The sequence below is a fragment of the Nocardioides immobilis genome (genome assembly GCF_003515065.1).
Lineage (GTDB): Bacteria > Actinomycetota > Actinomycetes > Propionibacteriales > Nocardioidaceae > Nocardioides > Nocardioides immobilis.
This window is the reverse complement of record NZ_QXGH01000046.1, coordinates 1-50830: the sequence shown is the minus strand read 5'-3', so window position 1 is coordinate 50830 and position 50830 is coordinate 1. Positions and strand designations below refer to the sequence as shown.

At 71.6% G+C, this 50830-nt stretch carries 49 protein-coding genes; 29 read left to right on the top strand and 20 right to left on the bottom strand.

Going from position 1 to position 50830, the window contains the following annotated elements:
- A partial coding sequence (locus D0Z08_RS29690) for a tyrosine-protein phosphatase (protein ID WP_147381580.1) occupies positions 1–885 on the top strand: 885 nt, incomplete at its 5' end.
- 7 nt (positions 886–892) lie between these two features.
- Here D0Z08_RS29690 and D0Z08_RS29685 read toward each other — a convergent pair.
- Complete coding sequence (locus D0Z08_RS29685; RefSeq protein ID WP_118928896.1) at positions 893–1930, bottom strand: acyl-CoA dehydrogenase family protein; 1038 nt, start codon at positions 1928–1930, stop codon at positions 893–895.
- A 38-nt stretch (positions 1931–1968) separates the two neighbouring features.
- Between D0Z08_RS29685 and D0Z08_RS29680 the strand changes: the two genes are divergently transcribed.
- The gene (locus tag D0Z08_RS29680; protein WP_118928895.1) at positions 1969–3141 is read left to right on the top strand and encodes an acyl-CoA dehydrogenase family protein; all 1173 of its coding nucleotides are present in this window, start codon (positions 1969–1971) and stop codon (positions 3139–3141) included.
- A gap of 86 nt (positions 3142–3227) precedes the next feature.
- Here D0Z08_RS29680 and D0Z08_RS29675 read toward each other — a convergent pair whose 3' ends face one another.
- Entirely contained in the window at positions 3228–4121 is an 894-nt protein-coding gene (locus tag D0Z08_RS29675) for an EamA family transporter (protein WP_118928902.1), read from the bottom strand.
- Positions 4122–4204: 83 nt separating this feature from the next.
- On the opposite strand from D0Z08_RS29675, the gene D0Z08_RS29670 reads away from it, so the two are divergent.
- The 3 genes from D0Z08_RS29670 (at position 4205) to D0Z08_RS29660 (ending at position 7174) form a co-directional block, all read left to right on the top strand.
- On the top strand, positions 4205–5068 hold the full coding sequence (locus tag D0Z08_RS29670) for a LysR family transcriptional regulator (RefSeq protein ID WP_118928894.1): 864 nt from the start codon (positions 4205–4207) through the stop codon (positions 5066–5068).
- A gap of 160 nt (positions 5069–5228) precedes the next feature.
- Positions 5229–6512: an ice-binding family protein gene (locus D0Z08_RS29665; protein WP_220454445.1), complete on the top strand. Its 1284-nt coding sequence runs from the start codon at positions 5229–5231 to the stop codon at positions 6510–6512.
- Between the two features lie 32 nt (positions 6513–6544).
- Positions 6545–7174, top strand: a complete 630-nt coding sequence (locus tag D0Z08_RS29660; RefSeq protein ID WP_118928892.1) for a class F sortase — start codon at positions 6545–6547, stop codon at positions 7172–7174.
- Between the two features lie 50 nt (positions 7175–7224).
- Here the strand turns inward: D0Z08_RS29660 and D0Z08_RS29655 are convergent, their stop codons facing one another.
- The gene (locus tag D0Z08_RS29655) at positions 7225–7641 is read right to left on the bottom strand and encodes a GNAT family N-acetyltransferase (RefSeq protein ID WP_118928891.1); all 417 of its coding nucleotides are present in this window, start codon (positions 7639–7641) and stop codon (positions 7225–7227) included.
- A gap of 192 nt (positions 7642–7833) precedes the next feature.
- Here D0Z08_RS29655 and sppA point away from each other — a divergent pair, with 192 nt between their 5' ends.
- The 4 genes from sppA to D0Z08_RS29630 all read left to right on the top strand — a co-directional run bounded on the left by sppA (position 7834) and on the right by D0Z08_RS29630 (position 14280).
- Entirely contained in the window at positions 7834–9657 is a 1824-nt protein-coding gene (gene sppA / locus D0Z08_RS29650) for a signal peptide peptidase SppA (protein WP_245994644.1), read from the top strand.
- Positions 9658–9913: 256 nt separating this feature from the next.
- Entirely contained in the window at positions 9914–10462 is a 549-nt protein-coding gene (locus D0Z08_RS29640; RefSeq protein WP_118928888.1) for a CGNR zinc finger domain-containing protein, read from the top strand.
- A gap of 105 nt (positions 10463–10567) precedes the next feature.
- Positions 10568–12802: an ATP-binding protein gene (locus tag D0Z08_RS33255; protein ID WP_118928887.1), complete on the top strand. Its 2235-nt coding sequence runs from the start codon at positions 10568–10570 to the stop codon at positions 12800–12802.
- Between the two features lie 44 nt (positions 12803–12846).
- Complete coding sequence (locus D0Z08_RS29630; protein ID WP_118928886.1) at positions 12847–14280, top strand: FAD-dependent monooxygenase; 1434 nt, start codon at positions 12847–12849, stop codon at positions 14278–14280.
- A 57-nt stretch (positions 14281–14337) separates the two neighbouring features.
- Here D0Z08_RS29630 and D0Z08_RS29625 read toward each other — a convergent pair whose 3' ends face one another.
- Together D0Z08_RS29625 and D0Z08_RS29620 are read right to left on the bottom strand one after the other, a co-directional pair.
- On the bottom strand, positions 14338–15204 hold the full coding sequence (locus D0Z08_RS29625) for an IclR family transcriptional regulator (protein WP_220454444.1): 867 nt from the start codon (positions 15202–15204) through the stop codon (positions 14338–14340).
- A 67-nt stretch (positions 15205–15271) separates the two neighbouring features.
- Positions 15272–15847, bottom strand: a complete 576-nt coding sequence (locus D0Z08_RS29620; protein WP_220454443.1) for a flavin reductase family protein — start codon at positions 15845–15847, stop codon at positions 15272–15274.
- 131 nt (positions 15848–15978) lie between these two features.
- On the opposite strand from D0Z08_RS29620, the gene D0Z08_RS29615 reads away from it, so the two are divergent.
- From D0Z08_RS29615 to hsaA, 9 genes are all read left to right on the top strand, one after another.
- A complete protein-coding gene (locus D0Z08_RS29615) occupies positions 15979–16923 on the top strand; it encodes an alpha/beta hydrolase (protein WP_245994642.1) in 945 nt (314 codons plus the stop codon).
- The gene (locus tag D0Z08_RS29610; protein ID WP_118928885.1) at positions 16920–17642 is read left to right on the top strand and encodes an SDR family NAD(P)-dependent oxidoreductase; all 723 of its coding nucleotides are present in this window, start codon (positions 16920–16922) and stop codon (positions 17640–17642) included. The genes D0Z08_RS29615 and D0Z08_RS29610 overlap by 4 nt, the downstream gene beginning before the upstream one ends.
- A gap of 25 nt (positions 17643–17667) precedes the next feature.
- Positions 17668–19272, top strand: coding sequence for a flavin-containing monooxygenase (locus D0Z08_RS29605; protein ID WP_118928884.1), 1605 nt, complete (start codon positions 17668–17670; stop codon positions 19270–19272).
- The gene (locus D0Z08_RS29600) at positions 19269–20144 is read left to right on the top strand and encodes an alpha/beta fold hydrolase (protein ID WP_118928883.1); all 876 of its coding nucleotides are present in this window, start codon (positions 19269–19271) and stop codon (positions 20142–20144) included. Before D0Z08_RS29605 ends, D0Z08_RS29600 begins: the two co-directional genes overlap by 4 nt.
- Complete coding sequence (locus D0Z08_RS29595; protein ID WP_245994639.1) at positions 20141–20347, top strand: hypothetical protein; 207 nt, start codon at positions 20141–20143, stop codon at positions 20345–20347. The genes D0Z08_RS29600 and D0Z08_RS29595 overlap by 4 nt, the downstream gene beginning before the upstream one ends.
- Positions 20344–21543 (top strand): acyl-CoA dehydrogenase family protein, encoded by a 1200-nt coding sequence (locus D0Z08_RS29590; protein ID WP_118928882.1) that lies wholly within the window; start codon positions 20344–20346, stop codon positions 21541–21543. Before D0Z08_RS29595 ends, D0Z08_RS29590 begins: the two co-directional genes overlap by 4 nt.
- A gap of 25 nt (positions 21544–21568) precedes the next feature.
- A complete protein-coding gene (locus tag D0Z08_RS29585) occupies positions 21569–22480 on the top strand; it encodes a VOC family protein (protein WP_118928881.1) in 912 nt (303 codons plus the stop codon).
- The gene (locus tag D0Z08_RS29580) at positions 22477–23937 is read left to right on the top strand and encodes an FAD-dependent oxidoreductase (RefSeq protein WP_118928880.1); all 1461 of its coding nucleotides are present in this window, start codon (positions 22477–22479) and stop codon (positions 23935–23937) included. Before D0Z08_RS29585 ends, D0Z08_RS29580 begins: the two co-directional genes overlap by 4 nt.
- A 76-nt stretch (positions 23938–24013) precedes the next feature.
- Positions 24014–25174, top strand: coding sequence for a 3-hydroxy-9,10-secoandrosta-1,3,5(10)-triene-9,17-dione monooxygenase oxygenase subunit (gene hsaA, locus D0Z08_RS29575; protein WP_118928879.1), 1161 nt, complete (start codon positions 24014–24016; stop codon positions 25172–25174).
- Here the strand turns inward: hsaA and D0Z08_RS29570 are convergent.
- Complete coding sequence (locus D0Z08_RS29570) at positions 25126–25758, bottom strand: Dabb family protein (protein ID WP_118928878.1); 633 nt, start codon at positions 25756–25758, stop codon at positions 25126–25128. The two genes, hsaA and D0Z08_RS29570, sit on opposite strands and share 49 nt — an antisense overlap.
- On the bottom strand, positions 25755–26087 hold the full coding sequence (locus D0Z08_RS29565; protein WP_118928877.1) for a hypothetical protein: 333 nt from the start codon (positions 26085–26087) through the stop codon (positions 25755–25757). Before D0Z08_RS29565 ends, D0Z08_RS29570 begins: the two co-directional genes overlap by 4 nt.
- A 151-nt stretch (positions 26088–26238) precedes the next feature.
- On the opposite strand from D0Z08_RS29565, the gene D0Z08_RS29560 reads away from it, so the two are divergent.
- From D0Z08_RS29560 to D0Z08_RS29530, 7 genes are all read left to right on the top strand, one after another.
- A complete protein-coding gene (locus D0Z08_RS29560) occupies positions 26239–27222 on the top strand; it encodes an NADP-dependent oxidoreductase (RefSeq protein ID WP_118928876.1) in 984 nt (327 codons plus the stop codon).
- A 99-nt stretch (positions 27223–27321) separates the two neighbouring features.
- On the top strand, positions 27322–28017 hold the full coding sequence (locus D0Z08_RS29555; RefSeq protein ID WP_118928875.1) for a TetR/AcrR family transcriptional regulator: 696 nt from the start codon (positions 27322–27324) through the stop codon (positions 28015–28017).
- Positions 28014–28820, top strand: a complete 807-nt coding sequence (locus D0Z08_RS29550; RefSeq protein WP_118928874.1) for an alpha/beta fold hydrolase — start codon at positions 28014–28016, stop codon at positions 28818–28820. Before D0Z08_RS29555 ends, D0Z08_RS29550 begins: the two co-directional genes overlap by 4 nt.
- Positions 28817–30265, top strand: coding sequence for a flavin-containing monooxygenase (locus D0Z08_RS29545; RefSeq protein WP_118928873.1), 1449 nt, complete (start codon positions 28817–28819; stop codon positions 30263–30265). Before D0Z08_RS29550 ends, D0Z08_RS29545 begins: the two co-directional genes overlap by 4 nt.
- Positions 30262–31929: a GMC oxidoreductase gene (locus D0Z08_RS29540; RefSeq protein WP_118928872.1), complete on the top strand. Its 1668-nt coding sequence runs from the start codon at positions 30262–30264 to the stop codon at positions 31927–31929. Before D0Z08_RS29545 ends, D0Z08_RS29540 begins: the two co-directional genes overlap by 4 nt.
- A gap of 14 nt (positions 31930–31943) precedes the next feature.
- Positions 31944–32480, top strand: coding sequence for a DUF4334 domain-containing protein (locus D0Z08_RS29535; protein ID WP_118928871.1), 537 nt, complete (start codon positions 31944–31946; stop codon positions 32478–32480).
- A 3-nt stretch (positions 32481–32483) separates the two neighbouring features.
- Positions 32484–33263 (top strand): enoyl-CoA hydratase/isomerase family protein, encoded by a 780-nt coding sequence (locus D0Z08_RS29530; protein WP_118928870.1) that lies wholly within the window; start codon positions 32484–32486, stop codon positions 33261–33263.
- A gap of 81 nt (positions 33264–33344) precedes the next feature.
- On the opposite strand, the gene D0Z08_RS33540 is transcribed toward D0Z08_RS29530, so the two are convergent.
- From D0Z08_RS33540 to D0Z08_RS29515, 4 genes are read right to left on the bottom strand one after another with little or no spacing between them, the layout of a single operon-like run.
- Entirely contained in the window at positions 33345–33809 is a 465-nt protein-coding gene (locus D0Z08_RS33540) for a lipase family protein (protein ID WP_281271795.1), read from the bottom strand.
- The gene (locus tag D0Z08_RS33535) at positions 33712–34572 is read right to left on the bottom strand and encodes a lipase family protein (protein ID WP_182481575.1); all 861 of its coding nucleotides are present in this window, start codon (positions 34570–34572) and stop codon (positions 33712–33714) included. The genes D0Z08_RS33540 and D0Z08_RS33535 overlap by 98 nt, the downstream gene beginning before the upstream one ends.
- A complete protein-coding gene (locus D0Z08_RS29520; protein ID WP_118928869.1) occupies positions 34569–34772 on the bottom strand; it encodes a hypothetical protein in 204 nt (67 codons plus the stop codon). Before D0Z08_RS29520 ends, D0Z08_RS33535 begins: the two co-directional genes overlap by 4 nt.
- 11 nt (positions 34773–34783) lie before the next feature.
- Complete coding sequence (locus tag D0Z08_RS29515; protein WP_118928868.1) at positions 34784–35923, bottom strand: FG-GAP repeat domain-containing protein; 1140 nt, start codon at positions 35921–35923, stop codon at positions 34784–34786.
- Between the two features lie 178 nt (positions 35924–36101).
- On the opposite strand from D0Z08_RS29515, the gene D0Z08_RS32460 reads away from it, so the two are divergent.
- Positions 36102–37595, top strand: coding sequence for an RNA polymerase sigma factor (locus D0Z08_RS32460; RefSeq protein ID WP_245994638.1), 1494 nt, complete (start codon positions 36102–36104; stop codon positions 37593–37595).
- A 2-nt stretch (positions 37596–37597) separates the two neighbouring features.
- On the opposite strand, the gene D0Z08_RS29505 is transcribed toward D0Z08_RS32460, so the two are convergent.
- The 3 genes from D0Z08_RS29505 to D0Z08_RS29495 all read right to left on the bottom strand — a co-directional run bounded on the left by D0Z08_RS29505 (position 37598) and on the right by D0Z08_RS29495 (position 39420).
- Positions 37598–38170, bottom strand: a complete 573-nt coding sequence (locus D0Z08_RS29505; protein ID WP_118928866.1) for a hypothetical protein — start codon at positions 38168–38170, stop codon at positions 37598–37600.
- Between the two features lie 104 nt (positions 38171–38274).
- Positions 38275–39105 (bottom strand): EamA family transporter, encoded by an 831-nt coding sequence (locus tag D0Z08_RS29500; RefSeq protein ID WP_118928865.1) that lies wholly within the window; start codon positions 39103–39105, stop codon positions 38275–38277.
- Positions 39106–39189: 84 nt separating this feature from the next.
- Positions 39190–39420 carry a DUF7455 domain-containing protein gene (locus tag D0Z08_RS29495; RefSeq protein WP_118928864.1) on the bottom strand — a complete coding sequence of 77 codons (231 nt, stop codon included), beginning with the start codon at positions 39418–39420 and terminating at the stop codon, positions 39190–39192.
- 264 nt (positions 39421–39684) lie between these two features.
- On the opposite strand from D0Z08_RS29495, the gene D0Z08_RS29490 reads away from it, so the two are divergent.
- Positions 39685–41748: a DNA gyrase/topoisomerase IV subunit B gene (locus D0Z08_RS29490; RefSeq protein WP_118928898.1), complete on the top strand. Its 2064-nt coding sequence runs from the start codon at positions 39685–39687 to the stop codon at positions 41746–41748.
- 43 nt (positions 41749–41791) lie between these two features.
- Here the strand turns inward: D0Z08_RS29490 and D0Z08_RS29485 are convergent, their stop codons facing one another.
- The 6 genes from D0Z08_RS29485 to D0Z08_RS29460 all read right to left on the bottom strand — a co-directional run bounded on the left by D0Z08_RS29485 (position 41792) and on the right by D0Z08_RS29460 (position 49327).
- Entirely contained in the window at positions 41792–42718 is a 927-nt protein-coding gene (locus D0Z08_RS29485; protein WP_118928863.1) for an aldose 1-epimerase family protein, read from the bottom strand.
- A gap of 44 nt (positions 42719–42762) precedes the next feature.
- Entirely contained in the window at positions 42763–43635 is an 873-nt protein-coding gene (locus tag D0Z08_RS29480) for a helix-turn-helix domain-containing protein (RefSeq protein ID WP_118928862.1), read from the bottom strand.
- A 172-nt stretch (positions 43636–43807) separates the two neighbouring features.
- A complete protein-coding gene (locus D0Z08_RS29475) occupies positions 43808–44302 on the bottom strand; it encodes a beta-class carbonic anhydrase (RefSeq protein WP_118928861.1) in 495 nt (164 codons plus the stop codon).
- Positions 44303–44312: 10 nt separating this feature from the next.
- Positions 44313–46073 (bottom strand): MFS transporter, encoded by a 1761-nt coding sequence (locus D0Z08_RS29470; protein WP_118928860.1) that lies wholly within the window; start codon positions 46071–46073, stop codon positions 44313–44315.
- A 10-nt stretch (positions 46074–46083) separates the two neighbouring features.
- Positions 46084–46839 (bottom strand): LppX_LprAFG lipoprotein, encoded by a 756-nt coding sequence (locus D0Z08_RS29465; protein ID WP_118928859.1) that lies wholly within the window; start codon positions 46837–46839, stop codon positions 46084–46086.
- A gap of 4 nt (positions 46840–46843) precedes the next feature.
- Positions 46844–49327: a DNA gyrase/topoisomerase IV subunit A gene (locus D0Z08_RS29460; RefSeq protein WP_118928858.1), complete on the bottom strand. Its 2484-nt coding sequence runs from the start codon at positions 49325–49327 to the stop codon at positions 46844–46846.
- Between the two features lie 239 nt (positions 49328–49566).
- Between D0Z08_RS29460 and D0Z08_RS29455 the strand changes: the two genes are divergently transcribed.
- The gene (locus D0Z08_RS29455; protein ID WP_118928857.1) at positions 49567–49902 is read left to right on the top strand and encodes a hypothetical protein; all 336 of its coding nucleotides are present in this window, start codon (positions 49567–49569) and stop codon (positions 49900–49902) included.
- A 12-nt stretch (positions 49903–49914) separates the two neighbouring features.
- Complete coding sequence (locus D0Z08_RS29450; RefSeq protein ID WP_281271794.1) at positions 49915–50793, top strand: DUF222 domain-containing protein; 879 nt, start codon at positions 49915–49917, stop codon at positions 50791–50793.
- The last annotated feature ends 37 nt before the right edge of the window (positions 50794–50830 follow it).

Here is a 50830-nt window from a genome sequence, read left to right as displayed (position 1 = left end):
CCGGGCCCTGCAGAACTCATCGTGGACCTCAAGGGGTCGAGCGAGCAGGGCAGTGACCCGACGGCACCTGGGGTGCATCAGCGGCCCGTCCAGGACCGCCGACGCGAGGAAGGTAGTCCAGTGAGCACGTCGAACGCCGAGCGCTGGGTCGACCTCGCCGAGGTCGACAACGTCCGCGACCTCGGCGGCCTGCCGTTGAGCGACGGAGGCTGCACCCGGCGCGGGGTGGTGTTCCGCGCCAGCACGCTCCAGGAGGCCACCGAGGCCGACGTCGCCCAGCTCGTCGGCATCCGCCGGCTACGGACGATCGTCGACCTCCGGCTGCCCGCGGAGGCGGCTCGCGAGGGTCACGGCCTGCTGGGCACGCAGGACGTGGAGGTCGTCAACCTGCCGGTCCGCAAGGGGGAGTCGACGCTCCTCGACGTGGTGGTGCCCGACTCCCGGACCACCGACCTCGGACTGCTCTACCAGCAGCTGCTGGTGGGGAGCGCGCCGTCGATCGTGACGGCCGCCCGACTGATCGGGGACCCGGCAAGGCACGGTGTCGTCTTCCACTGCGCGGCGGGGAAGGACCGCACCGGCGTGCTCGCTGCGGTGCTGCTCGACGCGGTGGGCGTGCTGGCGGAGGCGATCATCGACGACTACGTGATGACGGCCGAGCGGCAGCACCGGGTGCGGGAGCGCCTGGTGCGGATCCCGGCGTACCGGAACCTGCCGGCGGTCGCCCAGGGCGTGATGGCGGTCGACGGCGTCGGGTTCGCCCGCTTCGTCGAGTGGCTCCAGGCGGATGCCGGTGGCGGCGCCCGGTTCCTGCTGGACCACGGGCTGACCGGCGACGAGCTCGCACTCCTGCGGACGGCGCTCCGCGACGAGCCGGGCGTCTAGCGACGCGCTAGCTCCCGAGGGTGCGCAGCCAGCCGAGGAGGGCACGGGTGTGGTGGGCGCCGACCTGCACGTCTCGCCACAGCCGCGCCACCGGGTCGCCGTTGTCGAGCGCGTGCCCGCGCACGCTGCTGAACACCAGCTCTGCGCCCTCGACCGCGCGCTCCACGGCGAACCGCTGCTGCTCGAGCGGCTCCTGGGGCAGCCCGTCCGGGTCGGGCATCCGCGCGACGAGCACGTGGACGGCGGCGTCGAGCTGCGAGGCGGCCCGACCGATGCGGGCCGGCGACAGACCGGCCGCGCTCACGTCCTCGCCGCCGTGGGTGATGTCGACGCGTCGTCGTACCTGCTGGAGGTGCTCGTCCAAAGCTCCCTGCGCCGCTCCGACCAGTGCCATCGCGGCCAGGGCGCCGACCGGCGTGAGCGGACCGTGGGATCCGTCCTCGGGAGCGGTCCACGCATCCGTCGGCAGCGCGACGCCGGAGACGGCGACGTCCTGTGCGCCTGCCGCCGTGAGACCGATGCTGTCGACGGACGCGGTCAGCGTGCAGTCGGAGGCCGGCACGACCACCAGGCCCACCGGGCCCGGGCCGTCGGAGGACGACCGCCGCGCGCTCAGCACCAGCCAGTTCGCGTACGTCGCTCCGCTGACACCCGGCCAGGTGCCGGAGAGCCACAGCTCGCCGTCGCGCTCCTCGACCCGCCCGGCGGGCTCGAGACTGAAGGCCACCAACGGGTCGACGCCGGGCTCGCCGCGGACGCGCTCGCGCACCGAGCTCGCGAACGCGGCCAGCAGCCACGGGGCAGCGGCGGCGTTGGCGGTCATCCAGCCGGTCGATCCGCAGGCGCCGGCCACCAGCCGTACGACGTCGAGCCGCTCGGTCGCCTGCAGCCTCAGGTCGTCGACAGGGTCGAGGGCGAACAGCCCGGCGTCCATGAGGGCCGCCAGGACCTCGGTCGGGATCCGACGCTCGGCCTCGGTCCGCGCCGCCTCCTCACGGATCCTCGGCACCACCTCGGTGACCCTGTCGTGCAGGAGGCTGTCCACGGCACCATGCTAGACACCACGAGCGACGGAGGAGTGCGATGGACCTGACGGCAGATGCGCCGAGCAGTGGGGCCGACGAGGTCGATCCCCATGCCGACCTCCTCGCCACCGTTCGCGCGCTGGTGCCCGAGCTCGCGCGCGACGCCGCCGACGTCGAGGTGAACGGCGCCGTCGACAGCTCCGTCATCGACCGGCTCGACGAGGCCGGCCTCTTCCGGATGTTCCGGCCGGCGCGGTACGGCGGCGCCGAGGCCGACCCCGAGGCCTTCTTCCGGGCGATCCGACTGCTGTCGCGCGGGTGCTTCGCGACCGGTTGGGTCTCGTCGCTGATCGGCGCCCACGAATGGCACCTCTCGCTCTTCGACGAGCGCGCGCAGGAGGACGTGTGGGCGGAGGGGAAGCGCGCCCTCATCACGTCGTCGTACACCCCCGACGGGCTGCTGACGCCGACCCGTGGCGGCTTCCGGCTCTCCGGTCGGTGGCGTACCGCGACCGGCGTCCACCACGCCGACTGGTCGTTCCTCGGCGCCCTCCTGCTCGACGAGGGCGGGGAGCCGGTGGACTACGTCGGAGCACTGGTGCCGGCGGCCGACTACACGGTCGAGGAGAGCTGGGACCCGACCGGCCTGCGCGCGGTCGCCGCCGACGCAGTCGTCGTCAGCGACGCGTTCGTGCCGGAGTACCGCACCTTCGGCTGGCGCGAGCGGACCCGGCAGCAGGACCCAGAGTCGGCCGGCCACCTCGCGCCGGTGCACCGGATGCCGTACGCCACCATCCACACCCACGCCGTCGCGATGCCGATCGTCGGTGCCGCCGAGGGTGCCTACGCCGCCCTGGTCGCCGAGCGCCCTGAGGCGGACGGGCTGCCGGCGGTCAGCCGCGCGGTCGTCGGCATCGAGGCCTCCTGGGCGCAGCTCAGCCACAACCTCGCGGTCCTGATGGACCACGCTCGGGCCAACGCCGCCCCGGACACCGAGCTCGTGATCAGGTCACGCCGCGACCAGGTGATGGCCGCGGAGCGTTCCCTGCAGGCGATCGGCGTGTTCCTCGACGCCGCCGGCACCGAGGCCTGGGGGCGGCGGCACCCGCTGCAGCGGGCATGGCGTGAGGCGCAGGTCGCGCGTACCAACGCGGCGAACGCGGTGGAGGACACGCTCTCGATCTACGGTCGCTGGGCCTACGGGCTCGACATCGGCGACCGCTGGTGGTGACGGGCCGAGGGCGGCGTACGACCTGAGCGTCCCCGCCGCTCGTGCACTTTCGGTGGACGATGGAAGGCGATGGAGAGCCGGGTTCCTCAGGCCGCTATCGGGGTCGGCGTGGCGCGGTCGGTCTCGTCTGCAGAGACATCGTGTATGCGGGTGCCGCTGCGTTCGGCGCCGATGCCTGCCGCGACCACGAAGCCGATGCCGAGCAGGCCGAGGAGGTTCGGCTCCTGGTGCAGCGCTAGGAATCCGATGAGCAGCGCGAAACCCGGTTCGAGCGCCATCAGGGTGCCGAAGGCACCCGTCGTGAGACGCCGAAGTGCCAGCAGCTCGAGGGTGAACGGCACGACCGGAAGCAGGATGGCGAGACCGAGGCCGACGAGCAGCAGTTCGGGGGTCAGCTGTCCCACCACCCCGGGGCCGGCGATGACTGTCGCCACGAGGGCCGCGACCGGCATGGAGATCGCGAGTCCGCCGATGCCGCTGACGGTGTCACCGACCTTCTGGGTCAGCAGGATGTACGCCGCCCAGCAGGTCGCTGCGGCTAGGGCGAACGCGACGCCGACCGGATCGGCGGTCCCGGCCCACGGCTGGGTGAGGCAGAGCACCCCGCCCGCCGCCACCAGCGCCCAAGCGCGGGCGACACCTTGGCTGCGGACCACCGCCACTCCGAGTGGCCCGAGGAACTCCAGCGCACTCGCAGTGCCCAGCGGGAGCCGGGCCACGGCCGCCATGAACAGAAGGGTCACGCCTGCGGTGACGACTCCGAGGGCGCTGCCCGCCAGGAGCGTGTCGCGGCTGAACGCCGAGGGCCGCGGCCGCACGATGACCAGCAGCAACACGCCAGCCCAGAACAGCCGCAGCCACGCTGCGCCCCCGGCGCCGACCTGGTCGATCAGCCCGACGGAGGCCGCCAGGCCGAGCTGGACGAACAGCATGGACACGACGGCCATCGAGGCGCCCGCGCGAGCGGAGGAGTGAGACATGACCACCAGTGAACGGATTCCATTCGTTCACGTCCACGTGATTTTGCTGGACATATCGTTCAAGAAATCGAAACAATATCCACATGGACGTACGCCGGCTGCGGTTGCTGCTCGAGCTGTCCCGGCTCGGCTCGATGCACGAGGTCGCCGCCGAGCTCGGCACGACCACGTCGAGCGTTTCCCAGGGGATCGCCGCGCTCGCCCGCGACGCCCGAACCCCCCTTGTCGAGCCCGACGGCCGACGAGTGAGACTCACGCCTGCCGGCCACCGCCTGGCCGAGCACGCGGTCACCATCCTCGCGGCCGTCGACGCCGCCCGCCTCGACCTTGACCCCGCCGCGGAACCCGCGGGTGTGCTGCGGGTCGCCGGGTTCGCCACCGGCATCCGCCGATCCCTCCTGCCCGCCATCGACGACCTCGCCCGCACGCATCCCCAGGTCGAGGTTCGCGTCCACGAGTACGAGCCGGGGGAGGCCCTCGACCTGCTCGCTCGAGATGACATCGACCTCGCCATCACCTACGACTACAACCTCGCGCCCGCCTCATGGCGCACCGACCACGACGTCGTGCCGCTCTGGGAGATCGAGTGGGGACTCGGGGTGCCGACATCGCAACAGCGGTCGCCGTTCACGGCGTACGCCGACCACGACTGGATCGTGAACTCCCGCCATACCGCCGACGAGGAGGTACTGCGCACTCTCGCGTCGATGGCAGGTTTCACCCCCCGGGTCGTGCACCGCATCGACGCACTGGAGCTCGTCGACGACCTCATCGTCGCCGGACTGGGCGTCGGGCTCCTGCCCCGGGGGCGCACCTCCCGCCGCGGCGTCACGGTCCGCCCGTTGCGCGACCCCCAGGTGAAGCTGCGCGGCTACGCCGTGACACGGCGTGGCCGCGACCGGTGGCCACCCCTCCGAGCGGTGCTGGAGCGACTGGCGCACGGCTAACCCGATGCTCACTGACGTGGGCGTTACCAGATATCGAAATTTCGGCGTACGTTGGCTGCAGAGCCCACGCGAGACGACTGCGCCGATCGGCGCAGCGACTCAAGCCCAGGACCCGGTGTGGGAATGGGACGGCCCACTCCCTGGGCCGGGAAGGCTCGACATGACGCTCGATCGTGGCGGTGCGCATGCCCGCAGCAAGTCCGCTCCTCAGGCCCCTCGATCTGACGGGCGCAAGCGCGCCGTTGGCGAGGGTGGTCTTCGTCGCACGCTGATGTCGACCGCGGTCGTCCTGCTGGTCACTGGCCTCATCGTCCTCGCCGTCACGGTGGGACGCTCACCAGCAGCCCACGCCGCGCAACCCCCGGTGGGTCTGGGCACTGCGACCTCGTTCGCCGTACTCGCGGGGACCACCGTCACCAACACCGGCCCCTCGAGAGTCTCCGGCGACCTTGGAGTCAGCCCCGGCACGGCCGTCACCGGCTTCCCACCCGGCCAGGTTGAGAACGGGGTGATCCACGCCGCGGACGCGGTCGCCCTCCAGGCGCAGAACGACCTCACCACGGCCTACAACGACGCGGCAGGAAGGTCACCGGTCGTCGACAAGACCGGTGACGATCTCGGCGGGGAGACTCTGGTGCCGGGCGTCTACGGCGCCAACACGACCATGGCACTCACCGGCACTGTCACCCTCGACGCACAGGGCGACTCCTCGGCAATCTTCATCTTTCAGGCGGGCTCCTCGCTGCTCACGGCGAGCGGGAGCAGGGTGGCACTCGAAGGCGGCGCCCAGGCGTGCAACGTCTTCTGGCAGGTGGGGAGCTCGGCGACCATCGGAACCTCCACGAGGTTCGTCGGCACGGTGATGGCATTGGTCAGCATCACGGTCCAGACCCAGGCCACGATCCGGGGCCGCGTCCTGGCGCGGAACGGTCAGGTCAGCTTGGACACCAACACGATCACCAGGCCCACGTGCGCCACGCCTCCCACAAGCACACCCCCCACCACGGCGACCACCACGGGTACGACCACGGCGCCGACCTCGGCCACCACGGCCACCACGGCTACCTCGGCGACCACCGCGACCACGGGCACGACAGCGCCCACCACGACCAGCAGCCCCACCACGACCGGCCCCACCACGACCGGCAGCCCCACCACGACCGGGCCCACCACGCCAACCGGCACCGGAGGCGGGCCAGGGAACCCGGGCGGACCAGGAAACCCGGGCGGACCAGGAAACCCGGGCGGACCAGGCAATCCTGACCAGCCTCCGGGGTCCTCCTACCCGCCGTGGGTTCCCCACGGGCACCCGCCGACCGGTCAGGCGCCGGCGGTCCCCGAAACCTCGGACGGCGGCCTTTGGGTCGGGGGAGGCATGTGCATCCTCGGCGTCGCGTTCGGTGCCGCAGCTGCCTGGCGTCCCCGATCGATCCGCCTCACGTGACGGGGAGCAGAGCCCTTCCCTACTCCTGGCGAATGCTGCTTGTCGTCGCGATCTGCACGACGCTGGGCGGGGTCCTCCTCGCCGTCGGGCTCTCGCGCCCGGTCGATCATCCGGCAGGCGAAGGGGCTAGGTCCGCAGCCAGCCCCAGCCCTGAGACGCCCGCCCCGGCGACGTTGGGGCGCGACGTGGCCGTCAGACCGCGGAACGGCCTCCTCCCGGCACGCCTGGAGATCCCGGCCATCGACGTGACGACACCCCTCGTCCGACTCGGGCTGATGCCCGACCGAACCGTCGAGGTGCCCGGCAACGCCGACCGGGCCGGCTGGTTCCACCCCGGACCCGTGCCAGGACGACGAGGGTCCGCGGTGATCCTCGGACACGTCGACTCCCTGCAAGGTCCCGGCGTGTTCGCACGCCTGCAGGAGCTCAAGCCCGGCGACGCGGTCACGATCGAGCGTGCCAACGGCTCGACCGCCCGGTTCGTGGTGAGCCAGACCATGCTCTACGCGAACGCCGACTTCCCCGCCGATCGCGTTTACGCCGCCCAGGACGGCCGCCGCCTCAACCTTGTCACCTGCGGCGGGGCCTACGACTCCACCCGCGGCGGCTATCAATCGAACCTCGTCGTCTACACCCGCTTCGTTCCCGCACGCGTCGGCTGAGCCATACGCCCGCCGGAGCAGTCGCGCACGTGCGAGGCGGCCAATAGCGGTCAATCCGCGAGGGCTTTACGCAGGATGAGCTCTGTCGGCTCCTCAGGAAGGAACAGCGCCCCGCTGTCGACGTAGCCGAGCCGCCGATAGAAGTGTTGTGCCGTCTCTGCGGAGACCGTCGACGTGAGGACCATGTTGTGGCCAGCGGCGACCTGAGACTTCTCCCACGCCTCGACCAGCGTCGTGCCGACTCCATGCCCGCGATGCTCAGCGACGACCCAGAGGAAGTTCATGAAGGGAACCTCGTCCCAGAACATGCCCCACCGCAGGCACCCGACGGCCGCCCCATCAACCGCTGCCACCATCACCCGTCCCAGGGCAACGAGGTCAGCCAGCATGTGGCGCGAGACGTGGCCATCGACCTCGCTCAGAAATTGCAGGTCCGAGTCGCTTGCGATGCGGGTTGCCACGCTCATGTCGTCACCATTCCACCTCAGGTTGCTGGTGCCCGCACCTCAGCATCATCTCGGCGGATCGGGTGCGTCATCGCGACTCGCGTTCATAGCCGTGATGAGAGGTCCCTTCACATGGACCTTGTTTCAGCCGCTGGCCAGACGCCGGAACTCGAGCGTGGGTGTGGACCGGCACGGCTGCATAGGCTCGGCGATATGGGAGCCGCACGAGTGTCGGATCAGGCCCAGTCCGTCGTTGACGCGATGCGCGCGTCGGTCACGGCGGCTACCGAGTCGGCGTCGGCCCGGTTGAGACGGGTGCGGCGGTGCGACGGCAAGCTCCTGCTCGAGCTGGAGGTCACCCGGGGCCTCGCCGAGGCGCCGCCCGCAACTCCGGTCGCGGCGCTGCGGGCGCTGCGTGCCCTGTCGCTTCGCGGCGTGGTTCGGGCGCTGGAGAGGGCGGCCGACGACGACGAGGTCGCCGGTCTCATCGCGCACACGAGCGGGGAGATCGGGTTCGCGCCTGCGGCGGAGCTGCGGGCCGCGGTGGACAGGTTCCGCGACTCCGGCAAGCGCACCGCGGCTTGGGCCGAGACGTTCGGAGAGATGGGACCGGGCAACTCGGCCTACCACCTCGCCAGCGCGTTCGAGGAGATTTGGCTGCAGCCGACCGGTGACCTCGGCCTGGTCGGCGTGACGGCCAGCGCGGTGTTCGTCCGCGGCACATTCGACAAGCTCGGTGTACAGACCCAGATCGGACAGCGACACGAGTACAAGGCCGCCGCCAACACCTTCCTCGAGACCGACCTGACCGCACCGCACAGGGAGATGCTGGAGGCGCTGGTCGGGTCGATCACCGATGGCATCGTCCGCGACGTCGCCTCCGCACGCGGGATGACCGAGGAGGCCGTCCGGCACGCGGTGGACCGGGCGCCGCTGAGCGCGCAGGAGGCGCTCGAGGGCGGGTTCGTCGACCACCTCGGCTATCGCGACGAGCTTTACCGGACGCTGCGCGAGGAGCTGACCGAGCGCGACGCGGAGCCCCGGCTGCGGTTCGTGGAGCGCTACGAGCAACCGGGCGGTCCGGTGGCCCGGCTGACTGGCGGCGCCCACCTGCCGCAGGCTGTGCGCCGACGGCGGGGTGTGGTCGCGGTCGTCGGCGCCCACGGCCCCATCCACTTGGGGCGCAGCGGCGGCCCCCACTCCGTCCTCGGCCACAGTGCCGGCGCGGACACGGTGACCGCGGCGCTCCGGTCGGCTGGGAGGGACGACCATGTTCGTGCGATCGTGCTGCGGATCGACAGCCCGGGAGGCTCGGCGGTGGCCTCCGACGCGATCCGCCGGGCGGTGCTCGAGGTGCGCGCTGGCGGCACCCCCGTCGTTGCCTCGATGGCTTCGCTCGCGGCCTCGGGCGGGTACTTCATCGCGATGCCGTGCGCCCGGGTGTTCGCCAGTCCGGGCACGCTGACCGGTTCGATCGGTGTTTTGGGCGGCAAGCAGGTCGTCTCGAACACGCTGGAGCGGATCGGGATCACCCGCGGCACCGTGAGTGCCGGCCGTTACGCCGACATGTTCTCCACCGACCGCCCGTTCGACGAGGAGGAGTGGGCCCGCGTCGAGGGCTGGCTGGACCGGATCTATGAGGACTTCACGAGCAAGGCCGCACACGACCGGGACCTGCCCCTCGAGCGGCTGCGCGAGCTCGCCCGCGGGCGGGTGTGGACCGGCGCCCAGGCTGCCGAGCACGGGCTGATCGACAGTCTCGGCGGTCTCAGCGCCGCGGCCGACGCCGCCTGCGAGCTCGCTGGCACCGACCGCTTCGACGTCGAGGTCCGGCCTTGGCCGCGGCCGAGCCCGCTGGCGATGCTGCACCCGCCGGAGAACAGCGAAGCCCCGGCGGCTGCTGCGGCGACCCCTGGGGTCGAGCTGCTCGGCGAGGGCGTCGGCCCGGTGGACCGGCTGCTGACGCTGATCTCTGCGCGGGCCGGGCTGCCGGTGCACGGCGCGCTCACTGTGCCGTGGCGGATCGTGCTCCGCTGAGGCCGGGCCACGGCCGAACAGTCAGCCGGCCCGAGTCACCCCTGGTGACAGGTCAGCGAACGCGGTGGTAGGAGCGGGTGAGGCTGGAGGTCCACGCGACGCACGCCGCAGCGGGCGCAGCGCACGTAGAGGACTCGGCCCTCCGAAGTCTGATGGCTTGACTCGGTGAGCCAGCCGTGCTCGTGGATGGCGTCCGCGCGCCGAGGCTGCTCAGCTGCGATGTCGGTCATGGTTGCCAGCCTGGTGTAATGGCCTTGTGCATCTCAACCCTTACGGCGAGTACGCCGTGCTCATGGCTGCCTCGCTCGCCGACGACTGGCCCGACGACCGTGCGGGCATCGAAGCCCGGACCCGGAAGTTCGGCATGACGATGGACTTCGCTGAGTCGCCCGATGACCACTGGCGCACGCGCGGGGTGATCGACGAGTGGCTTCGCGTCGTAGACGCGTCGGAGCCGGGGGAACGTGCGCGGTTGCTCAACGACCTGATGGCGCACGCGGCCGCGTATCCGCGGCTGACTGACCACGGGCGGGAAGGGTGGCACCTCCACTACCGCGACGACGCCAACGATTCGCTTCCCGACGTGCTACGAGCGGTGATCAGCGTGGGCACGGCGCTGCACCTGACCACTCGAGGCATCCATCGTCTGAGCAGGTGCGCTGCGGGGAGGATGAAGGGAGACCCGTGCGCTGCGGTGGTCGTGGACGTCACCCGCAACGGACGGCAGCGCTATTGCTCGGTCCGCTGCGCCAACCGCGCTGCGGTCCGACGACACCGCGCCAGACGCTCCATGACCGTCCACTGATCGGTTCGCCGCGCGAACCCCGGAGCACCGCAGCCGACGGCGGAAATCATGTCGACGCCGTCCGGTTTCGTTGTCGCGCCGACGGCGGTGGTGCGACGATGAGTCGTGTTGCCGCAGCCGCCGACGAGCTTCGTCGGCCGGGAGCGTGAACTGGCCGAGGCGCAGAGCCTGCTGGCCGGTTCCCGGCTGCTCACGCTGACTGGCCCTGGCGGGGCAGGCAAGACCCGGCTCGCGATTGAGTTGGCGCGCCGGTCGGCGGCCGATTTCTCGGGCGGTGCAAGGTTCGTGCGGCTCGCTGCCGTCCGAGACCCTGCGCTGGTGCCAGTCGAGGTCGCGGGTGCGCTCGGCCTGCAGGACTCCCGCGGGACGGCGCTGCTGGATCACCTGTCGGCGAACCTGTCCGGGCGCGAGTTGCTGCTCGTCCTCGACAACATGGAGCAGGTCCTCGAAGCAGGCGGCTTCGTGGCCGACCTGCTCGCCGCCACGGACGCGGTACGCATCGTCGTGACGAGCCGCGCACCGCTCCACCTTGCGTGGGAGCAGGAGCTGCCCGTCCCGCCGTTGTCGGAGGCCGTGCAGCTCTTCGCGACGCGGGCGTCTGCCTCGGTTCCCGGGTTCTCCCTCACCGCCGGGCACGCGGCCACGGTCGGGAAGATCGCCGAGCGGGTCGACGGTCTGCCGCTCGCAATCGAGCTTGCAGCCGCGCGCGTCAGGGTGCTGCCTCCTGAGGCGATCCTCGAACGGCTCGATGACTCGCTGGCGTTCTTGGTGAGCGACAGCCGTGACGTCCCCGACCGGCAGCGAACGCTGCGCGCCACCATCGCGTGGAGCCATGAGCTGCTGAGTGAGCCCGCACGGCGGCTGTTCTCGGTCTGTTCGGTTTTTCGGGGCGGCATCGATCTCACCACCCTCGAGGAGGTGTGCTCCGCGACCGGAGCCGCCCACTCGCTCCTCGACCCGGTGACGGAGCTCGTCGACCACAGTCTGCTTCGCCGCGCCGACCGTGGGGAGGCGCCGAGGTTTGCGATGCTTGAGACAGTCCGGGAGTTCGCGGCCGAGATGCTCGCAGACAGTCAAGAGCAACTGGTCACCCGCGGTGCGCACGCCCAGGTGTTCTGGCGGCTTGTCGAGCACCTGCCGCGGCCGCCAGCCGCTCCGAACCGTGCTGGGCTCGACCTGCTCGAGCTCGAGCACGACAACCTCCGGGCGGCCCTCGACCACCTTTCCGCGACGGACCCCGGCACCGCACTGCGGATGGCGAACCGGCTTTCGGGCTTCTGGTCGATCCGGGGCTACTTCTCCGAGGGACGCCGGCGACTGGCTGCACTGCGTGACCTCGTGCCAGACCACGACCGCGAGTGGCTCGACGCGCTCACGTGCGAGGCCTGGCTGGCCACCGACCAGGGTGACAGGACGGCCGCCCTTCCGTTGCTCGAGCACGCCGTCGAGCGCGCCAGAGCGGCCGGCGATCAGGCGCGCGAGGCCGAGGCCCTGCTGTGCCGCGGCCGCGTCCGGGGGATCACCGGCGACCCGACGGGCTTCGGCGATGACATCGAGCAGTCGCTCGCGCTCCGCGAGGCGTCCGGTGACCCCGCAGGCTTGGCCGGCGCGCTCTGGTTGGCCGGGGCCGCTGCGCACTATCAAGGCGACGGGTTGCTGGCCATGCAGCGACTGGAACGCAGCGTGGCTCTGAGCGCAGAGGTCGGCCTGTCGGTGATCCGGGCACGTGCCCTGCAGTTGCTTGGCGTCGTACGCCTCGACAATGACGACACCAGCGGCGCCGAGGTGGCGCTCACGGAGGCCCTCCCCGAGATCCTCGATCTAGGCGATCGCTTCGCCGTGCCGATCGGTCTGAGCGGGCTCGCCGGGCTCGCGGCTCGGCACGGGCGGCCCCGGTCGGCGCTTCGGCTGTCCGGTGCCGCCGCGGCCTACGAGCAGGCGAACCAGACCCACAGACCGCAGTTCATGCGGTCCGTGTTGGACCGTTGGCTCGCCCCCGTCGTCGCCCAGATCGGCCCAGCGGCGGAGCGGCTGCAGGACGAGGGACGCGGCATGCCGCTCGACGAGGCCATCGCAGCCGGCCTCGATCCGCGGCCCGAGGACCCGTGGCATGTGGGCACGTCACCGGCACTGACGGTTCGCGAGCGGGAGATAGCCGCGCTGGTGGCCCTGGGCCTTTCGAACGGTGAGATCGCCGCAAAGCTGGTCTTGTCGGTCCGCACCGTGGAAACACACGTCAGCCGCGTGCTCGCCAAGCTCGGCCTCAGAACCAGGGGCCAGCTCACCGCCTGGGCCCACCAGGAAGGGCTGATGGCCGACGTACGTGGCGACGTTACGTAGTTCCGCTGACGCCAGGGACGTCGCGCCCGCCGCATCCTGGGCGCATGAGCACCACAGACTGCGACGTACTGGTCGTCGGCGCCGGGCCGACCGGCCTCACCCTCGCCATCCAGCTCCTCTCACGCGGTGTGCGCACACGCCTCATCGATCAGGACCCCGGGCTGCCGAAGCTCAGCCGGGCGATCGGCATCCAGCCGCGCACCATGGAGACGCTCGACATGATGGGCGTGGCCGACCGACTGCTGGAGATCGGGCATCGCGGCCTGCGGACGAGCGTGTACGTGGGCGGCCGGCGGCAGGCCGGCATCGACATGACCTGTGCCGACTCCGAGTACGCGTTCATCCTGCACCTCCCCCAGCACCGGACCGAGGAGGTGCTGCGGTCGCGGCTCGCCGAGCTTGGTGGGAAGGTCGAGTCGGGCATCGAGCTCCTCGGCTTCATCCAGGACGCGGACGCGGTCACCGCATCGCTGAGTGATGCAGAGGGTCGCGAGGTGCAGGTCACCGCATCGTTCCTCGTCGGCTGCGACGGATCACACAGCAAGGTGCGTCGGGTGCTGGACGTGCCTTTCGAGGGACAGCCCTATCCCTTCGACTGGCTGCTCGCAGACACCGAGCTCGACGGCGGCGGGAGAAACGACGAAGTGCAGGTCCACTGCGGTCCGGGTGGGCAGCCGCTCGCGCTGATTCCGATCGACGGTCGCCTCTGGCGAGTGTCAGCCCCGATGCCGGCCGACCGCGGCGGTGCAGCGCCCACGCTGGAAGAGATCCAAGGACTGGTTGACGCGCGCGGGCCGGGCGGGATCGTCGTCCATGACCCCGAGACGCTCACCTGCTTCCGCTGCCAGATCCGGTCCACCGACACGTACCGACGCGACCGGGTCTTCCTGGCCGGGGACGCCGTCCACATCCACGCCCCCACTGGCGCGCAGGGCATGAACCTCGGGATCAACGACGCCGTCAACTTGGGCTGGAAGCTGGCGTACGTGGTCGCCGGCCGGGCGCCGGACACGCTCCTCGACACCTACGCCGCCGAGCGCCGACCGGCGGCACAGCAAATGATGGCCTTCACCGACAGCATGGTGCGCTTCGTCATCGAGACCTCTCCTCTCAAGCGGACCCTGAGGAGGGCGATGATGCCCTTGCTGCGGACGCCGCGAATGAGGCGGCGCCTCGCGAACCGCATGGCGCAACTTGCGATCGCCTACCCGGACAGCCCGATCTCGCAGCCCGGGCGGGTGCGCGGCCTGCCGACGCCGGGCGCGAGGATGCCCAACATCCGCCTGCACGACGGCCGCACCATGAACGAGGCGCTCCGGGACGGCGAGCACGTGCTCGCTGGCCCGGACGACGGCCTGCCAGGTCGGGTGTTGGTCCGACCTGACGGCTATGTCGCGGCCATCGGGCGCGACGGCCACAGCTCGGCGATCGACGACTACCTGCAGAGTGTGCGGACCCCCGCGCACAGCGGCAGATAGCGGCCACCATTTCCACAGGAATCGTCTCGGCTGCCTGTGAGCCGTTTCGACGTGCGCCTACACCCAGCCGTCGGCCGGCAGGGTCTGCAGCATCCGGCCGAGGATGCCGTCGGTGGCCGGCCGGACCGTCTCGGTCGGCACGGTCGGCCCCGCCAGCCGCTGGGTGATGTACGCCGCCGCGCGCAGCAGGAGCGGGCCGAGCGGCTCCAGCTTGTCCAGCGGCAGCATGCCGCCGATCGAGATCGCCCCGAAGAGGCCGTCGCCGTCGTGGACGGCCGCGCCGAGGGACGACGCCCCCAGCACGAACTCGTCCTTCTCGAAGGCGAGGCCGCGGCGGGCGCGGACCCGGCCCAGCTCCTGGTGGAGGGTGGGCAGGTCGGCGATCGTCCGCGGGGTGCGCTTGCTGATGCCCGTGCTGTAGAGCGCGTCGACCTCCTCGGCCTGCATCTGCGCGAGCATCGCCTTGCCCAGCGCGGTGGCGTGCGCGGGCGCCCGGCCACCGACGCGGGTGGGCAGGCCGGTGGGCGAGCGGCCGGCGATGCGGTCGAGGACCAGTACGTCGGCGCCGACGAGCACGCCGAGGTGGACGATCAGCCCGGTGTCCAGGTGCAGCCGGTTGAGGACCGGGGCGGCGACAGAGCGCAGCTCCGGGTGCTCCGCGAGCGAGTGCCGCGCCGCCGAGGCCCCCGCGGAGAGTGCGTAGCCGTCCGGTCGCCGCTGGATCCATCCCGTGACCAGCAGCTGGTCGAGGATCCGGTGCACGGTCGAGCGGGGCAGGCCGGTGCGGACGGCGACCTCGTCGAGCCGGAACCGTGCGCCCGGCTCGTCGAAGACGCGCATGATCAGCGCGATCCGCGCGACCATCGACACCGGCGGCTCCGTCGCGTCGGTGGTCGGCGCCTGCTCCTTGCTCTGCGTTGCCACGTCGCCGGGTCCTCCGCTTCTCCGTGCGCGCCCACCTCGGTGGGTGACCTCGATCATAGGACCGTTCTCAGCCCCACCGGTCGCCGAAACCCCAGCCGTACGCCGTCGCCGGCTGCGGATGGTCGAGACCGAACCGGCCGCGGTGGAAGATGAGCGGCCGGCCGTCCGGCCGTAGGTCCAGGCCGAGCACCCGACCGACCGCGACGTCGTGGTCGCCACCGTGGTGGACGTCCTCGAGCGAGCAGTGCACGCGGAGCAGCGCCCCCGGCAGCGCCGGCGCTCCCCACGCTGAGCGCTCCCAGTCGAGGCCGGCGAACCGCTGCCCGTCCGTGCTGCCGAACCGGCCGCACAGGTCGACCTGGTCCTCGCCGAGGACGTTCACGCAGAACCGGCCGGCCGCACGAACCCGCGCCCACGACCGTCCTTGCCGGCCGGCGCAGAAGAGCACCAACGGCGGGTCGAGTGAGAGCGAGGCGAAGGACTGGCAGGCGAATCCGACGGGGTCGCCGCCATCGATCGCGGTCACGACCGTGACGCCGCTGGCGAACCCGCCCATCCCTCTCCGCATCGCGGCCGGGGTCGGCTGGAGCAGCTCCATGACCGGTACGGGATCGGCCGTGCTCTCGATCGCTCTCAGGCTCATGCACGGACGGTAGGCGCGGCGCTCGGGACCGCTTCCGACGTGTCCCGTTGGCCGGGATCATCCGCTCGCGACGCGCTGGGCGGGACCTACGTTCGCCGACGACACCGCCCCCGTCCGGAAAGGAAGATCTCGTGCTCGACCAGGAGATCTCGGCGACGCTCGAGCTGCTGAACGGTGGCTTCCCGGCGGTGCACACGATGACCGGCCCGGAGGCCCGAGCCGCGGTCGCGGCGCGCCGCCCGCCGGTCACCAACCTGGACGACGTGGGCGCCACCGAGGACGTCACTGTCGACGTCACCGATGGCACGGTCGGCGCCCGCGTCTACCACCCGCACGGTCCGGCCGGCGTACGACGTCCGGTCGTCGTGTTCCTCCACGGCGGCGGGTTCGTGTTCTGCGACATCGAGAGCCACGACGGCTTCTGCCGCGCGATGTCCCGCGCGCTCGGCGCCGTCGTCGTGTCGGTCGACTATCGCCGCGCGCCGGAGCACCCGGCGCCGACGGCCGCCGAGGACGGGTACGCCGTCCTCTGCTGGGCCGTCGCGGAGCAGGACCGCCTCGGCATCGACGCGAACCGGGTGCTCGTCGCCGGGGACAGTGCCGGCGGCAACCTCGCCGCGGTGACCTGCCTGCTCGCGCGGGACCGCGGCGGACCAGCGCTGGCGGGCCAGGTGCTGCTCTACCCGGTCCTCGACCCGGGCTGCGACACCCCCAGCTACACGGAGTACGCCACCGGCTACTTCAACACCCGCGAGGCGATGGAGTGGTACTGGCGCCAGTACCTCGGCGACAGCGGGTCCCCCGAACCGGTCCACCTCGTCGCTCCGGGTCGGGCAGTGAGCCTGGCCGGGCTGCCGCCGGCCGTTGTGGTCGTCGCCGGCGCCGACCCGCTCCGCTCCGAGGGCGAGGAGTACGGCGACCGCCTGGCCGCTGCCGGGGTGCCGACCGTGGTGCGGGTGCACGCCGGCCTGTTCCACGGCTTCGCGACCATCCTGACCCTCCGCGCAGGCGAGTCGGCGCGGCAGCTGCTGTGGTCCGACGTCACCGCCCTGCTCCAGGCGAGGAGTCCCGCATGAGCACCCGGGACCGGCTGGACGACCGGGTCGCCCTGGTGACGGGCGCGGCGCGCGGGCTCGGCGCCGCCGTGGCTGCCGAGCTGGCCGCCCGCGGCGCACGCGTGGTCGTCGCCGACAGCGACACCGACGCCGCGGCCGAGACCGCTGCGACGCTCGGCGGCGCTGCGACGTACCGCTGCCTCGACGTCCGGGACTCCGGCCGGTGGCGCGCGGTCGTCGACGAGATCGTCGCCGACGAGGGACGGTTCGACGTCCTGGTCAACAACGCCGGCGTCTACCGCAAGGGTCCGATCGACGAGTGGTCGGACGAGGACGTCGCGCTGGTCCTCGACGTCAACCTGCTCGGCACCATCCTCGGCGTCCGCGAGGCCGCCCGCGCGATGGGTGACGGCGGTTCCGTCGTCAACATCTCCTCGACCGCCGGGCTCGCCGGGCACCGGGACGCCCTGCCGTACTCGGCGACGAAGTTCGGTGTCCGAGGCGTGACCCGTTCGGCCGCCCTCGAGCTCGCCGGTCGAGGGATCCGGGTCAACTGCGTGTGCCCCGGCCCGATCGACACCCCCATGATCGACGCCGACCGGCTCGACTGGTCGCACCTGCCTCTCAACCGGGCAGCCGACCCCGCCGAGGTCGCTGCCCTGGTCGCGTTCCTTGCCAGCGACGCCGCCGGCTACTGCACCGGTGGCGACTACGCCGTCGACGGCGGCCTCAGTGCCTGACCCGCTCACCCCAGAGGAGTTCACCATGACCACCACCCGGGACGTCATCGTCGTCGGTGCCGGCATCGCCGGGATCTACGCGATGTACCGCGCGCTCGAGGCGGGCCTCGACGTGGTCGGCATCGAGGCCGGCGAGAGCGTGGGCGGCACCTGGTTCTGGAACCGGTACCCGGGCGCCCGCTGTGACGTCGAGAGCGTCGACTACTCCTACTCCTTCGACCGGCAGCTCGAGATGGACTGGACCTGGAGCGAGCGGTTCGCGACCCAGCCCGAGATCCGCGCGTACCTCGACCACGTCGCAGACCGCTACGACCTGCGCCGCCACTTCGTCTTCAGCCGCCGCGTCACCACGGCCCGGTTCGACGAGCAGGCGTCGACCTGGACGCTCACGACCGACGACGGCGTCCAGCACCACAGCCGCTTCTTGATCATGGCGACCGGCTGCCTCTCGGCACCGATCCGACCCGACCTGCCGGGCATCGACGACTACGCCGGCACGATGCTCTTCACAGCGCAGTGGCCCGACCAGCCGGTGGACCTCAGCGGCAAGCGCGTCGGCCTGATCGGCACCGGCTCCTCGGGCATCCAGGTCGCCCCGATCATCGCGGAGCAGGCCGAGTCGCTGACCGTCTTCCAGCGCAGCCCCAACTACACGGTGCCCGCCAGGAACCGGCTGCTCACCGCGGAGGAGCTGCGGGAGGTCCAGGAGACCTACCCCCAGCGCCGGGAGGCCTCCCGCTACGCGCCGGCCGGCTCGCTGAGCGCCACCCACCCGAAGAAGGCGACCGAGGTGAGTGCCGAGGAGCGGCAGGCGGCGTTCGAGGCGCGCTGGCAGGAGGGCGGCGTCCTCTTCGCCAAGACCTTCCCCGACCAGAGCACCGACATCGTGGCCAACGACTACGCCCGGGAGTTCGCCGAGGCGAAGATCCGCTCGATCGTCGAGGACCCGGAGGTCGCCGACGACCTGATCCCCAAGGACCACCCGATCGGCACCAAGCGGATCGTCACCGACTCCGGCTACTACGCGATGTACAACCGGGCCAACGTCGAGCTCGTCAACCTGCGCAAGCACGCGATCGAGCAGGTCACGACCTGGGGCATCAAGACCGACGACGCGTCGTACGAGCTGGACGTGATCGTCTTCGCCACCGGTTTCGACGCGCTCACCGGTGCGCTCACCTCGATCGACCTGCGCGGCGCCCGCGGCGCGGTGCTCGCCGACGAGTGGGCGGACGGCCCCACGACGTACCTCGGTCTGGGCATCGCCGGCTTCCCCAACCTGATCACCGTCAACGGTCCCGGCAGCCCGTCGGTGCTCGCCAACATGGCCACGCACACCGAGCAGCAGGTCGACTGGGCGATCGACCTGATCCAGCACTGTCGTGAGCACGGCATCGACCAGGCCGAGCCGCGCGCCGACGCCGCGGAGAAGTGGACCGAGCACCTCGGTGAGGTCGCCGCGGGCACGCTCTTCACCCGGGCACCGTCCTGGTACATGGGCGCCAACATCGAGGGCAAGACGCGGACCTTCATGCCCTACATCGGCGGCTTCGGCAACTACCGCCGGATCTGCGACGAGGTGCGCGACACCGGGTACGAGGGGTTCGTCCTGAGCCGGGTGAGCCGATGACCAGCGCAGTGCTCAGCCCGGGGGACACCCTCCGCGAGCTGCCGACGGAACGGGGGATGCTCCGCTACCACGAGTACGGCGACGGGCCGCCGCTCCTCCTGCTGCACGGGTCCGGGCCGGGCGTCACCGGGTGGCGCAACTTCCACCAGAACCTGCCGGCGCTGGGCCGCAGCTTCCGCTGCCTGGTGCTGGAGCTCCCCGGCTTCGGCGTCAGCCACGACACCGACGAGTCGCCCTTCGTCGCCGGCCCCGCTGCCGTCGTCGCCCTCCTCGAGGGTCTCGGCCTGCGCGGCGTGCCGGTGGTCGGCAACTCGATGGGGGGCGTGATCGCCTGCCAGCTCGCGATCGAGGACCCCGGTCTGTTCTCCTGCCTGGTCACGGTCGGCGGTGTCGGGAAGAACGTCTTCAGTCCCTCGCCCGGCGAGGGTCTGGTGCGGCTCACCGACTTCGTCGAGAAGCCCACCCGCGAGGCCCTGGTCCAGTGGCTGCAGTCGATGGTCTTCGACCCCGCGATCGTGACCGACGAGCTCGTCGAGGAGCGCTGGGCGCAGGCGACCGAGCCGGCCACGCTGGACGCCTCCCGCCGGATGTACGGCGCCGCCGCGACCGCGGCGCGGAACCGCCATGCCGCGGCGTCCGACCGGGCGCCGTACTGGGCGATGCTGCACAAGATCACGGCGCCGACCCTGCTGACCTGGGGCCGGGACGACCGGGTCAGCCCGGTCGACATGGCGCTCCTGCCGATGCGCACCATCCCGCGCGCCGAGCTGCACGTCCTGCCGCAGTGCGGGCACTGGGCGATGCTCGAGCAGCGCCAGGCCTGGGAGGCGGCCGTCGTCGCCTTCCTCACGCGAGAGGACGTCCGTTCATGACCCGGACGCTGATGGTGGGCTACGCCGGGGTCTACTCCAGCTTCCTCAAGCACGCCGGCAACGCCGCCGAGCGCTACGGCGTCTCCGGCGCCCAGATCCTCCTCGAGGCCGGCCACCGCAACCTCATCGGCGGCCAGGGGGACCAGCTCATCGACATCGCCCTCAAGCTGCGCGAGAACGCCCAGACAGGAGTACCGGCATGACCACGACCGACACCACCGAGCAGGTCCGCGCCCGGATCGAGGAGCACGCCGACGAGCTCGCCGCGCTCGGTCCGGCCAACGAGTCCCTCGGCCGCCTCGACGACCAGGCCGCCAAGGTGCTGCGCGACTCCGGCGTGATGCGGCTGCTCCAGCCGAAGGAGCACGGCGGGCTCGAGGCCCACCCCCGTGACTTCGCCGAGACCGTCCTGCGGCTCGCCGCCCTCGACGGCTCGACCGGCTGGGTGGCCGGCATCGTCGGCGTCCACCCGTGGGAGCTGGCCATGGCCGATCCCCGGGTCCAGGAGGAGGTCTGGGGGGAGGACCAGGACACCTGGGTCGCGTCGCCGTACGCGCCGATGGGCGTGCTCACCCCCACGGACGACGGCTGGACCCTGCGCGGCCGCTGGCAGTTCTCGTCGGGCACCGACCACTGCGACTGGATCTTCCTCGGCGCCATGCTCGGCGACGCGAACGGGCAGGTGGCGCAGCCGCCGACGATGATGCACGTCATCCTCCCGCGCGCGGACTACACGATCATCCCCGACAGCTGGGACGTCGTCGGCCTGCGCGGCACCGGCTCGAAGGACATCGTGGTCGACGGCGCGTTCATCCCCTCCTACCGCGCCCTGGAGTACACCAAGGTCGCCGAGGGCATCGCCGCCGACGAGGCAGGGCTCACCGAGACCGGCTACCACGTGCCGTTCTCCTGCGTGTTCCCGCTCGGCATCACCTCGGCCGTGATCGGCATCTGCGAGGGCGCCCTGGCCCACCACGCCCAGTGGCAGGCTTCCCGTACGACGGTCTCCGGCGCCGCGAGCAAGGACGACCCCTACGCGCTCTTCGCCCTGAGCGAGGCCGCCGCCGACATCGCGGCGTCGCGGGCGGCCTTGCTCGACAACGTCACCCGGATGTACGACGCCGTCGCGGCCGGTCACCGGCCGACGTTCGCCGAGCGCGCGGCCGGCCGCCGTACCCAGGTCCAGGCGGCGTGGCGCGCGGTGCGCGCGCTCGACGAGGTGGTCGCGCGCTCCGGTGGCAACGCGATGCGGATGGACAACCCGATCCAGCGCTTCTGGCGGGACGCGCACACCGGCCTCGCCCATGCCATCCACGTGCCGGGCCCGACGTTCCACGCGGCAGGCCTCACCGACCTCGGCCTGGAGCCGCCCGTGGGTCCGCTCCGCTCGATGATCTGACCGACCCCGACCACGGAGGACCCCCATGACCCACCTGCGCAGCCTCGGCTACCTGCGTGTCCAGAGCACCGACCTCGATCGCTGGCGCGAGCTGACGATCGACTCCCTCGGGTTCGCCGAGGGCACCGGCCCCGACCCGGACGGCCTCTACCTGCGGATGGACGAGCGCACCCAGCGCCTGGCCGTCCTGCCCGGCGACTCCGACCGCGTGCTCGCCGTCGGGTGGGAGGTGCGCGACCAGTTCGCGCTGTCCGCTGTCGCCCGCGACGTGGAGGCGTCGGGGCGGGGGGTGAAGTGGCTGACACCGGGGGAGTGCGCGGACCTGGGCGTCGAGGAGGCGATCGCGTTCGACGACCCGGCCGGCACGCGGGTCGAGGTGTTCTTCGGGCCGGTGCTCGACCACGACCCCGTGCGCACCCGGTGGGCACAGACCTTCCGCACCGGCGCAGAGGGGCTGGGGCACGTCGTACTGCCGACGACCGCACAGGACGAGACCGTCGCGTTCTACACCGACGTCCTCGGGTTCCTGCCGCGCGGCGCGATGCGGCTGCAGCGGCCCGGCAGCACGAAGCGGATCCGCTTCTTCGGGATCAACCGCCGGCACCACAGCCTCGCGATCTGTCCTGCGCCGCACGACGAGCCGCCCGGCCTGGTGCACCTGATGGTCGAGGTCGACGAGCTGGACGCCGTCGGGCGCGCCCTCGACGAGGTGCGCCGCCGCGGGTTCTCGCTGTCGTCGACCTTGGGCCGGCACACCAACGACAAGATGCTGTCGTTCTACGTCCGCGCGCCCGGCGGCTGGGACATCGAGTACGGCTGCGACGGGCTGCTCGTCGACGAGGAGTCCTACACCGCCGAGGAGATCACCGCCGACAGCTACTGGGGCCACGACTGGTCGGGCGCGGAGCCGCTGGCGGCGTTCACGCCCCAGCCGTGAGCCGGGGGCCGCTCCCGCTCGGCGACGCACCACGCGCCACCGCCGAGGTCGACGTGGTCGTCGTCGGGATGGGCTGCGCCGGCGCCGCCGCGGCGTACGAGGCAGCCCGCTCGGGTGCCAGCGTCGCGGTCCTCGACGGCGCGGGCGGCCCGGGAGGCGCCTCTGCGGTGTCGGGCGGTGAGCTCTACCTCGGCGGCGGGACGGAGGTGCAGCGCGCGTGCGGGTACGACGACGACCCGGACGCGATGTTCGCCTACCTGTCCGCCGCCCTCGGGCCGCACCCCGACGAGGCCAAGCTGCGGCTCTACTGCGACGAGAGCGTCGAGCACTTCCGCTGGTTTCAGGCCCTCGGCGTCGACTTCAAGCCGTCGTTGTACGACGGGGTGTCGTGGCTGCCTCCCACCGACGACGGTCTGATGTGGCTGGGCGAGAACGCGTGGCCCTTCACCGAGATCGCGAAGCCGGCCCCGCGGGGCCACCGCCCGGCCACCGCCGGTCACGGCGGCTGGCTGATGATGGAGCGGCTGACCGCTGCCGTGGAGGGCAGCGGCGCCACGGTGTCGGCCAACACCCGCGCCGACGCGCTGCTCGTCGACGGCGACGGGCGGGTCGCGGGCGTGGTCGCGCGCCGGTTCGGCGAGGACGTCGGGTTCCGCGCCCGCCGCGGCGTGGTGCTGGCGACGGGTGGTTTCGCCGACGACGCCGCGATGGTCGCCGACCACGTGCCGGCACTCGTGGGCCACCGCGCGGTCAGCGCCGGTCGCGACGACGGGACCGGCATCCGGCTCGGCCTGTCCGCCGGCGGTACGACGCGCCGGCTCGGGTCGGCGCAGGTCGCGCTGTCCGTCGTACCCGCGCTCGCGTGCCGCGGAATGCTCGTCGACGGCCTCGGCCAACGGTTCGTCAACGAGGACGTCTACCCGGGCAGGTTCAGCCAGGCGGCGGTGCTGCACCGCCCCGGCCCGTGGTTCACGCTCGTCGACGAGCGCGGCTGGGAGGAGGTGCCCCCGGCCGAGCGGTGGGGTGTGCAGCCGCGGGCGGTCGCCGCCACCCTCGCCGAGCTCGAGGCCGCGCTCGGGCTGCCCGCCGGCGCCCTGGAGGACACGGTCGCCCGCTACAACCGCGACGCCGCCCGCGGCGTGGACCTGCTCCACCACAAGGATCCGCGCTGGCTGCGCCCGCTCGAGCCGCCGTACGCGGTCATCGACGCGACCGCGGGGTTCGACCCGGACGGCAGGAAGGCCGACGGGACCGGGGTCTCCGGGTTCACCCTGGGTGGGCTGCGGACCGGGGTCGACGGCGAGGTGATCGATGCCGACGGCTGCCCGGTGCCCGGGCTCTACGCCGCCGGCCGGGCCACGAGCGGGATCCACGGCGAGGGCTACGTCAGCGGGACCTCGCTCGGCGACGGCACCTTCATCGGGCGGCGCGCGGGGCTCGCGGTCGCGCGCGGGTGAAGGCGCCGGTGTCGGAAGGTCCCACTGCCCGGGATCGGGCGCCCCGGGAACCCCGGTCGCGGGCAGCATCGCCGGTGTGAACACCGATGTCCTCGACGCGGTCCGGCCGCTGCTGTCGACGATCGCCGCCCGCTCGGGCGTGGCCGACGAGAACCGGATGCTGCCTGCCGAGACGATCGAGGAGCTGGTCGGCGCCGGTGTCCTCGGGATGCTGCGTCCGAAGCGGTACGGCGGCGGCGAGGCCCATCCTCGCGAGTTCTTCGACGTCGTCCGCGCCCTCGCCGGTGTGTGCGGGTCGACCGGGTGGGTCGCCTCGGTGCTCGGGGTGCATCCGTGGCACGTGGCGCTGTTCCCGGAGCTCGCGCAGGACGACGTGTTCGGGTCCGACCTGGACACGGTGATCTGCTCGGCGTACGCCCCCGTCGGCCGGCTGGAAGCGGTCGACGGCGGCTACCGGCTGTCCGGGCACTGGAGCTTCTCGTCCGGTGCGGACCATGCCGCGTGGGCACTTCTGGGCGGCGTGCTGCCCGGGACCGACGGCACGCCCCGGCACGTGACCGCGCTGGTGCCGCGCGCGGACTTCCGGGTCCGCGACGTCTGGGACGTCGTCGGGCTCCGTGGCACCGGCAGCAACGACGTGCACGTGGACGACGCGCACGTGCCGGCCCACCGGGTCCTCGCCCACGAGGAGCAACGGGCCCTCCGGGGGCCCGGCCAGGCGGTCAACCCCGGTCCGCTCTACCGGCTGCCGTTCGCCTCCGTCTTCACCTCGGCCGTGACCGCGCCCGTGCTGGGTGCCGTGTCGGGCTGCCTCGACTCGTGGCTCGCGCACATGCGGGAGCGGGTGCGGGTCAGCCCGAGCGGCCGGTTCGCGGACGACCCGTTCGCCCAGGTCGCGGTTGCGCGGGCGGCCTCCGAGGTCGATGCCGCCTGCCTCCAGATGGACCGCAACCTCGACGAGCTCCACCGCTGTGCGGTGGCGCAGGAGGAGATCCCGCTCGAGCTCCGCGTGCGGACCCGCCGCGACCAGGTGCTCGGCACCGAGCGCGCCCTCCGTGCGGTCGACCTGCTCTTCAAGACCGCCGGAGGGAACTCCCTGCACCGCGGCAACCCGATCGAGCGGGCCTGGCGCGACGCCCATGCCGGCAGCGTGCACGTCGCGAACGACGTCGACCGCGCCCTGGCCGGCTACGGACGGCTCGCGTTCGGCCTCCCGGTCGAGGACGCGCTCATCTGAGCCAGGAGCACGGGACCCGCGGCCGCGCGGTAGAGGTGCGCGATCGCCGGCTCGACGATGTGCCGGGGCGACTCGGGGTCGAACCAGTTGTCGACGTAGGTCCAGTGGTAGGGGTGCAGCAGGTACTCACCGTTGAGGCCGTCGGCGTCGACGAACTCCTGCTCCCAGACATGGGTCCTCCGCGTCGACGCGTCGGCGAGCGAGGTGTCCACGCGACTCAGCGCCCACGAGCGGATCGTGGAGATGTGGTCCGGCATCGCGATCGTGTCCTGCTCGAAGCGTCGGACGACCTCGTCGGGGGTGCCGTCGGCCACCGTCAGCAGCAGCGTCCGCTTGATCCGCGGACCGTCGAACGGCACGTCCTGCTGGGCGATCGTCACCAGTGGCACCGCCTCCGCGTCGGCCGGCACACCGGGCAGCGACCTCGGATCGGCGTCCGTCACCAGGTCCCAGACCGCACCCCGTCCGCCGACGCTGCCCGGCAGGTCGGCGCCCGCGCTGGAGTGGCCGACCTCGGGATGAGCCGCGAGCGCAGCCACCTGCTCCTGGTCGACGGTCGCGGTCAGCAGCACCCACCTGGTCATGCGTCGTCCTCCTTCGCGGCGGACACCGACCGGTCGCGGGACGTGGCGAGCGCGTCGGTCTCGGCCCAGAACCGGGTCACCGTCGGGTCAGCGGCAGCCTGGCCGCGCATCCCGTAGAAGGCGTAGGGCCCCGCGACCTCCCAGTCGACGCGGACCTCGACCGACGCCGGTCCGGCGTACCGCTGGGCGATGCCGACGTGCTGCATGCCGCGCACCTGGGCGCCGGGCAGGTACGTCGTCCGCCACCGGTCCAGCCACGGCCCGACCTCGGCGGCCGGCAGCACGACGTGGTCGACGATGTGGACGCGTCGATCGATGTCGGTCGTCACGGTTCCTCTCCTTCTCTCGGATGTGACCACCGTCGTGCCCGGCGGCGGACCGTCGCGAGGGCGTCCCGCTGACCGGGATGTCCACCGGGTCGACCGCCAGGGTCGCTCGTAGCGTCCGCACCTCCAGCCCCACACCCAGGGAGAGATCACCATGCGCGCACTCGTCATCGACGGATTCGGCGGTCCGGAACAGCTGCGGGTGGCTGAGGTGCCGACGCCGACCCCCGGTGAGGGCGAGGTGCTGGTCGAGGTCGCGTACGCCGGCATGAACCCCGCCGACTGGAAGTGCCGCGAGGGCTGGCTCGCCCCGTTCTTCGACTACCGGTTCCCGTTCGTCCTCGGCTTCGACCTGGCCGGCACGGTCGCCGAGGTCGGGCCGGGCGTGACCGAGGTCGCCGTCGGTGACCGGGTCGCCGGCTACACCAAGCAGGGGATGGGGGAGTGGGGCTCCTACGCGCAGTACGCCGTCGTCCTCTCCTCCGGGCTCGAGGTGCTGCCCGACCACGTCCCGCTCCACGAGGCCGCTGCCCTCCCGACCGCCGGCATCGCTGCATGGGAGGGCGTGTTCGGCTCCGGCCAGGTCGCCGAGGGCAGCGCCGTCCTCGTCCACGGTGCCTCGGGAGGCGTCGGTGGGTACGCCGTCCAGATCGCGCGCAACGCGGGCGCCCGGGTCGCCGCGACCTGCCGCGCCGACAACGCCGACTACGTTCGTGGCCTGGGCGCGGAGCTGGTCATCGACTACCGCACCGGGTCGGTCGCGGACGCCGTGCGGTCGTGGGCCCCCGAAGGGATCGACCTGGTCGTCGACGCGGTCGGCCAGGGCACGCTGCTGTCGGCGGTCGACATGGTCCGTCCCGGCGGGCGGATCGCGCCGATCGCGACGCTGGTCCCGGACGAGGTGCCGCACGACGCTGCTGCCGCCGAGAGCCGCGGGGTCCGGGTGGTCCCGACGATGACGACCTACGACCGGTCCGGTACCCAGCTGCGCGACCTGGTCGCACTGCTCGCAGACGGCGCGATCACGTCGCCCGAGGTCGAGATCGTGGGCCTGGACGCCGCTGCCGACGCGCACCGCCGGATCGCCGACGGCCACGTGCGCGGCAAGGTCGTGCTCGCCCTCGACGCTGTCGGGTGATCGCGATCCGAGAGGGCTCGCGCGGCCGCTCCGAGGGCGACTTCAAAATTTAGGAATCATCTGCTTCCGGGAAGCGCCTGATTCCTGTACGGTGCTGCCATGGCCACCGCAACCACCACGCCCGCCGACGGCGCGTCCGCCCGGTCAGGGCGCCTCTGGCAGGGCCAGACCCCCGATGCCCGCGAGGCGGACCGGCGGGAGCGCCTCGTCGAGGCCGGGCTCGAGCTGGTCGGCACGCAGGGAGTCGCAGCGCTGACCATGCGGGCCGCGTGCCGGGAGGCGTCGGTCGGGCCTCGCTACTTCTACGAGCTGTTCGCCACCCGTGAGGAGCTGCTCGAGGCCGTCTACGACGAGACCGTCGACCGGATCCGGGAGCCGATCCTGGCCGCTGTCGTGGCGGCCGCCGAGACCGAAGGGGTGGCCGCGGCGATCCTCACGGCGTTCGACACGGCGGTCGCGGTCGTCGAGGACGACCCCCGGATCGGGCGCGTCCTGTTCCGTGAGTCCGCGGCGGACGACACCCTGCGGCCGCGGTCGCAGGCGGCGATGCCCGAGTTCGTGCTCACGGTGATCGCCGAGGTGCTGCCCGAGCGGGCCGCCGAGCTGCGCGCGAGCGCCGGGTGGACGCTGGTGGGTTTCTCGGCAGCGGTCTTCGCGCTCTTCCTCGCCTGGAGCGAGGGCGTGCGCCACACCAGTCGTGAGGAGTTCGTGCAGCACTGCGCGGCGCTCGCCGTCGACAACCTCCGACTCGACATCGATCTTCAGCAGGTGGAGCGAAAGGAAGGCCGGTCATGATCAGCCTGGAACGGCGCGGCAGCGGCGACCCGATCGTCCTGGTGCACGGCATCGGCAGCCGCTGGCAGTGCTTCGAACCGATCCTCGACCGGCTCGCCGCGACCCACGAGGTGATCGCGATCGACCTGCCGGGCTTCGGCGCCTCGCCACTGGTCGACGGCGTCGACCCCGGCCCCCGCGGCTACGCCACCTGGCTCGCCGGCTGGCTCGCCGACAACGACATCCACCGTCCGCACCTGGTCGGCAGCTCGATGGGCGGCGGGGTCGCGCTCGAGCTCGGCCGCCAGGGCGTGGCGTCGTCGGTCACCGCCTTCTCGCCGGTCGGCTTCTGGGCGCGGCCCGGTCTGCGCTGGACCCAGGGCGTGGTCACCGGGCTGCGCGGCGCCGCCCGGGCCGGCGGTCCGGTGCTCGGCCGGCTGGTCGACCACCCGGCGGGCCGGGCGGTGCTGCTCAGCTCGATGTTCGGCCACCCGACCCAGGTGTCGCCCGACGCGGCCCGGGGCGACCTCGCCGGACTGGCCGGGGCGCCGGCGTTCGCCGCGGCGCGCAAGGACTTCGGCAGCTACTTCCTCAGCCCCGACGACGACCCGGGTGCGCTGGTCGACATCGCGGTCACGATCGCGTGGGGCACGCGCGACGTCGTACTCACCCATCGCTCGCAGAGCGCCCGCGCCCGCGAGGTGCTCCAGACCGCCCGCCACGTCGATCTTGCCGGCTGCGGGCACCTGCCGTTCAGCGACAACCCTGCGACCTGCGCCCGCCTCGTCCTCGAGGACGTGGCCGCAGCCAAGGAGAAGAGATGACACCGTCCGTCGCCGTGATCGGCACCGGGTTCGGCGGCCTGGCGGCCGTCATCGAGCTCAAGAAGAGGGGCTTCGACGACATCGTCGTCTTCGAGAAGGCCGACGACATCGGTGGGACCTGGCGCGACAACACCTACCCCGGTGCCGCCTGCGACGTCCCCTCGCCGTTCTACTCCTACTCCTTCGAGCCGTTCCCGGTGTGGCCGCACCGGTTCTCCCGGCAACCGGTGATCCTCGACTACATCCGTCACGTTGCCGACAAGTACGACGTGCTGCGCCACATCCGGTTCAGCACCGAGGTGGTCGGCGCGTCGTACGACGCCGACGCCGGCAAGTGGACGGTCGAGCTCAGCGAGGGTGAGCCCGTCGTCGTCGACGTCCTCGTGTCGGCGGTCGGGCAGCTCTCGCGGCCGTCGTACCCCGACATCGCCGGCGCGGAGACGTTCGCCGGTCCGGCCTTCCACTCCGCGGAGTGGGACCACGACGTCGACCTGGCCGGCAAGCGGGTCGCCGTGATCGGCACCGGCGCGAGCGCGATCCAGTTCGTGCCCGCCATCCAGCCCGAGGTCGGGCACCTGTCCGTCTTCCAGCGGACCCCTCCCTACCTGATCCCCCGGCTCGACCGGGAGTTCTCCCGGATGCACCACACGGTCTTCGAGAAGGTGCCGGCGACCCTGCTCGCCGAGCGGGGCACCTGGTACGGCGTCACCGAGGGACTCAGCGTCGCGTGGGTCTACTCCAAGTCGCTGTCGTCGGGGATCAAGGCGGTCTCCAAGCGGCACATGCGCAAGCAGGCGGCGGCGAAGCCCGGGCTGTTCGAGAAGGTCTGGCCGACCTACCAGCTCGGCTGCAAGAGGATCCTCTTCTCCAGCGACTACATCCCTGCGCTGGCGCAGCCCAACGTCGACCTGGTCACCGAAGGGATCAGCGAGATCACACCGACCGGAGTCGTCACGGCCGACGGGCAGGAGCACGAGGCGGACGTCATCATCTGGGGGACCGGGTTCAAGGCGACGGAGTTCCTCGCGCCGATGTCGATCAAGGGCGACGGCGGCCGCGACCTGCACGACGAGTGGAGCGAGGGCGCGCACGCCTACTACGGCATGACCGTCCCGAGCTTCCCGAACCTGTTCATCATGTACGGGCCCAACACCAACACCGGTGGCGGCTCGATCATCTACTTCCTCGAGGCCCAGGCGAGGTACCTCGGCGACTACGTCGCCCACCTCGCCGGCACGGGCACCCCGCTCGCGCTGAAGCCCGAGGTCGAGCAGGAGTACGACGAACGCATCCAGGCCCAGCTTTCCACCAGCGTGTGGAGCATGTGCTCGTCCTGGTACCGCAACGCCAATGGGCGGATCACGACCAACTGGCCCGCGCTCGGGCGCCAGTACAAGGCGCAGGCGAAGTTCGACCCTGCCGACTACGAGGTGGTTTCCCGATGAGGTACGACTACGACGTCATTGTCGTCGGCTCCGGCTTCGGCGGCAGCGTGACTGCGCTGCGACTGACCGAGAAGGGCTACCGGGTCGGCGTGCTCGAGGCCGGTCGCCGGTGGAACGCGGGTGACTTCCCCAAGACCAACTGGAACGTCCGCAAGTCGATCTGGGCGCCCCGCCTCGGCCTCACCGGGCCGCAGCGGATCAGTGCGCTCGGCAAGTGCCTGGTCTTCAGCGGCGCGGGTGTGGGCGGGGGCTCCCTGATCTACGGCAACACGCTCTACGAGCCGCTCCCCGAGTTCTACCGGGACCGGGCGTGGTCGCACATCACCGACTGGCAGGCCGAGCTCGCGCCCTACTACGACCAGGCCAAGCGGATGCTCGGCGTCGAGGAGAACCCCCGCACCGGCCCGAAGGACGACCTGCTGCTCCAGGTGGCACGGGACCGTGGCGTGGCGGACACGTTCCACAAGACCCAGGTCGGCGTCTTCTTCAACGAGGGCCAGGAGGGCGAGGAGGTCGACGACCCCTACTTCGGCGGCGCCGGACCCCGTCGACGTGGGTGCATCCACTGCTCCGAGTGCTTCACCGGTTGCAAGCACAACGCCAAGAACACCACGACGACCAACTACCTCTACCTCGCCGAGAAGCAGGGCGCGGAGGTGCATCCGCTCACGACCGTCACGTCGGTGAGGAAGGACGGGAAGGGTGGCTACGTCGTCGAGACCGAGCGCTCCAACGGCAAGCTGCGGAAGGGCCGTCGTACCTTCACCGCCGAGCAGGTCGTCTTCGCGGCGGCCGCGCTCGGCACCCAGAAGCTGCTCCACCGGCTCCGGGACGACGGCACCCTCCCCGAGCTGTCACCGCGGCTCGGCGAGCTGACCCGCAGCAACTCCGAGGCGATCATCGGCGTGCAGAGCCGCGACCGCCACGACTTCGCGCAGGGCGTCGCGATCACGTCGTCGATCCACCCGGAGCCGCAGACCCACGTCGAGGTCTGCACCTACGGCAAGGGCCAGAACTCGCTCTTCGTGCAGACGGTGCCGATGGTCGACGGCGGCGCGTTCCGGTTCCTGCGCTTCCTGCTGACGATCGTCCTGCACCCGCTGCTGCTCCTCCGCTCGCTCGACCTGAGGCGCGCTTCGGAGCGGTCGGTGATCCTGCTGGTGATGCAGTCGCTCGACAACTCGCTGACGTCCTACCTCAAGGGCGGCCTGCTGAAGACGAGGCAGGGGAGCGGCGAACCGAACCCGGACTGGCTCCCGGTGGCGCACGAGATCGCGCGGGAGTACGCCGCCAAGGCGGATGCCGACACCGGCAACATCGCCACCGACATCTTCAACATCCCGGCGACCGCGCACTACATCGGCGGCTGCACGATCGGTGACTCCCGGGAGACCGGCGTGATCGACCCCTACCAGCGGGTCTACGGCCACCCCGGCCTGCACGTCGCCGACGGCAGCGCGATCACCGCCAACCTCGGCGTCAACCCGTCGCTGACCATCACCGCGCAGGCGGAGCGGGCGATGGCGTTCTGGCCGAACAAGGGCGAGGCCGACGTCCGGCCCGCCCTCGGGGCGCCGTACCAGCGGATCCTGCCGGTCGCCCCGAACAAGCCCGCCGTCCCCGACACCGCCCCCGGCGCGCTGCGGCTGCCCGCATCGGCCTGACCAGAGGAGCAACCTTGACCACCGACACCGCCGAACGACTCGCGGCCCTCGAGCCGGCCTGTACGTCGGCCGAGGCCGAGACCTTCTTCGACAGCCTGCCGCCGGTGCGCCCCGAGGAGCTCACCGGGCGCTACCGGGGACGTGAGCTGGCCACCGGCCACCCGATGGACGGGAGCCTGGAGAGCTCGGGCTGGTACGGCAAGCAGTTCGACGACGTCGACCACGTGCACCCGCTCCTGTTCCGGGGCCGTCGCGACGAGATCTTCGCCGTCGAGCCGCGCAAGGTGCCGCTCGGCATCGTGCCGAAGGTGCCCGCAGCCGTGGCCGCCCGCTCGCACCAGGCGGTGCGCCTGCTCAAGCCGGCGATCCGTACGTCGAAGCACCGCGCCCGGCTGCGTGCGGTCGAGCACCGTGGCGTGGTGACCGCAGCGATGGTCTACGACCACCTGCCGATCATCGACGTCTTCCGGCGGGTCGACGATGTCACCCTGCTGGGTGTGATGGACCTGCGCGGCGCGCCGCCGTACTACTTCGTGCTCGAGAGGGACTGAGGCATGACCCCTGAGGAGCTGGCCCACGCCGACCTGGACCTCACGGTCGACGGTGCCGTCGCGACGATCACGCTGAACCGGCCCGAGGCGCGCAACGCCCAGCGCCCACGCTTGTGGGCGGGCATCGCGCGTGTCCTGGAGGAGCTCGGACCGGAGATCCGGGTCGTGGTGCTGCGCGGAGCCGGCGGGACGTTCTCGGCCGGCCTCGACCTGGGTCTGCTGGACCCGGCGAAGCCGGACGAGGAGGGCAACTTCATCACCGTCCTGGGTCTCGACGACCAGGCGATCATCGACCAGATCGACGTCTACCAGCGTCCGTTCGTGCTGCTCGGGGACCCGCGGTTCATCACCATCGCGGTCGTCGAGGGGCACGCGATCGGCGCGGGCTTCCAGCTCGCACTGGCCTGCGACCTGCGGATCGCGGCCGAGGACGCCCGGTTCTGCATGAAGGAGCCGGCGCTCGGGCTCGTGCCCGACCTCCTCGGCACCAAGCCCCTGGTCGAGGCGGTCGGCTACGCCCGGGCGCTCGAGATCTGCGCGTCGGCGCGGATCGTCAGCGGCACGGAGGCGGGGGAGATCGGGCTCGCCCAGGTCGTCGTACCCGCCGCTGAGCTCGACGGCGTGCTCGCCGCCACCGTCGACGCCCTCACCGCGCACCCGCACGGTGCGGTCACGGCGACGAAGCGGCTGCTGCAGGAGGCACCTGCGCGCACCATCGACGAGCAGCGCCTCGCCGAGCGGACCGCCCAGGTCGCCCGCTTCCGCGCGCTGGCCGGCGGGTAGCGCTACCCGCCCGGGCGGTCGCCCAGCACGGCGAGCTCGCGGCGCGAGACGGGGAGGTCATGGTGTCCTTGGTTCGCAGAGTCACGGGGGGATCGACGCGCAGTTGTCGACCGGCGGCTCGCCCGCGAACCGGTCGGCGAGGAACCGCATCGCCCCGGGCGCGCCGGTGGCGACGACGGTGAGGTGCCCGCCGAGGGGCTCGACCCTCTGCACGACGACGCCGTGCTCGCAGAACCTCCTCATCGTGGCCCGCGCCGGCCGGATCGGCGCGAGCTCGTCAAGTGCCGAGTGGTAGTGGTAGATCGGCGCACGGGGCACGCGGTCGATGTGAAGGGGGCTGTTGGCGCGCAGCATCCGCGCGACGGGCGGTCGTTCGAGCGACCGGGGCGATGCCTCGAGCTGTTCGACGCGCAGCAACGGGTAGCGGATGGCGGCATCGTCGATGCAGTCACCGGCGGTCGCACGTACCTTCGCCCGACCCGACTCGGACAGGTACTGCATCAGGCGCAGCCCGGGGTAGGCCCGCAGGAAGCCGTTGATGCCCATCGCGACCGCACCGCCGGCGTAGCTGCCGCTCAAACGCATCGATGCTCTGGCGGATGTCCGTCGCGGGTGCACCGGCTGCCACCGCCGCGATCGGCAGCCCAGGTGCGTACGACGGCTGCCACTGCGCCGCGGTGAGCGTGGCGAGGCCGCCGCCGGAGTATCCCCACAGCCCGATCGGCGCCTCGCGCGAGATGCCGGCGGGGGCGAAGCGACGGGCCGCGCGGATCCCGTCGAGGACGCCCTTCGCCTGGACGCCGGCGACCAGGAACTCCGAACGCGGCCCCTCGTAGTCCGGCACCGACACCGCCCAGCCACGTCCGACGGCCAGGGCCACGAAGGCGAGCTCCGCGTAGGAGTTGGACATGGCGTGCGTCACGCCCGCGTTGAACGCGTACGACGGCGCGCACTTGCCGGCCACGCCGTCCTCTGCGGTCTGGTACGACAGCAGCGGCCGCGGGCCCTCGCCCTTCCACGGCGCGTTCGGCACCAGGACGGTCGTGACCGTTGCGGACGGGCGGCCCCTGCGGTCCTCGGTGCGGTACTTGACCTGCCACGCCTGGGCAGGCAGCGGCACCTCGAACACCCGGGGCTCGATCGGTCTCGAGTCGATGACCGCGCCGTTCCGGTAGTCGGCGATGTCGGCCGGCACGTCGTAGAACGGGTCGTCCTCGGGCACGGGGACGCTCCGAGCAGCCTCGGTCGCTGTGGCTCGCATCGTCGTCGCCACCATCAGTACGACGACGAGCGCAATGATCTTCTTCATCGGTCCTCGATTCGGTGGCCGCCGATCAGGACGCCGGCCAGGTCGGTGCTCGACACGTTGGCCCTGGCGCAGGCGCGCTCGACGGTGAGGGCGGCGTACCCGTTGCTGCCGGCGATGCCGTGGATCGCCTCGCGGAGCCGGGCGCGGCACGCCGCTTCCCGGTCGGCCGCCGTCTGGCCGGCGTAGACGCGTCCGTTCACGGGCGCTCCTGTCAGGGGGTGGTGTTCCGGAGGTAGGAGAGACCGCCGGGACCGGCAGTGACGATGTCGGGCTTCCCGTCGCCGTTGTAGTCGGCCACCATCGGGTTCTGCGGGAAGGACGCGACGGTGAAGTCGCCGACCCTGCGCATCGCCGCAGTGCCGTTGCCGGCCAGGACCGTGACGCCCGGCTGTGCCGACGCCAGCCACGAGACGGCCAGGTCCTTCCTCCCGTCCTGGTTCAGGTCGGCAGCGGTCAGGCTGGTCGGGCCCGCCCCGCCGAACTGGTAGCTGCCCACGGATCCGGTGAACGCACCCTGGCCGTTGGTCAGGGCGGTGGTCAGCGTGAAGCTGAACGAGCCGATCGCCGCCATGTCGTCGAAGCCGTCGCCGTTGAGGTCGATGGCCGCGATGTCCTCGGGCACCAGGCCGCCGCCGACGTAGAGGGTCCCGGTCGCGGTGAACGCGCCGCCCCCGTTGCTCCTGAGCGCGTAGATGGTGCTCGAGCAGCCGTCGACCGCGAAGAGGTCGCTCCTGGTGTCGTTGTCGAGCCGGGCCGGCGAGATCGCCGAGACGGCGCAGGCCCCGCTGAGCTGGGTGGTCGGACCGGCGGCGAATGTCCCGTTGCCGTTGTTGATCAGTGTCTGGATCGCCGTGAACGTGGGGGCGGCGACGTCGAGGTCACCGTCACTGTCGAGGTCGAGCAACCGGGGCTCGACCTGGCCGCCGAGGGCCTGGGAGTACGACGGGCCGGCGGTGAAGCCACCGGCACCGTTGCCGTACCGCACCATCATCTCGGAGGTGGTCGCCGCGACGACGTCCGGCTTGCCGTCGCCGTTGATGTCGCCCGCGTCGAGGCCCTGGGCGCCGGCGGTGCCGGCGATCTCGGCGCCCGGAGTGAACGTGCCGTCGCCGTCACCGGTCGCGAGCACGATGTTGCCCTGGGTGAAGTCGGTGATCGTCACGATGTCCGGACGACCGTCGGAGTCGAAGTCCGCGGTCGCGGAGCCTCGCGGCGCCGGGCCCGGGCCCATGCCGTTGTCGAGGGCCGTCTCGACGTACGGCGCGAACGACGGGTCGACGGCGTGGGCGGGGGTGGTGGTGGCCAGGAGAGCTCCGGCCGCCACGGCAACAGGAAAGAGGACGTTTCGCATATGACGGAAGGTAGGCCTCGTGTGACCATTCGACAATCGGCCTTTTCAGATAGAGCGGTAGTGGCGCCGGTGGGCGGGCGTCATGTCGTTGCGGAGGCCGTGGCAGAATGGGGCCTGCGGTCTTGACGCCTCCGGGCTGTGCCGCGCCCTGTTGCCAGAACTTCTGCCGTATCGAGAGGTGTTCGTGTCGTCGAACGCACGCAAGGTCCCCGCTGCGGTGCTCGCGCACCCTTCCATCGTCGCCCTGATCGAACGGGCCACTCCGGTGGGCAGCGTGAGTCCGGAGGACGTCCGGCAGGCATGCGCCGCGGCCGACGTCGCCGCGCCGCACCTGAAGTCGTTCCTGGGTCATCTCGCCGGCCTCGGCATCTCGGTCGCCATGCCGGCGACCGACCGCGCCGTCGCCGCGACGAGCACGCGCAAGACCACCACCGCCAGCACGGCGAAGAAGGCCCCGGCCAAGAAGGCTTCCCCGGCCAAGGCTGAGGAGCCGGACCAGGCCGAGCCCGCCAAGAAGGCCGCCGCCAAGAAGGCCGCGCCGGCGAAGAAGGCCACCGCCGGGAAGGCGGGCGCCGAAGCGGCGCCGGTCATCGGCCCCGACGGCAAGAAGATCCTTCCCGACCTTCCGGACGGGCAGTTCGAGAAGGACGTCAAGGCCGACCCGACCATCGTCGAGGACGAGAAGGAAGCCGCATCGGCGTCCTTCGTCGTCTCGGCGGCCGACGACACCGACGAGCCCGAGCAGCAGGTCATGGTCGCGGGTGCGACCGCCGACCCGGTCAAGGACTACCTCAAGCAGATCGGCAAGGTGCCGCTCCTCAACGCCGAGATGGAGGTGGAGCTGGCCAAGCGCATCGAGGCCGGGCTCTTCTCCGAGGAGAAGCTCGCCAAGGGCGGCAAGGTCTCTCCCAAGGTCCAGGAGGAGCTGGAATGGATCGCCGAGGACGGCCGGCGCGCCAAGAACCACCTGCTCGAGGCCAACCTCCGACTCGTGGTCTCGCTCGCGAAGCGCTACACCGGCCGCGGCATGCTGTTCCTGGACCTGATCCAGGAGGGCAACCTCGGTCTGATCCGCGCCGTGGAGAAGTTCGACTACACCAAGGGCTACAAGTTCTCGACGTACGCCACCTGGTGGATCCGGCAGGCGATCACCCGCGCGATGGCCGACCAGGCCCGCACCATCCGGATCCCGGTCCACATGGTCGAGGTCATCAACAAGCTTGCCCGCGTCCAGCGGCAGATGCTGCAGGACCTCGGGCGCGAGCCCACCCCGGAGGAGCTCGCCAAGGAGCTCGACATGACGCCCGAGAAGGTCGTCGAGGTCCAGAAGTACGGCCGCGAGCCCATCTCGCTGCACACCCCGCTGGGTGAGGACGGCGACTCCGAGTTCGGCGACCTGATCGAGGACTCCGAGGCGATCGTCCCGGCCGACGCGGTCAGCTTCACGCTGCTCCAGGAGCAGCTCCACGCCGTGCTCGACACCCTGTCCGAGCGCGAGGCCGGTGTGGTCTCGATGCGGTTCGGTCTCACCGACGGCCAGCCGAAGACGCTCGACGAGATCGGCAAGGTCTACGGCGTGACCCGCGAGCGGATCCGCCAGATCGAGTCGAAGACGATGTCGAAGCTGCGCCACCCCAGCCGCTCGCAGGTCCTGCGCGACTACCTGGACTGAGCTCAGGCGCCGCACACCACCGTGGCGAACGAACCGGAGTTGCTCCGGGTGGAGACCACCCGCCCATCGACACTCGCGGTGCAGGTCACGGTGCCGGACACCACCTGGCCGATGACGAGGGCCACCGGCGCGCTCCCGCTCACCGTCGCCTCCGCCCGCCACGATCCGTCGGCCGTGGCCCGCCCGTCGCGGTAGGTGGAGCCGGTCCGAAAGGCGTACTTGACCCCGACCATCCCACCCGAGGCGGAGGTGACGGTGAGCACGGCACGGTGCGGCCCCTCGGAGAGGGTCGATATGTCGCCCGGCGCCCTCGTCAGCAAGCTGGGCGCGTCCTCCTCCCGTTCCGAGCCGGCCTTGTCGGGGCGGCTTTCGCGACCGTCCCGCTTTCGCCGGTCGTGCTCGCGACCGGTCTCGCGCTGCGCCGGGTAGTCGGGGGTGTTCGCCGACGGATCACTCCCCGCGTCGTCATCGTCCCGATGCGTGAGGAGAAGGACCGCTGCAACCAGCGCGACCACCGAGACCGCCGCGACGGCCCAGTAAGCGCGCCGCGAGGTGTAGCGGTAGCGGACAGGCACATCTGGCCAACGAGCCACCCGGGCCGGCGCTATCTTCGCGGAGCGCAGCGGTAGCCCCGGCAAGGACAGCGTGAAACTCCTGGGAGGACTGACCTGCTCGACGATCAGCCGGCCGCGACCATCGCCACTGCGACCCCGCAGAGGACGAGTCCGGAGCCCTGGATGCGGTAGATGTGCTCGCGGAGGACCAGCGCCGCGAGCAGGATGGTGAACGCCGGGTAGAGCGAGGTCAGGACGGCGGCGACCGTGAGCAGGCCGGTCTGGGTGGCCAGCAGGAACATCAGCACTGCCGCGGTCGCCACCAGTCCCGCGACGGCGCCCCACCACTCCGACGCCGCGGTCGGCAGCCACGGCTCCCGGAGCGCGGTCGCCAGGAGGCAGACCGTGACGAGGGTCACGGACTGACCGACCCCGAGCGGCCAGAAGCCGGCGCCGTCCGGGACCTGACCGAGGGCGACGAAGAGCAGACCGAACCCGAGGCCGGCGAGCAGGCCGTCGAGGAGGCCGCCGGTCCGCTCGTCGGTGCTCGCGTCGGGCGTCCGAGCGACCAGCCAGATCCCGGGCAGTGCGATCACGATCCCGGTCGCGACCAGCGCCGAGGGCCGTTCGCCGGTGGCGAGGCCGACCACGACAGGCACGACGGCGGCGCCGACGGCCGACACCGGGGCCACTACGGCCATCCGACCCGTCGCCAGGCCGCGGTAGAGGAAGACGCTGCCCGCGCCGCTGCCCAGGCCCGAGACGGCGCCCCAGGCCAGGTCGGCGGTGGTGGGCTCGCCCGGGAAGGCCGCGGCGAGCGCGACGGCGCCGACCAGGCCACCGAGGCCGGCCAGCATCGCGACCGGCCAGGGCGTCGTACGACGTGACGCGAGGCCGCCGATGAAGTCGGACAGGCCGTACGCCAGGGCCGCGCCCAGCGCGAGGACGACGCCCATCTCAGGTCACGCGGTGGTGGTGCGCACCAAAGGCGGAGGCCCCGGACCGAAGTCCGGGGCCTCCGACGAGGTCGGGGTGACCGCTCAGAGCTCGCCCTCCGGAGCGGTGGCGGGGGTGGTGCCCAGCTTGTGGGTCTCGTCGTGGACCGCGATCGCTACCTGCTTGAGCTTGTCGCCGTGCTCACGCGCGTGGTGGGCGCAGAACAGGAGCTCACCGCCGGAAGCGAGTTCGACGCGAAGGTAGGCCTGGGCACCGCAACGGTCGCAACGGTCTTCTGCGGTCAAGGGTGCGCTGGGGGCAACAGCAGTGTTCATGTTGTGCCTCTTTCTTCGGTCGGTGCCTGATCAACGTAGCGAGTGGTCCCAAGATTCCCGCTGCCGTGTGGTCAATGGCACGTCCATCCTTTCACGGCACCTGCCGCGCCCATCGGTATTTTCACGTCCCGAAACATCCTTGTTATCAACGGCGTCTGCTGACCTCATCGTGTCCCCGTGCAAGACCGTGTGCCTGCATCGAACCTCGGCGTGTCGCAGGTAGATTCGTACCCAGATCGCCACTGTTTCAACCAGGAGCACACCATCACCGACAAGACGTACAACGCCGCTCACCTGCTGGTCCTCGAGGGCCTCGAGGCCGTGCGGAAGCGGCCGGGCATGTACATCGGCTCCACCGACACCCGGGGCCTGATGCACTGCCTGTGGGAGATCATCGACAACGGCGTCGACGAGGCGCTCGGCGGCCACGCCCGCCGGGTCGAGGTGACGCTCCACCCCGACGACTCCGTCGAGGTGTACGACGACGGCCGCGGCATCCCGACCGACAAGGAGCCCAAGACCGGCCTGCCCGGTGTGGAGGTCGTGGCGACCAAGCTGCACGCCGGCGGCAAGTTCGGTGGCGGGTCCTACAACGCCTCGGGCGGTCTCCACGGCGTGGGCCTGTCGGTCGTCAACGCGCTGTCGTCGCGGATGGACATCGACGTCGACCGGTCCCCGTCCCAGCAGGGCATCTCCTTCCAGCGGGGCATCCCCGGCGTGTTCGACGCCGAGGGGCCGAAGGCCGGCTTCACGGCGAAGTCGGGTCTGACCCGCAAGGGCAAGCGGGTCGGCAAGGATCGTTCCGGCACCCGCATCCAGTTCTGGCCCGACCGTCAGATCTTCACCAAGGACGCCAAGTTCGAGCTCGACGGCCTGGTCGGCCGGGCCCGGCAGACGGCCTACATCGTCCCCGGCCTCGAGCTGGTCGTCCGCGACCTGCGCGGCCCCGAGCTCTTCGAGGAGAAGATCCGTCACGACGGGGGCATCTCCGAGTTCGCGGAGGCGCTGAGCCACGGCGAGCCCGTCACCGACGTACTCCGGATCACCGGCACGGACACGTTCACCGAGACCGTGCCGATGCTCGACGAGCAGGGCCACATGACGCCCCAGGACGTCGAGCGGGAGCTGACCGTGGACATCGCGGCCCGGTGGGACACCGGCTACGAGACGGAGGTCCGATCGTTCGTCAACGTGATCGCGACCCCGAAGGGCGGCACCCACGTCGCCGGCTTCGAGGCGGCACTGACCCGGACGTTCAACGACGCGATGCGGGCGTCGAAGGCGCTCAAGGTCAATGACGACGACGTGACCAAGGACGACATCCTCGAGGGCCTCACCGCGATCGTCACGGTCCGGCTGGCCGAGCCGCAGTTCGAGGGCCAGACCAAGGAGATCCTCGGCACGTCCGCCGTCCGCGCCTCGGTGCGGAAGGTCGTCGCCCAGCAGCTCAAGGACTTCCTCACCTCCACCAAGCGCGCCGAGAAGGCGCAGGCGAAGCTCCTGATGGAGAAGGTCGCCGGCGCCGCGAAGACCCGGATCGCCGCCCGTCAGCACAAGGAGACGCAGCGCCGCAAGAACGCGCTCGAGTCGTCCACACTGCCCGCGAAGCTCGCCGACTGTCGCGCCTCCGACGCCGAGCGCACCGAGCTGTTCATCGTCGAGGGCGACTCGGCACTCGGCACCGCCAAGCTGGCGCGCAACTCGGAGTTCCAGGCGCTGCTGCCGATCCGAGGCAAGATCCTCAACGTCCAGAAGGCGTCGGTCGGCGACATGCTGAAAAACGCCGAGTGCTCCTCGATCATCCAGGTCGTCGGAGCGGGTTCCGGCCGGACGTTCGACCTGGATGCGGCGCGCTACGGCCGGGTCATCTTCATGGCCGATGCCGACTCCGACGGCGCCCACATCCGGTGCCTGCTCGCCACGCTGTTCTTCAAGTACATGCCCGAGCTGGTGCGCGAGGGACGCGTCTACACCGCCGTGCCCCCGTTGCACCGGGTCGAGATCTCGAACCCGCGCAAGGGTCAGGACAAGTACGTCTACACCTACTCCGACGACGAGCTCCAGCGGAAGCTGGCCGAGCTGAAGAAGAAGAACGTCCGGTGGAAGGACCCCGTCCAGCGCTACAAGGGCCTGGGCGAGATGGATGCCGACCAGCTGGCCGAGACCACGATGGACCCGCGGCACCGCACCCTGCGTCGGCTGACCGTCGACGACGCGGAGGAGGCGGCGCAGGTCTTCGAGCTCCTCATGGGCTCCGAGGTCGCGCCGCGCAAGGAGTTCATCGTCCGGGGTGCCTACGAGGTCGACGTCGAGTCGCTCGACGCCTGACGGAGCCCGTCAGGTCGCCGCTCGACCCTGCAGCACGAGCGGTCTAGCCAGATCCTGGGATTGCGAAGATGCCCCAGGAGGCGCTGAACGTCGCGGCCGGCTCGATCAGCGTCAGGTCGTCGCCGGAGTTGAAGGCGTCCGGGGGAGCGGTCATCGGCTCGACGGCGATGCTGACCCGCGGGGTCGCGGTGTCGTCGGCGGTGTAGAGCTGGAGCCAGCGATGGTGCTGGTCGACCCACAGCGCCGTACCGGTGCCGTCCGCGGCGACGACCGCGGTCGTGGCACGACCGTCGCTGTCGCGGGCAAGGTCCGTGACGGCGTCGTTGACGACGGTCGCCCCGAGCCGGCGCGGCTCGCGGAAGTCGAGGTCGGTGCCGGTGAGGTCCGCCCGCGCGGTCGGCAACAGCCGGGCGTCGTCGGTCAGCAGCCGGGTGGCGGCCGGGCAGGTGAACGTCCAGTCGTCGACCGGGCCGGTGCCGGCCAGGAGGTACGGGTGCGCACCCGAGGCGTACGGCGCCGCCGAGCCCGCCCGGTTCGTGGCCGACTGGGTCACGGTGAGACCGTCGGGGCCGACGACGTAGGTCACCTCCAGGTCGAGCGTCCACGGGTAGCCCGTCTGCGCCATCAGCCGGTAGCGCAGGGCGACCCGGTCCGACTCGTGGGCGGCCGGCGTCCAGGCCACCCAGCGGGCGAGCCCGTGGGACGCGTTGGACCGCTTCGGCTCGGTCAGGGCGAGCTGGTGGACGGTGCCCGAGCCGGACGGATCGGCGTACCTGCCGTCGCGGATCCGGTTGGGCCACGGCATCAGCAGCTGGCCGCGGCCGCCGCCGGCCATCGCGTCCTCGGCGAAACCGTCGACCAGGGTGCGCCCGTCGCAGGTGAGCGAGCGGAGCGCGGCACCGCTCTCGGTCACGACGGCGGCGTAGCCCGCCGCCTCGATCCGGAACTGCTCGCCGCTGGGTGGAAGCACGGCCCGAGACTAGACGAGCAAGTCCAACGAGCGCGGAGAGTGGCTCAGGTCGATGGGCGCTGAGCTTGGGCGACCCGTCGGATCCGCAGGAGCATCGCGGCGGACGGGATGACCCGACCGTTGACGTAGGTCGACAGCCGCGACGGCGAGGTCCCGATCTGGGCGGCGAACTGCCGCTGGGTGAGCCCGCTGATCGCGACCAGCCGCCGGATCTCGCGCGCGATCGCGTCGCGCTCCCGCTGCTCCTGGCGCTGCTGGTAGACCTTGCGGCACTCCTGGAGGACGGTGGCGATGGCGTCGAGGTTGGCCTCCTTGGTGAGCCGCACGATGTGCTCGCCGTAGGGTCCCCACGGGCTCTCGATCAAGGGCAGCAGCGCGGCCCGCCAGTGTCGGGCGGTGCCGTGCTCGAGCAGGTCGACCAGTTGCGCGGACGTTCGGATGGTCTGGGTCCGCGGCAGGTCCTCGGCGCCGGCGAGCAGCAGCCAGAAGGTCTGGTGGTGGGTGCGCTTGACCGTGGCCGTCACCTTCGTCGGCGACATCCCGCTCCCGGCGAGCCGCTCCCGGATCAGGGCGACGTCACCGAGGATCCGGAGCGCGGCGGTCGTCACCGGCAGGTCGGGCCCGAGTCCGAGCATGTCGTCGAGCTCGCTCTGGATGGTGGCGACCCGCTCCGCGCCGAACGAGCGGATCAGCGAGTCCAGGGTCACGATGTCCTCGGCGTCACCGAGCAGGACCAGGGACACCAGGTTGCTGAGGACCGCGCTCCGCGTCTTGTCCTTCGGCCATCCCGGTGTCGTGGTGTGCGCCATGAAGGCCGACCAGACCGTGCCGGCATCGGCGCGGGCGGCGCGGTCGGATCGAGCGGCGAGGCGGGACTGTGCCTGACTGATCCGATCGATGTCGTCCCGAGCAGGCATGGTCCTCCGCGCCGCGCCCCACGGCCGGCGGGAGCACGACCGAAGCCCGCCCGTGCGGCACAGGAGGGCTCAGTACTTGCAGGGTACGGCGGCGACAGTTGCGCGAGCAGTGCCCCGGAACGGGGAGGCTCTCAGATCTGGCAACACTGTGACGCCCCGCCCGCCCCAGGGGTCACACCTTCTGCGTGAGCAGTCCGGTGTCGACGTCGTACAGGAATCCGCCGACCTCGACGTTGTCCGGGATGAGCGGGTGCGAGCGCACCTTCTGCACGTCCTCCGCCAGCGCCTGGGCCTGGTCCTCGATGACGTGGAACGTCTGCCAGGACGCGTCCTGGCCCGCAGACTCCGACACCCGGGCGCGGAGCTCGCCCTCGGAGGCCGACGCCACTGCACAGCGGGTGTGCGGGACGATGATGATCCGGTCCACCTTCAGCAGGTGGACCGCGAGGACCAGCGCCTCGAGGGCCGCGGAGTCGACCCGGGCGCCGGGGTTGCGGAAGATCTTCGCGTCGCCGGGCGCGAGGCCGACCATGCCGAGCGGGTCGATCCGCGAGTCCATGCAGGTCACGATCGCCAGGCCCGCGTGGGCGACGCCATCGAAGCCACCGAGCTTGAAGTCGATCGCGAAGTCACGGTTCGCCGCGAGCAGGTCGTCGAAGTTGCTCATGGCGCCCAATTTATCCGCCGGTGCGGAGTACGTCGGCCGTGTCCAAGCCTCGGGTCGGCGCCGCGCGGAAGAGCACGAGCGCGAGAACGGCAGCCGCCACCGCCGCGACGGCCGCGCCGGTGAAGACCGACTGCTCCTGCACGATCGCGAGCTCGACCAGGTCGAGGTCGGGGTGCTTCGCGTGCTCGGCGTGGAGCTGGCGCAGCCCCCAGGTGGTCAGCACCGAGATGCCGACCAGCATGCCCACCATCCGCGCGACCACGACCAGCGCGCTCGCGAGCCCGTGCGTGTCGTGGGCGGTGGTCGACAGGATCGCCGCGTTCACCGGCGCCAGCGCGAGCCCGAAGCCGAGGCCGCCCAGCACGAGCGGCACGTTCGACGCGAACCCGTCGAGGCTGGCGACGTCCCACTGCGCCATCCAGAAGAACCCGCCAGCGGCCATCAGCATGCCGACCGCGGTGATCACGCCCGCCGGCAGCCGTCGCAGGAGGTAGCCCCCGACGATCGCGCCGACCGGCAGCGCGACCAGGAAGCGCAGCAGGATCAGTGCCGCGCCGAGCTGGGAGTCGCGATAGGTCGTCGTGCGCGCGAAGAGCGGGATGTCGACCAGTGCGGCGATCAACGCCCACCCGACCAGGAAGCTCACGACGAGCGAGCCCCAGGCCGGCACCGCCGCGAGGGCTGCGCGCGGGATGATCGGAGCGTCGGCACGGAGCAGGTGGACGACGAGTGCCGCCGCCGCGAGACCGGCGCCGAGGAGGAACCAGCCGCCCTTCGGGTTGAACACGGCGACCTCGGGATCGGCGCTCGCGAATGCGAGCACGATGCCGCCGAGGGCCACCGCCAGCAGCGTCGCGCCCACCAGGTCGGCCTCGACCGCTGCCCGGGCCCAGCCGCGGACGTCGATGAGGGGCCGCCGGGCCAGGACGCACCGGAGGACGAGCAGCACGAACGCGCCGATGGCGATGAGGCCGATCGGTGTCACCCAGCGGTTGCCGCCGTCGACGTACGGGATGAAGAGCTGGCCCCAGGTCAGGTCGCGCTTGAGCTCCGACGGCTGGAGGAAGACGAGGAAGCCGGCCGCGAGGAGTCCGACGGCCGCCAGCCCGCCGAGCAGGTCCGGCCTGCCGCTGGTTGAGGTGCGAGGTGCGCCAGCACCGAGCCTCGAGACCTCCGGCTGCCACAGCACCCGGACAGCGACCGCGAGGAGCACGCCGACGGCGAGGTTGATCACGAAGATGGTGCGCCAGGACCCGAACGCGAGCACCAGCGCGCCGAACAGCGGCCCGAGCACGCTGCCGATCTCCTGCACGCCGGACACCAGCCCGAGCGGCAGCCCGCGCTGCTCGATCGGGTAGAGCGCGGCGACCAGCGCCATCGTGGCGGGCACCAGGCCGCCGCCACCGGCGCCCTGGAGGAACCGGCCGATCACCAGCGTGACCAGGTCGTAGGAGACCGCCGTCAGCAGCGAGCCGAACGCGAACACGGCGAGCGACGCTGCGAGCACCGGCACCTGGCCGCGCAGGTCGGCGATCCGCCCGATGAGGGGCAGCATCGCGACGTACCCGAGCAGGAAGCCGGAGACGATCGGCGCCGCCCGCTGGAGCTCGTCGACGGGGATGCCGACCGCCGCCATCATGTCGGGCAGCGCCAGCACGACGACGTAGGTGTCGATCGCGGCGAAGGCGACGGCCGCCGCGCAGAATCCCAGGAGCAGCCGGGACCGGGCATCGGGGCCCGCGCCGGTCTCCCCGTCAGCCGGTGCGGTCATGTCGGGCAGTTCATTCCGGGGCCGTGATCTCCTGCTCGACGTCGTAGTCGTGGACCTCGATGACATAGGTGATCGCGTCCATGCCGGGGAAGAACTCGCCGGTGATCTCGGCCTCCTTGAGGAAGCCGTCGCCGTCGATCCGGTAGGTCGCGTCGAACGAGTCGCCTTCGGCGCACGGGAGGATGTTGCGCACCGTTTCGGACGGGACGGTGCCGGTGAACGGCGTGATCGTCTCGCTGTTGTCGTCGCCGCCGAGCTCGCTCTCGCCCTCCTCGAGGTCCTCGGTCGCGGTCAGGATGGGGGAGACGCCGGTCTCGGGATTCAGCAGCTGGGCCGGGTCGGGCGCGCAGAACTCGCTGGGGTCGACCTTCTGCCAGCCGACGACCGGGGCCTCGACGTAGAGGTCGCCGTCGACGGAGACCACGGGGATCTCGCTCGCATCGATGCCCATCACCCGGCCGGCGACCTCGCCCTCGAAGGCGGCAGGGTCGGCGATCAGCACGCCCTCGGCCGACGCGAGGTAGTCGCCGCTGTCGGGCTTGTCGTCGGTGCTGAGACCGACCTCGACGCCACTGGTCTCGTCGAGCTTGGCCTTCGCGCCCGCCATCACCTCTTCGGGGGTGACCTCGCCGTCACCGTCGTCGTCGAGGTCCTCGTTCTCGGTCACCGGGTCCTCGCCGCCGCTGCAGGCGGTGGCGGAGACCACGGTCAGGCTGCCGACCAGGGCGGCCGCGGCGACTCTGCGGAGCGTGTGGGCAAGCGTCATGGCGTCACCCTGACACAGCCACGGTGAGCACCGTCGCGAGTGGTCCGGCACACGCAGCGAGCGCCTGGCTGCCGGGCACGCCCGAGCCGTCGCGGCGCCCGGTGGCCTCCGGGAGGTCGACGGGCGCACCGCTCGCGGCCGCGGCGCGCGCCGGGGCCGGACCTGCCCACGCGAACACGAGCGTGTCCTCGCCCTTGAGGAACCGGTGGCAGCGGACGCCGCCGGTGGCGCGGCCCTTGGCCGGGTACTCGGCGAAGTCGGTCACCTTCAGCGCGCCGGGCTCGGTGCCGGGGAGCGCGGTGGACGACCCGGACGAGGTGACGAGCACCGCGCCGTCGCCGTACGACGGGAGGTCGAGCGCGCCGAACCAGACCACCCGCTCGCCCGCGGCCAGCCGGACGCCGGCCATGCCGCCGCCCGAGCGGCCCTGCGGCCGGACCCCGGCCGCTCCGTAGTGCAGCAGCTGGGCGTCGGAGGTCACGAAGCAGAGCTCCTCCTCGCCGGTGCGCAGCTCGACCGCACCGACAACCTCGTCGCCGTCCTTGAGGCTGATGACGTCCCACTCGTCCTTGCCGAGCACCTCCGGGTTGACCCGCTTGACCACGCCCTGCCGGGTGCCGAGGGCGAGGCCCGGCCCGTCGGTCGCGAGCGTGCACAGCCCGAGTGCCCGCTCGCCGGCGTCGAGCGAGAGCAGCTCGGTGAGCGGCACGCCGCCCTGGAGGTGTGACTCGTTGGCCGAGGGCGGGATCGTCGGCAGGTCCAGCACGCCGAGCCGCAGGAGCCGGCCCGCGCTGGTGAGGACGCCGATCTCGCCGCGCGCCGTCGCCGGTACTGCCGACACGACCACGTCGTGGTTGGCCCGGGCGCCGCCGGTGCCGACCGGCTCGGCGCTGCTGGTGCGCGCCAGCAGGCCGGTCGAGGAGAGGAGCGCGAAGCACGGGTCGTCGGGGACCTCGAGCGGGACTGCTGCCGCCGTCACCGCGGCGGTGCCGGCCGACTCGAGCAGGACCGTACGGCGAGGCGTGCCGAACGTCTTCGCGACCTCACCGAGCTCGTCGCTCACCACGCGCTTGAGGAGGCCCTCGTCGGCAAGGATCGCGTCGAGCTCCTCGATCTCGCGGCGCAGCGTCTCCTGCTCCTTCTCCAGCTCGATCTTGGAGAACCGGGTGAGCCGGCGCAGCTGCATCTCGAGGATGTAGTCGGCCTGTGCCTGGGACAGGTCGAAGACCGACATCAACCGTTCCTTGGCTGCCGCCGAGTCGTCGCTCGTGCGGATCACCTGGATGACCTCGTCGATGTCGATCAGCGCGATGAGCAGGCCGTCGACCAGGTGCAGCCGCTCGGCCTTCTTGTTGCGGCGGAACTGGGACCGCCGCCGGACCACGTCGTACCGGTGGTCGAGGAAGACCGTCAGCATCTCCTTGAGGCCCAGGGTGCGGGGCTGGCCGTCGACGAGTGCCACGTTGTTGATGCCGAAGGTGTCCTCCATCGGCGTGTGCTTGTAGAGCTGCTCGAGCAGCGCCTCCGGCACGAAGCCGTTCTTGACCTCGATCACCAGGCGGAGGCCGTGGGAGCGGTCGGTGAGGTCCTTCAGGTCGGCGATGCCCTGCAGCTTCTTGCCCTGCACCAGGGTCTTGATCCGCTCGACGACCTTCTCGGTGCCGACGCCGTAGGGGAGCTCGGTGACGACGATGCCCTTGCGGCGGCCGATCGTCTCGATCCGGGTCGTCGCCCGCATCCGGAAGGTGCCGCGACCGGTCTCGTAGGCGTCGCGGATCCCGTCGAGGCCGACGATCTTGCCGCCGGTCGGCAGGTCCGGGCCCGGGATGAACCGCATCAGGCCGTCGACGTCGGTGCCGGGGTGCTTGATCAGGTGGCGCAGCGCCTGCACCACCTCGACCAGGTTGTGCGGCGCCATGTTGGTCGCCATGCCGACCGCGATGCCGGTGGTGCCGTTGACGACCAGGTTGGGGATCGCCGAGGGCAGGACCGAGGGCTCGAGCTCGCGGCTGTCGTAGTTGGGCCGGAAGTCGACGGTGTCCTCGTCGATCGACTCGGTCATCGCCACTGCGGCCGGCGCCATCCGGCACTCGGTGTAACGCATGGCCGCCGGGGAGTCGTCGGAGCTGCCGAAGTTGCCGTGGCCGTCGATGAACGGCAGCCGCATCGACCAGGGCTGGGCCATCCGGACGAGTGCGTCGTAGATGGCGGAGTCGCCGTGCGGGTGCAGCCGACCCATCACCTCCCCGACGACGCGGGCGCTCTTGACGTGGCCGCGGTCGGGACGGAGGCCCATGTCGTTCATCGTGTAGAGGATCCGCCGCTGCACCGGCTTGAGGCCGTCGCGGGCGTCGGGGAGGGCCCGGGAGTAGATGACGGAGTAGGCGTACTCCAGGAACGAGGACTCCATCTCGTCGCGGATGTCGGTGTCGAGGATGTGCTCCTCGAAGTCCTCGGGCGGGGGTGGTGTCGTCGTACGCCGTGCCATGGGGTCATTCTCTCCGGCCGCCCTCACGCCCGACGGGAGGGCTCGCCGTCCTGGGGTCGGCGGCCTTCGGGTTGTCGTCGGTCGCGGCGCGGTTCCCCGGGCCCTGCCTGCGTTTTCAGGAGGCCTGGGCTGCTCGCTGTGCTTGCGGCCGCGGAGGTACGGCTGGTGGTCGCGGTGGGCTAGGCGACTTTACGGCGAAGCCGCAGGCAGTGTTCCATTTTGAATCGAACTGATGTACGATGGAGGCCACTCGGGAGGACTTCATCGTGGTCGCACAGCTGATGCCCCAGCCGCACCCGATCGTGGCGTGCGCCGAGACGGTGTCCACCGTGGTGGCGGAGGTCGCCGAGCTGCAACCGGTCTACATGAGCCCCGATGACAAGCGGGCCGCGGTGGTCGCGTTGACCCGGGCCGAGCGTCAGCTCGCGGAGCTGAAGCTGCGGGTCCTGGCCGCTGCCGGCGACGTCGCCGAGGACGCTGGCGCGCGTGACGTCGGCGCGTGGCTGGCACACCAGACCCAGGCGGACTCGTCAACGGCGCGGGCCGAGGCCCACCTCGCCACCGCGCTGGACTAGAAGTGGTCGCGGGTGGCGGCCGGGATGGCCGCCGGCACCGTGTCGGCGGAGCAGGCGCGGGTGATCGTCGCCGGCCTCGACAACGTCCCGGACCGGGTCGGGGTCGAGGTGATCGCGAAGGCCGAGGAACAGCTCGTCGACTACGCGCGCGACTACCGGCCCAGTGAGCTGCGCCGCCTGGCCCGCCACATTCTCGACGTCGTGGCACCGGAGATCGCCGACGCCGAGGCAGCGAAACGGCTCGAGGCCGAGGAGCAGCGAGCCCGGGAGAAGACCCGGCTCTCGCTACGCCCGGTCGGGGACGGGACAACCCGACTGTCCGGGATGATCCCCGACGAGGCCGCCGCCCGGCTCCGCACCTACCTCGAAGCCTTCACCAGCCCGCGCAAGGCCAAGGACGCACCCACCGGGGAGGAAGACCGCATCCCCTACCCCCGTCGGCTCGGCCGGGCGTTCTGCGCGCTGATCGAGCACCTCAACCCCCGCAAGCTCCCCGCCCACGGCGGCGATGCGACCACGGTGATGGTCACCATCACCGAGGAGTCCCTGATCAAGCGGCTGGCCACCGGCGGCCTGATCGACGCCGACCTCTCCGCCGGCGACAACCTCAGCGCGGAAGCCATCCGGCGGCTGGCCTGCAACGCCGGCATCATCCCGGTCGTCCTCGGCGGGAAGGGCGAGATCCTCGATCTGGGCCGCACCCGCCGCCTCTTCTCACCGGCCCAACGCAAAGCCATGGCCCTACGCGACAAGACCTGCCGCGGCGAAGGCTGCACCGTCCCCGCACCCTGGTGCGAAGTCCATCTGAGGTTCCCCCCGGACCGTAGAGGCATCGACAATGAGGATCGAGATGCCAGAGAAGCGGAAGAAGTACGACCGGGAGTTCCGTGAGGGAGCTGTCCGGATCGTCGAAGAGACCAACAAGCCG

Bases quoted from the DNA above. Each gene is read 5' to 3' on its own strand.
- D0Z08_RS29680 (WP_118928895.1), top strand. From the start codon at position 1,969: ATGGACCTGACGGCAGATGCGCCGAGCAGTGGGGCCGACGAGGTCGAT.
- D0Z08_RS29675 (WP_118928902.1), bottom strand. From the start codon at position 4,121: ATGTCTCACTCCTCCGCTCGCGCGGGCGCCTCGATGGCCGTCGTGTCC.
- D0Z08_RS29670 (WP_118928894.1), top strand. From the start codon at position 4,205: ATGGACGTACGCCGGCTGCGGTTGCTGCTCGAGCTGTCCCGGCTCGGC.
- D0Z08_RS29665 (WP_220454445.1), top strand. From the start codon at position 5,229: ATGACGCTCGATCGTGGCGGTGCGCATGCCCGCAGCAAGTCCGCTCCT.
- D0Z08_RS29660 (WP_118928892.1), top strand. From the start codon at position 6,545: ATGCTGCTTGTCGTCGCGATCTGCACGACGCTGGGCGGGGTCCTCCTC.
- D0Z08_RS29655 (WP_118928891.1), bottom strand. From the start codon at position 7,641: ATGAGCGTGGCAACCCGCATCGCAAGCGACTCGGACCTGCAATTTCTG.
- sppA (WP_245994644.1), top strand. From the start codon at position 7,834: ATGGGAGCCGCACGAGTGTCGGATCAGGCCCAGTCCGTCGTTGACGCG.
- D0Z08_RS29630 (WP_118928886.1), top strand. From the start codon at position 12,847: ATGAGCACCACAGACTGCGACGTACTGGTCGTCGGCGCCGGGCCGACC.
- D0Z08_RS29620 (WP_220454443.1), bottom strand. From the start codon at position 15,847: ATGAGCCTGAGAGCGATCGAGAGCACGGCCGATCCCGTACCGGTCATG.
- D0Z08_RS29610 (WP_118928885.1), top strand. From the start codon at position 16,920: ATGAGCACCCGGGACCGGCTGGACGACCGGGTCGCCCTGGTGACGGGC.
- D0Z08_RS29605 (WP_118928884.1), top strand. From the start codon at position 17,668: ATGACCACCACCCGGGACGTCATCGTCGTCGGTGCCGGCATCGCCGGG.
- D0Z08_RS29600 (WP_118928883.1), top strand. From the start codon at position 19,269: ATGACCAGCGCAGTGCTCAGCCCGGGGGACACCCTCCGCGAGCTGCCG.
- D0Z08_RS29595 (WP_245994639.1), top strand. From the start codon at position 20,141: ATGACCCGGACGCTGATGGTGGGCTACGCCGGGGTCTACTCCAGCTTC.
- D0Z08_RS29590 (WP_118928882.1), top strand. From the start codon at position 20,344: ATGACCACGACCGACACCACCGAGCAGGTCCGCGCCCGGATCGAGGAG.
- D0Z08_RS29585 (WP_118928881.1), top strand. From the start codon at position 21,569: ATGACCCACCTGCGCAGCCTCGGCTACCTGCGTGTCCAGAGCACCGAC.
- D0Z08_RS29570 (WP_118928878.1), bottom strand. From the start codon at position 25,758: ATGACCAGGTGGGTGCTGCTGACCGCGACCGTCGACCAGGAGCAGGTG.
- D0Z08_RS29560 (WP_118928876.1), top strand. From the start codon at position 26,239: ATGCGCGCACTCGTCATCGACGGATTCGGCGGTCCGGAACAGCTGCGG.
- D0Z08_RS29555 (WP_118928875.1), top strand. From the start codon at position 27,322: ATGGCCACCGCAACCACCACGCCCGCCGACGGCGCGTCCGCCCGGTCA.
- D0Z08_RS29550 (WP_118928874.1), top strand. From the start codon at position 28,014: ATGATCAGCCTGGAACGGCGCGGCAGCGGCGACCCGATCGTCCTGGTG.
- D0Z08_RS29545 (WP_118928873.1), top strand. From the start codon at position 28,817: ATGACACCGTCCGTCGCCGTGATCGGCACCGGGTTCGGCGGCCTGGCG.
- D0Z08_RS29540 (WP_118928872.1), top strand. From the start codon at position 30,262: ATGAGGTACGACTACGACGTCATTGTCGTCGGCTCCGGCTTCGGCGGC.
- D0Z08_RS29530 (WP_118928870.1), top strand. From the start codon at position 32,484: ATGACCCCTGAGGAGCTGGCCCACGCCGACCTGGACCTCACGGTCGAC.
- D0Z08_RS33540 (WP_281271795.1), bottom strand. From the start codon at position 33,809: ATGGGCATCAACGGCTTCCTGCGGGCCTACCCCGGGCTGCGCCTGATG.
- D0Z08_RS33535 (WP_182481575.1), bottom strand. From the start codon at position 34,572: ATGAAGAAGATCATTGCGCTCGTCGTCGTACTGATGGTGGCGACGACG.
- D0Z08_RS29515 (WP_118928868.1), bottom strand. From the start codon at position 35,923: ATGCGAAACGTCCTCTTTCCTGTTGCCGTGGCGGCCGGAGCTCTCCTG.
- D0Z08_RS29500 (WP_118928865.1), bottom strand. From the start codon at position 39,105: ATGGGCGTCGTCCTCGCGCTGGGCGCGGCCCTGGCGTACGGCCTGTCC.
- D0Z08_RS29495 (WP_118928864.1), bottom strand. From the start codon at position 39,420: ATGAACACTGCTGTTGCCCCCAGCGCACCCTTGACCGCAGAAGACCGT.
- D0Z08_RS29480 (WP_118928862.1), bottom strand. From the start codon at position 43,635: ATGCCTGCTCGGGACGACATCGATCGGATCAGTCAGGCACAGTCCCGC.
- D0Z08_RS29475 (WP_118928861.1), bottom strand. From the start codon at position 44,302: ATGAGCAACTTCGACGACCTGCTCGCGGCGAACCGTGACTTCGCGATC.
- D0Z08_RS29470 (WP_118928860.1), bottom strand. From the start codon at position 46,073: ATGACCGCACCGGCTGACGGGGAGACCGGCGCGGGCCCCGATGCCCGG.
- D0Z08_RS29465 (WP_118928859.1), bottom strand. From the start codon at position 46,839: ATGACGCTTGCCCACACGCTCCGCAGAGTCGCCGCGGCCGCCCTGGTC.
- D0Z08_RS29460 (WP_118928858.1), bottom strand. From the start codon at position 49,327: ATGGCACGGCGTACGACGACACCACCCCCGCCCGAGGACTTCGAGGAG.
- D0Z08_RS29455 (WP_118928857.1), top strand. From the start codon at position 49,567: ATGGAGGCCACTCGGGAGGACTTCATCGTGGTCGCACAGCTGATGCCC.